A 57,671-nucleotide genomic window follows, 5' to 3' on the forward strand; every position below is an offset into this window, starting at 1 on the left:
GATTCACCACCAAAAAATCATTGCATTTCAGTTGTACTCCTATTATACATAAAAAACAGCGGTAAAAGCGCTTCCAAACTATTTTATCAATAAATTGCAAATATTTAATCTTGAAGTTTCGTATATTTCCTGTATGACAAAAGTATTAAATCGGCTAACCGCAATCGCTTGCAATATTTTAAAAATTGAGAAAAGAAATGTTTTGTACTATAATAATGACAAACATTGTAAAAGGGGGAGCATGCAAATGAAAGTGGAAGCGCTGCCAGCAGTCCAGGGGAATTTCAATCTGGCAAACTATGACGAACTGTACAGTCAATTTGACTGGAAGGAAGCGGAAAAAGAGTTTTCGTGGAGCGAGACCGGGAAAGTCAATATGGCTTATGAAGCCATAGACCGACATGCAGAATCTTTCCGGAAAAACAAAGTGGCATTATATTACCGGGACGGCCAAAGAAAAGAGAAGTATACCTTCAAGGAAATGAAGGATCTTTCCAACAAGGCCGGCAATGTTTTAAAAAATTATGGTGATGTCGAGAAAGGGGATCGCGTCTTTATTTTCATGCCGCGTTCGCCTGAATTGTATTTCTCTGTCCTTGGAGCCATTAAGCTCGGGGCTATTGTAGGGCCTTTATTCGAAGCGTTCATGGAAGGAGCAGTCCGCGACCGCCTTGAAGACTCGGGGGCGAAAGTTCTGGTCACAACGCCAGAGCTGCTTGGCCGGGTGCCGGTGGATGAGCTTCCAGATTTGAAGACTGTATTCCTGGTTGGGGATGGAATAGAAGAAGATGGCCCGTTTATCGACTTTAATAAAAGATTCGCCGAGGCCGGCACAAAGCTGGGGATAGAGTGGGTGGAACGCACAGATGGGCTGATCCTTCATTATACCTCCGGCTCCACAGGGAAGCCAAAAGGAGTCCTGCATGTACATAACGCTATGATCCAGCATTACCAGACAGCCAAATGGGTGCTGGATCTGCAGGAAGAGGATGTCTACTGGTGTACGGCTGATCCTGGATGGGTGACAGGGACTTCCTATGGAATCTTTGCTCCATGGCTTTCTGGTGCGTCGAATGTTATTGTCGGCGGGCGATTCAATCCTGAAACATGGTATAAAATGATCGAGGAATATGGAGTGACGGTCTGGTACAGTGCGCCAACAGCCTTCCGTATGCTGATGGGTGCAGGAGACGAAGTGGTGAAGAACTTCGACCTGGGCAGCCTGCGCCATATTTTAAGTGTCGGGGAGCCTCTGAATCCTGAAGTTGTCAGATGGGGAATGAAGGTCTTCCATCTGAGGATCCATGATACATGGTGGATGACTGAAACCGGTGCACAGCTGATCTGTAATTATCCTTGCATGGAGATCAAGCCGGGATCCATGGGCAAGCCGATACCAGGCGTAGAAGCCGCCATTGTGGATGATCAGGGAAATATCCTTCCGCCTCACAGGATGGGGAATCTGGCCATCAAAAAAGGCTGGCCGTCCATGATGCAGACGATCTGGAATAACGAACCGAAATATCAATCCTATTTCATGCCTGGAGACTGGTATGTTTCCGGTGACTCAGCTTATATGGATGAAGACGGCTATTTCTGGTTCCAGGGTCGAATTGATGATGTCATCATGACCTCCGGAGAGCGGGTAGGGCCATTCGAAGTAGAGAGCAAGCTTGTTGAACACCCGGCTGTCGCTGAAGCTGGGGTCATTGGCAAACCGGACCCTGTCCGCGGGGAAATCATCAAGGCTTTCATTGCACTGAGAGATGGCTATGAAGCGTCTGACGAATTGATTGAAGATATCCGCCAGTTTGTCAAAAAAGGCCTGGCCGCTCATGCAGCGCCGCGCGAAATCGAATTCCGCGACAAGCTTCCAAAAACACGGAGCGGAAAAATCATGCGCCGGGTCCTTAAAGCATGGGAACTGGATCTGCCTACAGGCGATTTATCGACAATGGAAGATTAACACAAAGGGAGAAGCCATATTGGCTTCTCCCTTTGTTATATTATTCACTGCCGCTTTCATCCTGACCTCCATCATCTGGGTTTGGTTCATTTTCAGCAGGCTTTTCTTCATCCGGTTTGTCTTCCGGCTTTTCCTCTGGTTTATTTCCAGGAGGATCGGACGGCTTCGTTTCCTTCGGCTTATCCGTCACCGGCGGAGCGGCCTGGCCGATCTGAATCGTGTTTGATGCACCTGATTCCCTGCCGGCAATATCGACTGCCGTGACATAATAGGAACCATTGCCGCCGCTGAATGAAAGGCCAGAGCCAGCTCTCACGCTGCCGACTTTGGCTCCGCCGCTGTAGACCCTGTAGCCGATCACATCTGATTCAGGATGCTGCCCCCATACAATGGAGCTTCCTGAAGCTTTGATTGATGGAGCGGAAGGTGTTTTGCCGTTATCCTCGATTTTATCCTGGGGAACGAGAACTTTAGACCATCTGTCCTTCTGCGGGATCAGCTGGCCAGGATCCACATTCACGCCAAATAGCTTTTCAATATAATCAGGGTTAAGGATAAGCCCTGATTCAGCAAATTCGGCTGGCGTTGAATCAAGCGCCAGATATTTTCTGTCGCCAATGCGGACGAATTTACCATTCACAAGGCTGTCATCCGTTTTGGTCGGTACATACTTGCTGTTAAACAGGTCTGTCTCCACCAGGCCGGCCTGTGAGCAGGCTTCGGATGGAAGAAGGCCGGATACACCGCAGAAGGATCTTCTGACAATCCCTCCTGGCATCTTGATGCTTTCGCTCGGATCAACGAGATCCGGGGCTACATCGTAGGCTGCATTCATCAGATCTGCCCAAAGATAAATATTCCGCATGCTGTAGCTCATGCCGCCTGTTTTTAATGACTTGGGCGTGTCATATCCTGTCCAGATGCCGAAAGAAACATTCGGGTTTGTCGCTACAAACCATGCATCATGGAACATATTGCCTGTACCGGTTTTCCCGGCCCAGTCAGAACTGAATTTCAGTCTGTTTTTCAAAGAAGTGGCTGTACCGCTGTTAATGACATCCCGCATCATATCATAAGTAAGATATGCCGTCTGCGGGCTGAAGACCTCAACAGGCTCAGGTTTATGCTGGTAAACGATATTCCCGTCTCTGTCAGTGATTTTATCAATTATATAGGCATCAACGAATTTGCCGCTGTTGGCAAAAGTCCCGAATGCATTAGTGTTCTCTTCAACGGTCACACCGTTTTCAAGAGATCCGATAGCAGTGGACAGGTTCGTATAATCCGGTTCAATCAGCGAGGTAAAGCCCATTTTTTTCAGGTATTCTGCCGGCCTTTGGTCGACAATATCCTTGTATAGCTTGACGGCAGGTACGTTATAAGATTTCGCAAGAGCATATCTTGCCGTTACAAGTCCGGTATAGCGCAAATCATAGTTATTTGGCCATGGCCTATTCAAGCCAGGTGCAAGCATCAGCGGCACATCTGGAAGTATGGTGCCCGGAGATGCTTTTCCAAGCTCAAAGGCAGGTGCGTAAACCAGGAGCGGCTTCATGGTAGAGCCGTTCTGCCTGACCGCATGTGTGGCGTGATTCAGCTTTTCTTTCTTATAGTCACGGCCGCCCACAAAGCTGATGATCTTTCCGGTAGAATTCTCGATGAGGACAGCACCGACCTCGACCGGTTCCATGATGCTTACCTCTTCTCCGGTATCTGGATCAGTCATCTTCTGGGCTTTATCAGGACCGTAATGCTGATACTGATTTTTTACCTGCTGCATTCTATCGTAGATTTCCTTATTGATGGTTGAATGGATCTTGTAGCCGTTTTGGCGCAGATTCTTATCAGCCAGAGCGAGGTATCGCTGCTTGGTTTCTTCGTCACTGTTGTACTGCTCCATTGCGCCGTCTTTTTCAGCCAGCACCTTGGACATGACTTCGGCTGCACGCTCCTCAATTTCAAATGTGACCCAAGGATATTTTTCTACCGCACTTGAGCCTGCAGGAACGAAATCTTTGGTAATATCATAAGCAAGAGCTTCCTGATATTCTTTATCGGAAATCTTTCCGTCGTCATACATCCGTTTCAGAACGGTCTTCATTCTTGACAATCCAGGTTCCAGATCCTCTTTGACGGTCCCTTTGTTTGTAAAAGGGGTATATCCGAAAGGGCTCTGCGGAAGACCGGCGATAAAAGCGGACTGGGCAATATTCAGGTCTTTGGCAGGAACCCCGAAGATTCCCTTTGCTGCTGCCTGTACGCCGCCGATATTCCGGCCGGATGAATTGCGCCCGAATGTTGACACATTCAGGTAGGCTTCAAGGATTTCTTTTTTATCAAAGAATTTTTCGAGCCGGAGCGCGAGCAGGATTTCTTTTGCCTTCCTCTCGAATGACACTTCATTTGTCAGAATCTGATTCTTGATCAGCTGCTGTGTCAGGGTGCTTCCGCCGCTTTGTACAGCGCTGTTTGATACTTCCTGGTAGAGTGCGCGCAGAATTGCTTTTGGCACAACACCATCATGCTCATAAAAATATTCATCCTCTGTCGCAATGACTGCGTCCTTCAGATATTCTGATACATCCTCAAGCTTTACTTCCTCCCGCTCAAGGTCTGTGCGGAGCTTTCCGAGGTAGACATTATCGGCAAAATAAAGCTCTGATGTTTCTTCATAATTGTATATATCTTTCTTCATGCTCTCATAGGAACGGATCGGCTCATCCTTCACCAGGGAGGCAAAATACCCGGCACCCACTCCTCCTGCAAAAGCTCCTCCGAGAACAACGAGTATAATGAACAGAAGAGTTAAATTCCACACGACTTGATAGGTAATAGAAGCGCCTTTTACTGTCTTTTTATTTGTAAAAAGGCTTAGCCAGGACCTGAATTTATTGTTCAAATTATGTTTTTCCCCCTTCATTTTATAAACCCCCAAAACCACATACATTATAGCACAAACCCAGGCGCCATTTGACAAGCACTGACATTTTTCTGAAATTTCCTTTTTTATCAGGCGGCAGATTTGTAAGTTTTTTAATATGGAGGAAGGCTGCTTAAAAGGAGGTCGCAAATATATGGGAAATTCGCAAATATATGGTGAGACTCGCAAATATATCAGAAATGTCGCAAATATATTGAAAAACCCGCAAATATAGTTGAAAACTCGCAAATATCTGCAGTTCAGGGTGCCCTGGTTAGGGGGTTAGCCCCTCGAGTCATAAGCCAATCAGGCCAGAAGGTTAAAGAACAACCTTTCGTCCTGATCGTCTTATGCTTGGGGCCCGCAGGAAGCGGGTCATGCAGACGTTGCCACAGGACGTGGCGTTTTTAGTCTGCGTTCCTTAATTGAACAAGGCTTTTCCGCATTTCGATTTGACACACCCCCTTTCTTTATGGTAAAACTTTTGTATTATCTTATGTATTTGAATAGCTGCTTTGATGGGAATGAGTAGTGCTTCTGTCTCTGTTTCAGAAAGCCGGCGGGTGCTGTGAGCCGGTGCATGCAGAAGGATGAATTACCTCCCGGAGCTTCTGTTGTGAATCTGCTTATGCAGTAGTAGCAATGGACGGTTGAACCGTTATCAGGAAAAGAGCGGAGGACAGCTGTGTCCTCAATTTGGGTGGTACCGCGCTGTCAAGCGTCCCTGCATATTTGCAGGGGCGCTTTTTTGTTTTTTTCCGACGGAGGCTGCCGGCGTTTAAAGAAATGAATGGAGGAAGAATGATGAGTTTGCTTGAGGATTTAAAATGGAGAGGCATTGTTTACCAGCAGACAGATGAAGAGGGAACAGAGGAGCTGCTGAAAAAAGAGAAGATTTCGCTATACTGCGGGATTGACCCGACGGCTGACAGCATGCATATCGGCCATCTGCTGCCGTTTTTAACATTGCGCCGTTTTCAGAATGAAGGCCACAGGCCGATTGTGCTTGTCGGCGGTGCCACAGGACTTATCGGAGATCCAAGCGGAAAGAGCGAGGAGCGCAAACTGCAGACGCTGGAAGCCATCCAGCATAATGTCAGCAGCATCCAGCAGCAGCTGAAGAAAATCTTCAGCTTCGAGGGTGAGAACGGTGCCCTTATGGTCAACAACTATGACTGGGCAGGCTCCATGGACATTGTTACATTCCTGAGGGATTATGGAAAGCATGTCGGTGTCAATTATATGCTCGCAAAGGATACTATCGCTTCACGTCTTGATACGGGTATTTCTTTTACGGAGTTTACTTATACCATCCTGCAGGCAATGGATTTCCTTCATCTTTATGAGAAGCATAACTGCAAAATGCAGATCGGCGGAAGTGACCAGTGGGGCAATATCACGACAGGGCTTGAGCTCATCCGCAAGATGATGCCTGAAGGTGCCAAAGGCTATGGTGTTACGATTCCGCTTGTAACAAAGGCAGATGGCACTAAATTCGGCAAAACGGAAAGCGGGGCAATCTGGCTCGATCCTGAAAAGACTTCTCCATATGAGTTCTATCAGTTCTGGATCAATACCGCTGATGCCGATGTCATCAAATACCTGAAGTACTTCACTTTCCTTCCAAAGGAAGAAATAGAGGCGCTTGAGAATTCGCTTGCTGAGGAAGCTCATCTCCGCAAAGCGCAAAAGGCGCTTGCTGAAGAGATGACAAAGCTGATCCATGGTGAAGCAGCGCTTGAACAGGCAATCAAAATCTCTGCCGCACTGTTCAGCGGCGATGTCAAAAACCTTACAGCATCAGAAATCACCCAAGGTTTCAAGGATGTGCCATCCTATGAGCCGACAGGCGAAGAGAATGGCATCGTCGATTTGCTGACGGCTGCCAAGATTTCTCCATCCAAGCGCCAGGCCCGGGAAGATGTATCAAACGGCGCCGTCTATGTAAATGGGGAAAGAATTACAGCAACAGATTATGAACTTACAGAAAAAGACCGCATTGAAGGCCAGTTCACAATCATCCGCCGAGGCAAAAAGAAATATTTCCTTATCAGATATTAAACCGCAGAAAGGTCCGCTTCCAGCAGGAGGCGGACCTTTCTGTTTAGATAGCAAAAAGAAAACACCAGCCAAAAGGTAGGTGCTTTCTTGTGCTTTTCCCGATTAACGAGAGTAGAATTCAACGATAAGAGCTTCGTTGATTTCAGCAGGAAGTTCAGAACGCTCAGGAAGACGAGTGAATGAACCTTCCAGTTTGTCAGCATCGAAAGTCAAGAAGTCAGGAACGAAGTTGTTTACTTCGATTGCTTCTTTAACGATGTCAAGACCGCGTGACTTTTCACGCAATGTGATCGTTTGACCAGGCTGAACGCGGTATGAAGGAATATCAACGCGTCCTCCGTCAACGATGATGTGGCCGTGGTTTACAAGCTGACGAGCTTGACGGCGAGTACGAGCTAAACCTAAACGGTAAACAACGTTGTCAAGACGTGATTCTAGAAGAACCATGAAGTTTTCACCGTGCTTACCAGCCATTTTGCCGGCCTTGTCGAATAGGTTGCGGAATTGACGCTCAGTAACTCCGTACATGTGGCGAAGTTTCTGTTTTTCCTGTAATTGTAAACCGTACTCAGAAATTTTTCTGCGCTGGTTTGGACCATGTTGTCCTGGAGCGTAAGGACGCTTTTCTAATTCTTTACCAGTTCCGCTTAGAGAAATTCCAAGACGGCGGGATAGTTTCCAGCTTGGACCTGTATAACGAGCCATGAATGACTCCTCCTTGTGTTTTTATTTTGTTGTAAAATAAAAACAGATGCGTACGATCATTAAGCTCATTTTGTTTTCATGTACCTTCGCCCTAGCAGCAGCGGGTTACACAGTACCCCTTCGAATAAAAGGCTAAAACGCCATGCTTACCGGCATCTTGGGCTCAAACCCGTGCTTTCCGCCTCAAAAGAGATGGGAAGCGGTGCCTTATTTGAGGAACAAAATGATCACCTAAAGTGTCACATTTGCTGCGATATTTTACACAAAGGATATTATATAATTTTTATAAAGTTTATGTCAAGGCATGTTTTGCTTTTCCTGGAATAAGTGCTCCTGCCTCATCCTTTTTATTATCTCATTATGCAGGCATAGAGGGCAATTTACTGGAAAATATTTTTATCATATCATAACGGGGAGAATTTTCCTGTGGTATAATAGTCTTAATTAATTCTAGTAAAAGTGTTGATGAAATTGAGAGAAACGAAGAAGGAAAAAAACGTCCGCCTTTTTCTGGCTTTGGCATTTGCTGTCGTGGCCCTTGCTGCCATGTACTTCCAGTATTTTAAGCCAGTGAGCGGGACAGGGAGCCCGCTTGCCCTGGTCATAAAGGAGGGCACTGCCGAAGGCGACCCCCTCGTTGTTTTATATGATGAAAAAAAAGAGGACCATGTGCTGGCCCTTTATGAGGTAGAAAAAGACAATGATTTTAAGTTTCGCCTGATCAAATCTGCACCCCTGGAGAATGCCCCTGAGCAATTGGCGGTTGATCGTGACGGTGCCGGGTTCTGGGCTGAGTTGGATGGAGACTGGGTTTATCTGGATCGGGACCTGGAAGTGCAGGACCGTGAACCGGGCCTTCGGGGCACCATCACATCGGATGGCGAGCCTTTTGAAGTAAGGAAGACTTCAAATCATACCGTTCTTGAAACGGAGGGCCAATATGAAGTAGCCTTCAATGAAGCAGGCAGGCCGGAGAGCATCCATGCCCTCACAGCCGATCATTCTTCATGGCTTATCCTGCTTGATGGAGGATTGAGGATTGCCTCCGGCAGGACGCTGTAAAACGGCATTTATATGAGAATGCCTATATGAACTGGGTAAATAGGGTGATGAATATGGAAATGCTCAAAAGCCAGAAAATATTATGCCTGAAAAGCCGCTTTTTTGACCTGATTGATACAGATGACGGATTTATTCAGTCTGATTCTTTAATTGTGCAAATGCTTGAAGCGGTCAAAGAGTCTGCTGAAGCCTCCGAAGCCTGCTATCGGGATCCCGGAGGCACCGTCAGGAGTACAGATTCCTCAGCTGGGAGATATGGGCAGGATGGACATCCGTCAGGGAAAGCGGGCCTCAGGGGTTCCGCGTGCTGCCAGGTTCCGCTTTCTGCCAGGTCAATGGATCTGGGAATCCTTGAGCTGAACGGGCTGCCGGAACCCTTGACTGAAGAAAGCCTTAGGGAGCTCGGCGCTGCCTGTGCCGCCTTCATTATGAAGGCCAGGGAACTCGGGGGGATCTCAGCCAGGGAAAAGCGCTACAAGCAGCTTTTTCGCGTTACAGAGCAGTTTCATTCCTCAATGGATATGGATGCTGTTCTCGGAGAGATCATTAAAACCCTTCAGGAAGTATATCCTGACTTTACCTATTATCTAATGCTGTCCCATGACAATAACAGCCATGGGGATCTCCCTTTAAAAGATCTTAAATATGACAGTCAGAATATTGCGGCCATGCAGGCATATGTCACAGGCGCCATTCAGTTTGAGGATTCGATTTCGGAGAAGAGGTCTGTCCTTTATGCCCCTCTAAAAGGAAAGCAGGGTGTATATGGCGTGCTCCAGGTCATTGCGCCGAATGCACTGGTCTTTCCTGAAAGCGAAGTCGAATTCATTTCCATCCTCGCCAATACGGCAGGCGGTGCACTTGAGAACGCCCAGCTGTATCACCAGTCGAAGAGGCTGATTGCCGACCTCCAGCTAATAAATGAGACTTCGCACCAGCTTAATTCCAATCTTCGGCTGACGGAAACAATGACCTATATGGCTGAACAGATCATCAAGTCATTTGATGCGGAAGAGGCAGGCTTTGTCCTTTTATCTGAAGAATCCGAACAGGTCAGCATTCTAAAAGGAAGCACTTCTTTCTTCCGGACAAGGGAATCCGGCATCTATATAAAATATATTAAAGAAAAGATCAGGCAGGATAAGGATAGCCTGTTCATTGGCGAGCTTGACCTCCAGAACGATGCCCTGGCCGAGCAGTTCAAATCAGTCATGGCGGTCCCGATGTCCCAGTCTGGTGTCTTGAAAGGATTTGCCCTTATCCTGCACCGCGATCCTTATCATTTTTCATTTGAGACATTTAAGCTTCTTCAGTCCCTGATTCACCATTCCACTTTGGCCCTTACAAACTCAATGCTGAGAGAGGAGCTTGAAAAGATGGTCGTCACAGACCACCTGACCAGGCTTTATTCCCGGAATTATCTGGATGAAAGGATACATCAGTCCTTAAGCGAGGATGCTGAGGGTGCTTTTATCCTGGTTGATATAGATAATTTCAAATCTGTCAATGATACATACGGCCATCAGGTCGGTGATGAAGTCATTGTCCAGGTGGCCGGGATTATTGTGAACAGCATCCGCAGCACTGATGTTGCCGCCAGATGGGGGGGGGAAGAGCTTGCCGTTTATCTGCCTTCTATTTCCCTGGAAACGGGCGTTGCAATTGCAGAACGGATTGTCAGGAAGGTCTCTGAGAGTACGAATCCCGTTGTTACCATTTCCTGCGGGGTGTCCCACTGGAATGTGGAAAGGGAGGATTCATATTCGCGCCTGTTCAAGCGGGCTGATAAAGCTTTGTATACAGCAAAAGAATCCGGAAAAAACCAGGTTGTGGTCCAGGGATTCAGCATTCTTTAAAGACAGGCCAGCCAAGCCTGTCTTTTTTCCTTTTCTTTCAGCACTCAAATTGCTTTGCAAAATCTGAAAAATAACATATCCTGTAAATATAGAATATTGTAAACGCTTTCAATCAAGGGGGATACACAATGGAGAAAAAGAATATGCGGTTCGAGACAAAAGTGATTCATGAAGGATATGATGCCCGTGAGTTTAAAGGGAGTCTGGCACCCCCGATTTTTCAAACCTCCACGTTTGTGTTCGATCATGCAGAACAGGGAGAACGGAGGTTTTCTGGAGAGGAAGAAGGATATATCTATTCACGGCTCGGCAATCCGACTGTTTCTGTCCTTGAAGAAAGGATGGCTGCCCTCGAGCAGGCTGAGGCTGCATTGGCCTTCAGTTCGGGGATGGCTGCCGTCTCAGCGGTGCTGGTTGCCCTGACAAAGGCAGGGGATCATATATTATGCTCACAGGGAGTGTATGGGTGTACCTTTGGCCTTCTTCAGCTGATGAAAAAGAAATACAATATCAATCATGATTTTTCTTTGATGGAATCAAAGGAGCAGCTGCTGGGGGCAATCAGGCCGGAGACTGCCTGTCTTTATATTGAAACGCCAATCAATCCGACTATGAAACTCGTTGATCTGGAAATGGCCGTGGAGGCTGCCAGGGAAAAGGGAATCCCGGTTATAGTGGATAATACCTTCTGCTCGCCGTATCTGCAAAATCCGCTGTCATTGGGCTGCGACATTGTTATCCACAGTGCAACTAAATATATATGCGGGCATGGAGATGTGATTGCCGGCATTGCTGCGGGCAGGAAAGAGCTGATGGATGAAATCTCCTTTACAACCCAAAAGGATATCGGTGGTGTTATTTCCCCATTTGATGCCTGGCTTCTTTTGAGGGGGCTGAAGACTTTGCCGGTCAGGATGGATCGCCATACCAGCAACGCGGAAAAGCTGGCCGCATATTTAAAGGGACATCCAAAAGTAACGGACGTTTATTATCCTGGCGATCCGCAGCATAAAGATTATCCTGTCATGCAAAAGCAAATGAGGAGCGGAGGCGGGATCCTTTCTTTTTCAATTACTGGCACGAAGGAGACGGCCCAAAAGTTCATGAACCAGCTTCAATTCATAAAAATTGCTGTAAGCCTGGGAGATGCAGAAACCCTTATCCAGCATCCTGCCACCATGACACACTCGGTGATCCCGCCGAAAACGAGGGAGGAAATGGGGATAACGGACACTATGCTCAGGCTGTCTGCCGGCCTTGAAGCATGGGAAGATATCCGGGATGACTTGGAGCAGGCCTTTTCTTCAATAGAATAAGAATGGAGCTTTACAGAGCAGCGGCAAAAATAATTGAATGCCCCCGACCTTCTGCCGGAAGAATATAAAAAGAAAGATTGTGACCAAAAAGGAGGATATATCATGGATATGACGGTAACATGGACTGGAAACATGGCGTTTGCGGGGGCTGCACCTTCAGGCCATAAAATTGTGATGGATGCATCCGGGGAAGCCGGGGGAGAGAATGCCGGGGCAAGGCCGACAGAGCTGCTGTTGGGCGCGGCGGCAGGCTGCACGGGAATTGATATTGTGTCCATCCTGAAAAAGATGCGGCTTGAGCCAGTTTCCTTCCATATGGACATTAAAGGGATAAGGGCTGAAGAGCATCCGAAAAGGTTCACCGATATCCACATCCACTATGCGTTAGAAGGGGAGCTTCCGGAAGAAAAAGTGGTCAGGGCCATCAAGCTTTCAAAGGATAAATACTGCTCTGTCTCAAAGTCTTTAAATGCAGATATCACGGTAAGCTACTCTATTAACGGATCTGCCGGCGGACAGAAGCTGTAAAAATAGCAGAAAAAAAAGCCTGATTCCAAAAGGAACAGGCTTTTTTGCTGCTGTTTTATAGATGTTTGACAAGTGTATCAACAAAGTCTTCGAGGCCCTGCTGGTCGATTTCGTCAAAGCGGTTCTTTTCAGGAGAATCAATATCAAGGACACCGAATACTTCTCCATCCTTTATGATGGGAACTACAATTTCTGATTGGGATGCTGCATCACAGGCGATATGCCCAGGGAATGCATGGACATCCTCAATGCGCAATGTCTCGCGCTTCTGGGCAGAAGTGCCGCAGACGCCTTTTCCAAGCGGGATCCTTACACAGGCCGGGAGTCCCTGGAAAGGACCGAGTACCAGTTCCCCGCCCTCCATGGTATAGAAGCCGGCCCAGTTAATGCGATCAAGAAATTGGTTCAGAAGTGCTGCTGCATTGCTCAGATTTGCAATGCGGTTTGGTTCGCCCTCCAAAAGAGCATGGAGCTGTTTATTTAATAATGCGTAATTTTTTTTGCGGTCTTCGCTGTATGTTTCGACTTTAAACAACGTGTTTCCCTCCACTATTCCGAGAATTATTATTCATTCTATCAAATCCGGGTGAAAAAGAGGAGACTTTGTCGATATTTTTTAAAAGGACAACCGGAAAATAAAAAGAATGTTTAATTAAGAAAGGCAATTGCACAGATATGCGAGGTTGATCACTTTCTGCTGTCCAGTCCCTGTATATCCATCCATATTGCGTTGTGCCAATGGGAATTTAAGAAGCGAGGTAGGATGATGAAAAAAAATTCGAAAGATGCCATTGTTGCTGCAGCGATTTCCCTTTTTAATACAAACGGATTCACTGGTACATCCATACGTGATATAGCCGCGAAAGCTAAGGTGAATGCCGCCAATATCGCCTATTATTTTCACAATAAACATGGTCTGCTGGAACACTGTTTCACGGAATTCTTTGAGGGATATATTGCCGAAATAGAGAAGGGTTTTTCCTGCTTGCACCTGGGGGCAGCGGCTGCCCTGAAGATCATTTCAGAAAATATCCTGATGTATCATAGCCGGAATATTCATCTGACCAGGTTTATCCTGAGGGAAGTTTCGCTTGATTCCCAGGTGGTGAGGGAAATCATGTCGACATATTTGATGAAGGAAAAATATTATCTGAATAAAGTATTTGAAATCGGGATGAGAGCGAAGGAATTCCGCTCTCAGCACCCCAGTTATTTAATCATCCAGTTTAAAGGGCTGTTGTCGATGCCATTTTTAAATATGCAGTATGTGTCAGAGGTGCTTCACGTTTTTCCAAACGAAAGATATTTCGCAGATAAATACTTAATTGAAATCTATAATTGGATTGACGGAGCCGTCCTGGAACATGCTGCAAGGGAAGTCGTCATGGCCAATTAGCCTTCAAAGGGGAAACTGCTGAAGCCCTGACCCAGTTCTTTCGCCTGGTGTGCATCCGAACCATAGACGAGCTGAATGCCAAGGGACTTGGCCATCGAAGCTGCCCATTCCGGCGGATAAGGCTCCCGGCAGAGCGGTTTTGCGGTGCCGGCCCCATTGCAGTCCAGTGCGTATCCGTGGAGTTTCATCAACTGAAGGATATCTGAAATCTCCTGTTTGTCTTCAAAGCCGGCAGGATATTTTTTTTGGAATTTATGGATCAGTGAAATATGGCCGATCCTCTTTGGCTTATATGGACCCAGGTCAGCTGCTATCGACTTTCTGACCGTTTCGTAATATTTTCTATAAACAGCCTCTGTGGAGCCGTATCGGCTGATCATGGAACAGAAGACGTCCGGGCTGTAATCTGCACAGTCATATTGCCCATCATAATACAAAAAGTGGACCGAAAGAATGCTGTCATCCAGAAGATGCCCGACCTTCGAGAGGAAGCTGCCTGTTTCTTTTTCAAAACCCTCTATAAAATCCACTTCAAGCCCTGCGTTGATCTTGATTTTATTTTTGTAGAGAGCTTTTACACGGCTGATTTCCTCGAAGTAGGCTTCCAGATCATCTGTCTGCATGGCGCTGTCCCGTGCAGGGGCTGTGTCTGTGAACCCATCGGGGAGCGGGGCATGCTCAGTGAAGGTCAGTTCTGCAAAACCGAGCGAAAGGGCCCTGTCGATATACTCTTCAAAAGCATCCTTCGAACCATGGGGGCAAAAAGGTGTATGTATATGTCCATCCCTTAGCATAGGGCATCGCTCCATTCTGTCGAAATTTAAAAATGCGAATTATTTGTAATGCGGCAAAACGTATTGTTCAATTATAGGTGCCGGGCTAAAAGACGTCAGGTTCCAGTTTTCTGGAGGGAAAGCAAGTTCATGCTTCAATTGGGAGCACTGGATCAGTCAATTCTGAATCCCGGGTTTTGCACAAAAACGGCAAGCGGGTTATAATAGCAAGTTTCTCTCAAAAAAAATTAAATTAATAGTCAAAAATTGTCGTTTACATGGTATCATAAAAACATTGAATTGCATATTTCAAGTTTTTTTTACATATATCTATCAGTTATCAGCTCGGCAGCAGAACAGGGGGCTTTCAATGGAATACATAATTGGAGGAATAGTGATCGTGATTGCACTATTTCTGACGGGTTATCTAATGAAAAAGAAATATTATAAAGAAATAGACCGGCTGGAAGGCTGGAAAATGGACATAACGGACAGGCCGGTCCTCGACGAAATGTCCAAAGTGAAGCAGCTGAATATGACTGGCCAGACAGAGGAGCTGTTCGAACGCTGGAGGAATGAGTGGGACGATATCGTTACCGGGCAGCTTCCTGGAGTGGAGGAGCTGCTGTTTGATGCTGAGGAATATATCGACCGCTACCGCTTTAAGAAGGCAAAGGAAGTTCAGCAGGCAATCGAGGAAAGCCTTGCAGGCATAGAGGATAAAATCAAATCCCTTCTTGCTGAAATCAATGAGCTGGTCGGAAGCGAAGAAAAAAACCGCACCGAGATCGACGGACTCAAAGATCTGTACAGGGAATGCAAAAAGGCGCTGCTTGCCCACCGGCATACTTATGGAAAGGCTGAAACCATCCTGGGCATCCAGCTTGATGAAGCTTTTGCGAAGTTCCAGGACTTTGAGGACCGGACAGCAAACGGCGACTATCTTCAGGCCAGGGAAATCGTCCTGACCATCCAGACCCAGCTGGACAGCATCCAAAAGAAAATGGAAGCAATCCCCGATTTGCTGGTGGATGCCGGGTCCAATATCCCATCCCAGCTTCTCGAGGTGAGAGAAGGCTTCCGTGAAATGGAGCAGCAGGGATATATGCTTGAACATGTAGAAGTGGACAAGGAAACTGAGTCATTAGAAAAAGAGGCTGCAGGATATCTCGCCATGATTGAGCGGGGAGAGACCGGTGAAGCGCATGAGGGCCTTGAGGATATCAAGCAGAGAATCGATGCGCTCTATGATCTGCTTGAAAAAGAAGTGTATGCGAGGAAGTTCATCCAATCGCATGATGAAAAGGTCCGTACTGAATTGTACAATGCCAAAGATGCAAACTTTATGCTGAAGAAAGAGCTCGGCATCGTACAGCAAAGCTACCATCTCCAGGAAAAGGACGAGGAAACACACAGCCTGCTGGAAACGAAGCTGACCAAGCTCTTCAAACGCTTCGAAATACTTGAGCATAAAATCAGCAATCAAAGCTCAGCCCATTCGGTACTTGGTGAAGAATTGGAATATATTAAAAATGAACTGGAAGCACTGTCAGAAGAGCAGGTGCATTTTGCCGAAAAACTGCAGGCCTTGAGGAAGGACGAGCTTGCGGCACGGGAGAAGGTAAAGGAAATCAGCAAAAAGCTGTCTGAAACCATCAGGCTCGTATCAAAGAGCAATATACCGGGACTGTCCCAAAACTACCGGTATTTAATGGAAGATACGAAGGAAAGCATTCAAAATGTCATTGAGAAGCTTGATGAGAAGCCCCTTGATATACCTGCTGTCCAGCAGTATCTGGAAATAGCGGTCATGACAGTTGATAAAGCTGCAGACAGCACGGCTGAAATGATTGAAACCGTCCAGCTGGCTGAAAAGGTGATCCAGTATGGAAACAGGTACCGCAGCAAATATCCTTCCATCGCTAAAGCACTGAGGGAAGCGGAGGATTCATTCAGGAACTACAATTATAAAGAGGCATTGGAGCAGGCCGCTTCATCTATTGAAGAGATTGAGCCAGGAGCTTTGAAAAGAATAGAAGATATGATCGGCGAAAAAGAAAATGCATAAAAAACCAGATCTGCTTTGGCAGATCTGGTTTTTTATTTTAGGAAAATAATTGGCCAGGCTATTTTGCTGTCTTTTTGCCCCTTCCGGCAATGAGCAGGCCGAGCAGTCCCCCGGCAACGGCTGGAATGACCCAGCCGAGTCCTTCTGAATAGAGAGGAAGAAATCCCAGCATGTCTGAAAAAATCCGGGTATCTGCCCCCGCTGCCTTTATTGCATCAATGGTACTGATCAGCCCCGCCGGTATCAGGGCTCCTGCATATACAGCTCTGGAGCCTCCAAAGGCATGATGCAGAAAAGAAAGCAATACCAGTACGATTGCGGGCGGATAGATCATCGTGAGCATTGGCAAAGATACAGAAATGAGCTGTGTCAAGCCGATATTGGCGATCATCATGCTGAATAAGGATAAAATTAGCACAAATGACCTGTAAGATATGCTTGGCACAACTTTTGAAAAATATTGCGCACAGGATGAGACGAGTCCAATAGAAGTGGTAAGACAGGCAAAAGTAATGGCCAGCCCAAGGATGACAGCGCCAAAAGATCCGAAAAGACGGGAAGCGGCGGCGGAAAGAAGAGCTCCCCCGTTATCCTGGAATCCAATAGATTCTTCACCGGATGCCCCGATGTAGGCGAGCGAAAGGTAAACGAGCATAAGGGCAGCGGCAGCAATAAGTCCGGAATAGATGCATATTTTTGCAATCTGTTTTGAACTGCTGATCCCTCTTTCTTTTATTGAACCAATCACAACTATGCCAAAAACAAGGGCGGCGATAGCGTCCATGGTCAAATAGCCTTCGATAAATCCTTTAAAGAAAGGGGTCTCGGCATATGCGCCTTTTGGAGCCATTGGCTCACCTAAAGGGGTGATTATACTTTTTACAGCCAGAATGGCCAATATAGCAAGGAGAATCGGAGTAAATAATTTTCCGATCCGGTCTACAAGCTTAGAAGGGTTCATTGAAAGCCAAGCTGTGACGGTAAAAAAGATAATGGTATAAAAAAGCAGCGCCATCCCATATTTAGGAACGGTATCAGGCAAAAACGGAGTGATGCCAATTTCGTAGGCAACGGTTCCGGTCCGCGGAATCCCGAATAGCGGGCCGATGGCCAGATACAAAAGCAATGTAAAGGCAGCCCCGAATAAAGGGTGGACTCTTCCAGCCAGCGTTCGGAGATCACCAGCTTTGGCTATGCTGATGACTCCCAAAAGCGGGAGGCCGACACCGGTTATGAGAAATCCAATGATGGCTTTTCCCATGTTGACACCAGATTCCTGCCCGAGATATGGAGGGAAAATCATATTCCCTGCGCCAAAGAAAAGAGCGAAAAGCATCAGTCCTATTGCGATTATTTCCCTGCTGGATAGGCTCTTATTATTCATACAAACCTCCATGACTGTCTATCGAAATGTTTAGAACATTTAACATACTAACACAGGAAGTGAGAAATTTGTCGAATGGAATTACAGTCAAAACATTCAGATTTTTATTGTTGCCTCTGTTCTGCTTTTGCTTCCAAAAGAAAACTAAAAGATTATGCAGATGAAAACATTGTCCCAGTATGATAAGATTTACTATTGGCTAAACGGTTTTTCAAGGAAGGGGAAGACCCATGATTTACTTTGATAATAGTGCAACCACTAAACCATATAAAGAAGTGCTGGATTCATTTAATAAGGTGGCCTTAGATTACTTTGGCAATCCCTCATCTTTGCATGGAATCGGCGGCAGGGCAGAAAAGCTCCTGTCACAAGCCAGGCTGCAGATTGCCGAGCTCCTGGGAGCCGGCCAGAAGGAAATCTTCTTTACTTCGGGCGGAACCGAAGGCAATAATCTGGCTGTAAAAGGGACTGCAATGATGCATAAAAGCAGGGGGCGCCATCTTATTACGACTGAATCAGAGCATTCGTCAGTGGCAGAAGCCTTTGAACAGCTGAAAGAGCTCGGTTTCCGCGTTACGTATATCCCTGTAGACGAGGATGGGAGAATCAGGCCGGAGGACATAGAGGCTGCCCTATGCCATGATACAATTCTTGTGAGTGTTATCCATGTTAATAATGAGGTTGGCACCATTCAGCCGATTGCTGAAATCGGCAAAATGCTCAAGTCTTATTCGAAAGTGCTTTTCCATGTGGATCATGTACAGGGAATTGCAAAGGTGCCGCTTGATTTTCAAGAAAATGAAATAGACCTTTGCACCATTTCTGCCCATAAATTCCACGGTTTAAAGGGCACGGGTGTCCTTTACATCAGGGAAGGCGTCAAGCTTTCACCGCTGTTTTCAGGCGGAAGCCAGGAATGGAACCAGCGGAGCGGTACAGAGAATGTACCTGGAATTGTCAGTATGGCCAAGGCGCTCAGAATCAGCCTTGAGAGGCACAGGATCGGACTGGAGCAGCTTAATAGGGTTAAATGTTTGCTGAGGGAAGGACTGGAATCCATTGAAGGGATCTCTGTCCATACACCGCTTGAAGGCTCGGCCCCGCACATTCTTAATTTTTCTGCACCAGGCTTGAAGGCAGAAGTATTTGTGCATAGCCTTGAGGAAAAAAATATATATGTCTCCACCACCAGCGCCTGTTCCTCGAAGAAGAAATCAGTCAGCAAGACACTGCTGGCAATGGGCATTCCTGAGGAGGATGCAGCAAGCAGCATCAGGATCAGCCTTTCTTATGATAATACAGCAGAGGAAGCAGAAGCTGTGCTGCAGGCAATTGAAGAAACAGCGAAAAAGTTAAGGAAGGTAATGAAATAAATGAATTATGACCGCATATTAATCCGCTATGGAGAAATTTCAACAAAAGGCCGAAACAGGGGGAAGTTTGTCGAGAAGCTGAAAAAAAGCATTAAAAAAGTTCTGCACAGCTACCCAGCCGTCAGGATCGAAGGCCAGAGGGACAGGATGTTCATCCAGCTTAACGGTGAAAATGGGGACGAGATCATCGAGAAGCTCAAAGGGGTTTTTGGCATCCAATCCTTCAGTCCTGCTGTAAAAACGGAAAAGGATATAGAAAAAATCAAGGAAGCTGCCCTGGCACTTTTAAAACGGGTATACAAGGATGGAGATACCTTCAAGGTATCGGCGCGGAGAGCGGATAAAAGCTTTCACCTTGACACCGGAGAACTGAACCATGCACTTGGCTCACATATCCTGAAGAATATGGAAGGCTTGAAAGTGGATGTGAAACAGCCTGATATCAATCTCCAGGCTGAGATAAGGCCGGAAGCCGCATATCTCTCATGCGAAAATATCCAGGGAGCCGGAGGGATGCCGGCAGGCTCAGGCGGCAAGGCGATGCTCATGCTGTCAGGCGGCATAGACAGCCCCGTCGCAGGCTATTTATCCATGAAGAGAGGGCTTGATGTAGAAGCCGTCCATTTCTACAGCCCTCCTTTCACCAGCGAAAGGTCGAAGCAAAAGGTGATTGACCTGGCAGAAAAGCTGGCGGGATATACAGGGCAGATGGTCCTTCACATTGTTCCTTTTACGGAAATCCAGCAGCTCATCCAAAAGCAGGTGCCTGAAAATTATACGATGACAACCACCAGAAGGCTGATGCTTAAAATTACGGATCTCGTCCGGGAAAAGCATGGCGGGCTCGCAGTCATTACCGGTGAAAGCCTCGGGCAGGTTGCAAGCCAGACACTGGACAGCATGTACGCTATTAATGAAGTGACAAGCACACCGGTACTGCGCCCGCTGATAACAATGGACAAGACCGATATTATTGAGATTGCACAGGAAATTGACACCCATGACATATCCATCCTGCCATATGATGACTGCTGCACCGTATTTGTCCCGGCTTCTCCAAAAACGAAGCCCAAGCTTGATAAAGCAGCATATTATGAAAGTTTTGTTGATTTTGATGCGCTTATTGCAAAAGCTGTGGAGCATATTGAAACTATTCACATCAAGCCGTATGAAGCAGGCAGTGGAAGTGAGGACGATCTTTTCTAGGGAGAATGAAAATTCGAACGGGATGATGAAAACATTACCAATTTAAATTTGTATGAAGCCATGTGATTCTACACATTCTAAACTCACAAGGAGGTGAGATCACATGGCAAGCAGCAACAACTCTAACCAGCTTCTAGTACCTGGCGTACAGCAAGCTCTTGACTCAATGAAATACGAAATCGCTACTGAATTTGGTGTTAACCTTGGCGCTGAAACAACTTCACGTGCTAACGGTTCAGTAGGAGGAGAAATCACTAAGCGTTTAGTTCAAATGGCTGAACAACAGCTTGGAGGTTTCCAACGCTAATCGAAAAATAAATAATATGGCTACAAGGGAGCAGGCTGACAGCCTGCTCCTTTACTTTTTGTTATACATTTTTAAATTTTTAAAAAATTATGTATAATAAACCATAAGGATACAATTTCAGATTAGGAGGACATATAACATGAAGCGTGAAGATCTGCTGGCGCCAGAAAAATATAATCTGGTCTCTGAAATGGAAAAGTTTGCAGAAGCTCCTGAAAGAACTGCCATCCTGTGGGAAAGCGGGGAAGGAGAAAGAAAGGAAATTACATATTCCAGACTCCTGTCCAATGCCAATAAAATTGGAAACGTTTTCTTTGGGAGCGGCCTAAGGCAGGGGGATGTAGTCCTGATCATGGTCCCGCGCCTTATAGAAGCTTACCAGACGTACATAGCGGCACTTAAAATGGGCCTGGTAGTCATTCCCTGTTCAGAGATGCTCCGCTCTAAAGATATCCAATACAGGATCAATCATGGCGATGTGAAAGCCATTGTATGCTTTTCGCCGTTTACAGAGCAATTTGCAGGTGTTACGGAAGCTGCTTCGCTGCCTAAATTTGTGATTGGAGAGCCTGTGCCGGGCTGGATTCCGCTGGATGAAAAGATGGAGGCAGCCTCTGATATCATGGAGACTGCTGGAACAAACAGGGACGACATGGCTTTCCTGTCCTATACTTCCGGTACCACGGGCAATCCTAAGGGAGTTGTACATACACATGGCTGGGCATATGCACATCTCCGTGCCGCCGGGCCCAACTGGCTTTGCATCAAGGAGGGGGATACTGTCTGGGCCACTGCCGGCCCCGGCTGGCAGAAATGGATATGGAGCCCTTTCCTCTCTGTGCTGGGTTCTGGGGGAACAGGACTGGTGTATTCAGGAAAATTCGAGCCGAAAAAATATCTTGCACTCCTTCAGGATTATAAAGTCAATGTTCTTTGCTGCACCCCGACAGAATACAGGCTGATGGCAAAGGTCGACAATCTTGCTGAATACAGCCTCCCGGATCTTCATAGTGCAGTCTCAGCCGGAGAGCCGCTTAACCGCGAAGTGATTGATGCTTTCAAAAAGCATTTTGATATTGAAGTGCGGGACGGATACGGCCAGACGGAAAACACCCTGCTGGTCGGCATAACAAAAGGGATGGAGCTTAGGCCTGGTTCGATGGGAAAGCCGATTCCCGGCAATTCTGTTGAGATCATCAATGAAGATGGAAAGGCATGCGGACCTGGGGAAGTGGGGGATATCGCCGTCCATATTGAAACCCCTGCGTTATTTAAAAATTATTATAAGGATCCTGAACGGACCGCCATGCAATTCAGGGGTGAATATTATGTGACCGGAGACAAAGCGAAAAAGGATGAAGACGGGTATTTCTGGTTTGAAGGCAGGGGAGATGATATTATCATCAGTTCCGGATATACAATCGGGCCGTTTGAGGTGGAGGATGCTCTTGTCAAACATCCGTACGTCAAGGAATGTGCCGTCGTGGCCAGCCCGGACGAAATCCGCGGAGCAGTCGTCAAAGCATTTATCGTCCTGCAGGATGGCATCGCGGAAGATAAGCCGGATCTCATTAATACCTTGCAGGAGCATGTAAAGGAGCTGACTGCCCCTTATAAATATCCCCGCAGGGTTGAGTTTCTTTCAGAGCTTCCAAAAACCACCTCAGGAAAGATCCGCAGGGTAGAGCTGAGGAAAAAAGAAATGGAGGAGGCTGCCCGCAGCTAGTATCCAGCTGGGAGATCCTCTATAAAAAAGATTTCGCTGAGCTTTTTTAAAGCTCAGTTTTTTTGTGTCCCGAAAGAAGATATAATCAGATCAGCAGGCACAGAGGATTTTTATGTGCAGAATTAGGAAGAAAAGGAGCAATAAGAAGATGCGGACACTATGGCATGGAGGACATATATATACCCTTCAGGAAGAAGGGCATAAAGCCGAAGCGGTTATGACGGAGAATGGAAAGATCCTGAGGGCAGGGCCGCTGGAAGACTTGAAAAGAAACTTCTCGGTAAAACCCTCTGAAATGAGGGACCTTGAGGGAAGGCTGATGCTGCCCGGTTTTGTGGACAGCCATATGCATTTGATTGGGCATGGGGAGAGGCTGATAAGGCTTGATCTGTCTGGTTATACCTCAAAATCGCAAGTGCTGGAGGCAGTTAAAGAGTATGCAGGGAAGTTTTCAAAAGGCAGCTGGGTCATTGGCGAGGGCTGGAACGAAAATTTATGGGACATCCCTGCCCCCATTCTGGCAAAGGAGCTTGATGAAGCAGTCCCTGGACATCCAGTCTGCCTGAAAAGGATCTGCCGGCACGCAATTGCAGTCAATTCGAAAGCATTGGAAGCAGGCGGAATTACCCCTGAAACCATTTGCCCTCCAGGGGGAGTCATTGAAAAAGATGAAGAAGGCCTTCCATCAGGCCTGCTGAAGGACCAGGCACAGGAGCTGATCTTCTCTATTCTCCCTGGTGCTTCAAAGGAGTATCTGGAGACGGCAATGCGTGCAGCCATCCAGGATGCCTACGCACTGGGCCTGACAGGGGCACATACTGAGGATCTTAATTATTATGGCGGTTTCCATGGGACCTATAGGACTTTCAAGGAGGTCATCGGTGAAGATAAACTGCCTTTCCGGGCCCACCTGCTCGTCCATCACGAGGTAATCAATGACATGAAGCTTGAGGGCGGAAATTATCTTGGCGGAGATGAGTGGATAGAATTCGGTGCAATGAAGATTTTTTCAGACGGGGCATTGGGAGGCCGGACTGCTTTGCTGAGCCATCCGTATGCGGATGATCCTTCAACCTCAGGAGTGGCTATTTTTACACAGGATCAGCTTGACGGGCTATTGAAAAAAGCCAGGGAGCTGGATATGCCGGTGGCCATACATGCCATCGGTGACAGGGCTTTTGAAATGTCACTGAACAGCATTGAAAAATACCCGCTGAAAGGAAAAGGCAGGGACCGGCTCATTCATGCACAGATACTGCGGAAAGAACTCATTTCAAGGGCAAAAAAGCTTCCTCTTATACTGGATATACAGCCAAGATTCCTGGCTTCTGACTTTCCGTGGGTCATCAGTAGGATCGGTGAAGAGCATATGGATTACTGTTATGCCTGGAAAACATTGCTTGATGAAGGCATCCCATGTGCAGGCGGATCTGATGCGCCAATCGAGCAGGCTGACCCGCTCCTCGGCATCCATTCGGCGGTTACAAGAACCAGCAGCGATGACCCCGGGAGGATTGCCTATATCAAAGAGGAGGCATTATCCATGTACGAAGCTGTTTCCTTATATACAAAAGGCAGCGCATATGCAATCTGCCATGAAGTTGACAGGGGAATGATCAAGGAAGGATATCTTGCTGATTTCACAATCCTTGACCGGAATATATTCGAAGAAGATCCGGAGGCACTCCTCCGTACACGAGTCAATGAGACAGTAATAGGAGGAAAAACCGTTTATAAGCGCGGACAGATTTAAACGAGCGAATCCTGCTAAAACGAATAGGTTGCCAGTTTTTTTCTTTTGGCTTTATAATTATTTCGATATTAGAAAGAATCGAGGCTAACCAACAATGACAGATACTGAAGTAAAACAAGGGGCCCTGTACGCAGGGCTGTCTTATTTGATATGGGGCATCCTGCCGATCTACTGGAAGCTTCTCAATCATGTGAGTGCTGATGAAATCCTGGCCAGCCGGGTTTTCTGGTCCTTCATCTTTATGCTGGCTGTACTTGTCCTGACCAGGAAATGGCCGGATTTTGTCCGGACATTGAGAGGAATACGGAACAACAAGAAGCAAATGCTCGCTCTGACAATTGCTTCCTTGCTCATAAGCTGCAACTGGTTCATATACATTTGGGCAGTCAATTCCGGCCAAATGATTGAAGCAAGCCTTGGCTACTATATCAACCCGCTGGTCAGTGTCCTTCTGGGAATAGTTGTTTTAAAAGAAAAGCTTTCCTCTGTGCAGGCAGTATCTTTCCTGCTGGCTGCAGCGGGTGTGCTTATCATGACCCTCTCTTATGGACGTTTTCCATGGATTGCGGTTGTGCTTGCTTTATCTTTTGGCCTTTACGGTTTGGCAAAGAAACTGATCAAGGTGGAATCTGCCATTGGACTGACGCTCGAAACGATGGTTGTCATGCCATTGGCACTTGGATATCTGATTTATTTATTTGCAGCCGGAAAGCAGTCCTTCCTGGCCATTTCCACAGGAACGGATCTCCTGCTGATCGGTGCAGGGGCAGCCACTGCGATCCCGCTTCTGTATTTTGCCAAAGGGGCACAGAAAATACCGCTTTCCATGCTGGGTTATCTGCAGTATATCGCCCCGACATTGACACTGCTGCTCGGCATTTTCGTATATGGTGAAGAATTCACAAAGACCCATCTGGTTGCATTCTTGTTCATTTGGCTTGCTTTGACCGTCTACTCGCTGTCCAGGACGAAATTATTTGCCAATATGAAATGGAAGCATGGAAAAGGGCTGGGGATGTAAAAAGGAAGAGGCAGCGGCCTCTTCCTTTTTCTAATTTGAACATCCCTCGGCAGGAGCGGCCAAAGAGCCTTTTTGGCTGTGGGACGAACTGTATTTTGATGTTATGGGCTGGAGAAAAAAAGAAAGTCATGTATTCCATCAGGCACCTGGGATACATAAGTGTGAAAAAAAAAGGAAGTCATGTATTCCAACCGGCTCCTGGGATACATGACTTGTTCAGACAATCTTGGCCTTTTTATAGAAAACTCCTCTTTACCTTTTCCCAGAAGGAGTTGTCCTTAAGTTTGACAGTCTTGATTTGTTTGCCGCTCAGTTTGGCTTCAATTTTTTCGACATGCTGGATGCTTAGTGCTTCGTTGTCCATTCCCATTGTCGGATGGTCATTGCCGTCCTGGATGACTTTGAGGGTCAGGCTGCGGCCGCTGCTCAGGATGAATGAAGAACCCAGTGTCCTGTAGCGGTTATTGTTCAGGGATGCCAGTTCGCTGACCTGGAGGCAAGGGAGCATAGGGTCAACGATGGCGCCATTGACCGATTTATTATAGGCTGTACTGCCTGTCGGAGTTGCGACAATCATCCCGTCGCCCCTGAAGGTTTCGAAATGGAGATTATCGATAAATACATCCATAACAAATGTTTTGATGATCGCAGACCGTATGCTGAATTCATTCAGGCAATAGAAGGAGGATTCATCATCCACCTTTATCTCCATCGTCGGGTATCTTCTGACTTCAATCTGCTCATTGGCCATCGCTTCAACCATCTTGGATGTGTCATCAATATGGAAATCGCAGTACATGCTTAATGTGCCGGTCGTAGAGATGCCCGCGTACAGGCAGTCCTCGCGGAAGCCAGTCTTGCGGACCGCCTGAAGAAATGTCCCGTCACCGCCAATGCTCACAATGATATTAGCCTGTTTAAAGTCATTGACTATGGTAAAGCCATATTTTTCGGCAAGCTCATAAAGATGGCCTGCTTTTTCCATCATTTCAGAATCTTTCTTATGGTAAAAATATAAGTTTCGGCGCGTCACTTTCATTCCTCCCATTCAAAATGATAATATTTGCGTATGATTGGTATTTTGCGGCAATAACGTTTATTGTCATCAGTGTACATGTTTTTGAAACATTTTAAAAGTTATTGCGTATTAATACTTGGAAAAGGAAAAAAGGAGGAGAAGATATGAATGGGAAAAGATGGGCGGCTCTTGGAATAGCCGCTGCACTGCTGTTTTTCTCCATTATTACTAGTGTGCTGTCGACTTTCGCATTTAGAAATGCCGAAAGCACATTTGCGGATATGTTTCCAGTTGATGAAGCATTTTCTGAAGAAATCATTGAACCGGGCAGCAGTTCAAAGAAAATTGCCGTCCTAAATGTAGATGGGACCATCCAGGATGCAGGAGATGCCAGCTCACTGTTTGCCAGTCCCGGCTATAACCACAAATCTTTCATGAAAAAGCTGGACCATGTTAAAGAGGATGATAGTGTGAAAGCGGTCATTCTTCGCGTGAATTCCCCGGGTGGCGGTGTAGTGGAAAGCTCTGAGATCCATGATAAGATCGTGGAAATCCAGAAGGAAGCGAAAAAGCCTGTGTACATATCAATGGGGTCCATGGCTGCTTCCGGCGGCTATTATATTTCAGCACCTGCTGAAAAAATCTATGCCAGTCCTGAAACCCTGACAGGCTCCCTGGGTGTCATCATGCAGGGATATAATTATGCAGGGCTTGCCGAAAAGTATGGCGTAGAATTTGTCACGATTAAGAGCGGACCTTACAAAGATATTATGAGCCCTTCAAGGGAGATGACGGAAGAAGAACGGGAGATCCTCCAGTCTATGATCGACAATTCTTATGAAGGCTTTGTTAAAGTCATTTCAGAAGGAAGGGGCATCCCGGCAGATCAGGTGAGGAAAATCGCCGACGGACGGATCTATGACGGCCGCCAGGCAAAAGAGCTCAATCTGATTGATGGTTTCGGCTTCTTTGAAGATGTTGTAGATGAACTGGAGAAAGACCATAAGCTTAAGGGTGCACAGGTAGTCAGCTATTCGGAAAATATGGGCTTTGGCTCCTTGTTCAGCATGGGTGCGCGGAAAGTGATGGGCGATGATATTGAAATGGCCGGCATGATGAAGCTGTTGTCACAGCCGAATGCCCCGCGGCTGATGTACATGTATTCAGAATGAGGAGGGATGGCAAATGACCACATTAGACAGCCATTTGGAAAAGGATTTGCCTGCTGACAATCATTCACCAGCCAGCCCGTCATATGAAGATCATGCGGCATCAGTCCGTTTTGCCGGTTTCTGGATGAGGTTCTGGGCGTATCTGGCCGATCTCATTGTCATAGGCAGCATTAACCGCATTATCGTGCATCCGATTTTTCGGGCGGCGGATCTTCCCCTTGCCGATTCCGGCATTTTCACTCCCGCAAATATCGTCACAAGCATCATTTTTTATGCCTATTTTGTCCTGATGACAAAGTATTTCAGGCAGACGCTCGGGAAAATGATATTTGGGCTGAAAGTAGTCAGTCTTAAAGATGAAGAAATGTCCTGGAGCACCATATTGTTCAGGGAGTGGATCGGTCGTTTCATTTCAGCCACTATTTATATTGGCTATGTCATTGTCGCTTTTCTGCCGAAAAAACAGGGGCTTCATGACCTGTTTGCCGATACAAGCGTCATTCACGAAAGAAAATAAGGAATAATTGAAAGAATCGCCTGCCGGCCTGCTGCCGGCAGGTTTATTTTTTTTCCCAAAAGGAAAGCCTAGATTTAGCGTCTGGATATCTTTAGCAGGAGACTAATGCGAAAAAATACACCAGCCTGTTAATAGGGGGTGATCGGATGTGGTGGCTGATCCTTGGAGCAGCAGCGGCAGTCATTCTGCTTTTGCTCATTATTCTTCTTTTCTCAAAGCTAACAGTTTACTTTAACTTTTATCATGGCCAGGACAATGACCATATATCAATAAAGTTCCGGGCCTGGTTGGGCCTTATCCGCTATAACATACAGGTTCCGCTGATAAAAATCGATGATGACTCCCCTTCCATTGTGGTTGAAGAGAAAGTGGAAGCCGGCCGGGAGGAGGAGAAGAAGCAGGAAGACCGGAAAAAATTCACGCCGGAGGACTTCCTGAACAGTATCAAGGATGCCGAGGAGCTGATACGCCATGTATTTGGCCTCCACACGATTATCCGGCGATTTCTGAAAAAGGTGGCAATCAGGGATATCGAATGGCATACATTGGCCGGAATCGGTGATGCGGCGCACACTGCTGTCCTTGCAGGGATAATCTGGTCTGCAAAAGGAAGCCTGGTCGGCATTCTCAGCCACTATATGAGGATGAGGGACATGCCCGTTTTGTCGGTGACCCCCCATTTTCAGGCTGCAGTTTCCCAAACCCGTTTTTCATGTATGTTTCAATTCCGCATCGGGCAAGCTATGTTGGCAGGAATTAAACTGATTAAATATTGGAAAGGCGGAATGCCGGACTTTAGGACAAAGCCGTTATCCGTGCTATCTGATAATAAAACAAAATCCGTTTAGATGAGGAGGAAGTTTATTATGTCTGATCATCCGATACAAGGCTTGATGACGACCGCAATGGAAAATTTGAAAGAAATGATTGATGTGAATACAATCATCGGGGACCCGGTTGAAACTCCTGATGGAAGTGTGATCCTTACCGTATCAAAGGTCGGTTTCGGCTTTGCAGCAGGCGGCAGTGAGTTCATGCTTGAAGGTTCAGGCCGCGAGGGAGAAGGCAAACCGAAGCATCCGTTTGGCGGAGGAAGCGGCGGCGGAGTTTCCATAACGCCGATTGCTTTTTTAATCGTAAGTTCCCACGGAGTTAAAATGGTCCATCTGGACGAGAGCACACATCTATATGAAAAAATCCTTGATTTGGCCCCTCAGGCTGTTGATAAGATCCAGCAGATGATGTCAAAAAATAACGGATCAGGGAACAGCAGCCAGGATGGAAAGAGCGAAGGCCAAAGCAGCCAGAACCGTTCGAACGAATACAATGGGCCAAAGCATGACCTGGACTTCTAAAATGGATGTTTGAAAAGGCTGGTCTTCTTCCCCGGAGACAGCCTTTTCTATTGCAGGAATAAATGGCTTTTCATTGCAAAATGATTTTCCAGGAAGTATGATTGCACTGTACATATATGAAAAATAAGGAGGAAGAAACCAATGGCATCAATTACTTTTAAAGGAAATCCGGTTACTTTGCTGGGGAATGAAGTGAAAGCAGGAGACCAGGCTCCGGAATTCAAAGTGCTTGCCAATGACTTATCTGAGGTAACGCTTGCGGATTCCAAGGGCCAGGTAAGACTGATTAGTGTTGTTCCCTCTATTGATACAGGCGTTTGCGACGCTCAGACGCGCCGATTCAATGAAGAAGCATCAAAGCTTGATAATGTAAAAGTTCTTACAGTCAGCGTAGATCTTCCTTTCGCACAGAAGCGCTGGTGCGCAGCTGCCGGCATTGAAAATGTGCAGACAGTTTCAGACCACCGCGACCTTTCTTTCGGTGAAGCTTACGGAGTAGCAATAAAGGAGCTCCGCCTTCTTGCACGGGCAGTATTTGTTGTTGATTCCAATGACAAAGTGGTTTATGCCCAATATGTGAGCGAAGCAACTGACCATCCTGACTACGAAGCTGCAGTGGAAGCTGCAAGGCAAGCTGAATAAACTTCGAAGAACCCCGGGCAATCGGGGTTTTTGTATGCCTTAAGAATGCCCAGGCTGTATTCCTTAATCTCCTGAATGGCAGGCGGCGGGCTTGTGATCCTGCCGGAACCCCGTTACAATAAGACAATAATATTTTAGCAGGAGGAATGAATTAGTGAGTATCACTCCCGTAGAAGAACTGTTCTCAGTCTTTAATGAAACAGCTATGATCTTGCAGGAAGAGCTGCAATGTACATATTTAGAGGCGCTTGCAGAAACAGGCGATAATATTTTTCAAGAGTCCATTCTCCAGGACGGACTCAGTGAGCTTAATGTAAAAAGGCTGAAAAAAAGCTATGAGTCGCTGAATCTTGACCTATATACAAGCGAGAATATCAGAAAGTCGTTTCAGCTGGCCATTTTAAAGGGCATGAAGGAAAATGTGCAGCCAAACCACCAGATGACACCGGATGCTGTCGGAATGCTGACAGGTTATCTGGTGAATAAATTTGTCGGGGCGAAATCTTTCCGCCTTCTGGACCCAGCGGTCGGGACAGGCAATCTCCTTACGACTGTCATCAATCAGCAGGAAGGAAAAAGCATTGAAGCAGTCGGGTCAGATGTGGACGACCTCCTCATTAAGCTTGCCTACATCAATGCCAACCTTCAGAAGCACCCCATCCAATTCTATAACCAGGACAGCCTTGAGCCGCTGTTCATTGAAAGTGTGGATGCAGTCATCAGCGACCTTCCGGTGGGGTATTATCCAAACGACATAAGGGCGCAGGACTATGAGCTGAAGGCAGACGAGGGCCATTCTTATGCCCATCACCTTTTCCTGGAACAGAGCATGCGCCATGTTAAGGAAGGCGGCTATCTGTTCCTGATTGTGCCAAATGGCCTGTTTGAAAGCGAACAGGCGGACAAGCTGAAGGCGTATATAAGCAAGACAAGCATCATCCAGGGCCTGCTCCAGCTCCCGGAAACATTGTTTAAAAATAAAAATGCCGCAAAAAGCGTCTTTATCCTCCAGAAAAAGGGTGAAGGGGTCACAGCTCCAAAGCAAGCCCTGCTTGTAAACATGCCGAGCCTTTCAAAAACGGAACAGGTCGAGAGAATCCTTAAGCAGGTGGATGCCTGGTTCAGGGAAAATAAGATATAGAGTGCAAAAAGCATGGTCCCAAACTGGATCATGCTTTTTCTATTTGAATGAGAAGAAAATATTAATGGAGCTGTCCAGACTCAAAACCTGCTGGCATAAGTCTTCCGGAGAGTGTTAAGAGGATGCTGCCGCATTTTAGTCTGCAGTCTTTAATTGGAAGTTCTGTTTTAGCTGAAGAGCCGCAGGGGTAATGGAAAATAAGAAACGGAAATCACCGAAATGTCGGAATACATTTAATTTTAACTGTAAACGATACCAATTTTGAATGTTCCTTGAAATCATGCAAGCACAGTGATTAAATGGGGAATTGAGAGATAAAATGATGCCAGTTGCACACAATAAATGTGTACCACATCAGGCATTAGATTAGCATCGGTGTTATATAAAGGCTGGCATCCTGGAGGGAAAAGAGATACATATTTCCCCATGGTCCCCATTGCACTGGTTAAACATACAGGACGTATGCGAGTCCGCATTTAAAAGGAGCGACATATCGTGGCGAAAATTATTGCAATTAATGCTGGAAGTTCTTCATTGAAATTTCAATTATTTGAAATGCCAAGCGAAGAAGTAATCACAAAAGGTCTTATTGAACGAATCGGTCTAAACGATGCAGTTTTCAGTATTTCTGTTAACGGCGAGAAGCAGACGGAAGTAACGGAAATCCCTGACCATGAGGTTGCAGTCAAGCTTCTGCTCAATAAGCTGACTGATCTGAAGATCATCGAATCACTGGATGAAATTGAAGGAATCGGCCACCGTGTAGTACACGGTGGAGAAGAGTTTGCAGATTCTGCGGTTATCACGGAAGAGGTACTGAGCAAAATCGATGCACTTTCCGAGCTGGCACCTCTTCACAACCCTGCAAATATTACAGGAATCAAGGCATTCCAGCAGGTGCTTCCAAATGTACCGGCAGTAGCTGTCTTTGATACTGCGTTCCATCAGACTATGCCTGAAAGCTCATTCCTGTACAGCCTTCCTTATGAGTATTATGAGAAGTTCGGCATCCGTAAATACGGCTTCCACGGAACTTCACATAAATATGTATCAGAGCGTGCAGCAGAGCTTCTTGGCCGTCCGCTTGAGCAGCTTCGCCTGCTTTCCTGCCACCTGGGGAACGGTGCAAGCATCGCGGCCATTGAAGGCGGAAAATCAATTGATACATCCATGGGCTTTACACCGCTTGCCGGTGTGACAATGGGTACCCGTTCAGGGAATATTGACCCTGCTTTGATTCCATTCATCATGGAGAAAACAGGCAAGTCAGCTGACGAAGTGCTTAATGTACTGAATAAAGAGAGCGGAATGCTTGGAGTTTCTGGCTTCTCAAGCGACCTTCGCGACATCGAGGTACAAGCGTCTGAAGGAAACGAAAGAGCAGAGCTTGCTCTCGAAGTGTTTGCAAACCGGATCCACAAATATATCGGCTCTTATGCTTCACGCATGTACGGAGTTGATGCCATTATCTTTACAGCAGGCATCGGCGAAAACAGTGCTGAAATCCGCGAGCGTGTCCTTCAGGGACTGGAATTCATGGGCGTATATTGGGACCCTGCATTGAACAAGGTCCGCGGTGAGGAAACGTTTGTCAACTATCCTCACTCACCGGTCAAGGTTATCATTATTCCGACAAATGAAGAAGTTATGATTGCCAGGGATGTTGTAAGGCTTGCGAAATAATATTTGAATGATTGAAAGGACAAAGAAGCCAAGGCTTTTTTGTCCTTTTGTTTTTCTGCCTTCTCCATCCAATGAAACAGGATTTGCCTGAATCAATATGCTATACTGAACAAAAACACCGGCAAGGAGGATGAAGATATGGCACTAAACGGACGGGAAGAACAGGCTTTATCTGAGATCGCACAATGGGAAGACAAGCTGGCACAGTATGAATCCAATGATTTGGAGCTGACCTATGACAAATATTTAGAAAAGGCGTTCCTGCTGCTTCCTGAGAAAACTCAGCAGCAATTTTTTGCTTCCCTGGATAACTGGCTGTTCCATCTCCATGCCTTGATCCAAAGCTCACAGCTCCAGCTGGATGCAAAGGAACGAATCCTATCTGCAGGCCGCATCTTTGATGCCGGCATTGAAACAGTGGAAGATCTGGCTTCATTGGACATCAATCAGCTGCAATACATAGCCAATCAGCAGATTGCCCGCCACCGCCTTTACTCATTTGCACAGGGAGGGGTATCGGGGACCGGCGGTGTGCTGCTGCTTGGATCCGATCTTCCTGCGATGGCTGTCATCAATTTGCGTGCAGTCCAGCTCATCGCGATGACATATGGGATTGAAGTGAACACACCTTATGAGATGATGGCTTCTTTAAAGGTGTTTTGCGCATCAATCCTGCCGCCGCGGCTTCAGGGACAGGCCTGGGACCAGCTTCTGGCCGAACTGGAGAATGCGGAAGAAGCTTATTTTTATGAGGGGCAGGAGGAACTGACGGACATCGCCTGGATGGGCCAGCCGATCAAACAGCTTTTCAAAGGCCTGGCTATAGCAGCTTTCAAAAGGAAATCCATCCAGGGCATCCCGCTTGTCAGCATGGCCATAGGAGCAGGTGCAAACTATCAGTTTACAAGGAAGGTCACTGATTTTGCCCATAAATATTATCAGTACAGGTATCTGCTGAAGAAACAGGGGGAAGTTTGATGAGCAGCGAGGAACACAAAAAAGAAGCCCCCAAAACAGTCAGATGCAAAATCATTACCATCAGTGATACAAGAAATTCGGAGACCGATAAAAGCGGAAGGCTGATGAAGGAGCTTCTTGAAGCAGAGGGCCACAGGGTAAGTTCCTACCAGATTGTCGCCGATGAAAAAGAAAAGATCCGTCAGGCGGTCCTGGAGGGATGTTCAGATCCGGATATCGATGCAGTCCTTACCAATGGCGGGACAGGAATCGCTTTAAGGGATGTAACCATTGAAACGGTGAGTGCACTTTATCAAAAGGAAATTAGCGGCTTCGGGGAATTATTCCGTATGCTGAGCTACCAGGAGGACATCGGCTCTGCTGCAATTCTCTCCCGCGCTTCTGCGGGCATCATCGAGAATACAGCTGTCTTTTCCACACCGGGATCTTCAGGTGCAGTAAGGCTGGCCATGAATAAATTGATCATCCCGGAGCTGGGGCATGTTATAAGGGAAGTAAAGAAAGATCTTGTATAAAAAGGGGGCGGGGCGCCATCATGGCGCCCCGCCTTTTTGCTTTGCAGAATAATATTCTCTACAGAGCTTAAATCAGCGATGCAGCTTTCCCCCGATTTCCTGATTGGCCCTGTACCACAGCCAAAGATCGTTGATGATGGAAGCAAGATCCGCGATCTCACTGTTCAATTTGCATGAAAGCTCAAAATTCTCTTCATCTGCGAGCTGGTCCTGTCTGCGGTTTATCTGCGTCTCAAGCTCTGATATCCTGTCCGGGATCCCCCCGCGTATCTTCTCCCATGTAAACAGAATTTCCTGGCGCTCTTCCTGCGGGTACTCTTCCCACTCGCCATCCAGCACAGGAACAGCAATCCCCAGGCGCTTATCCAAAATGAAAACATCCTCCATCTCATCCGTCCCCCAAAAATAGGCTGCTTTTATTGTACATGGTGACAGGCACCTATACCAGTCGGCCGGACTGGTACAGGTGCCTGTCACCATAAAATTTTATACATTTTAACGAATAACTATTGAATTAATCCTGGAATATTGTTAGAGTATTAACTAGTTAATTGTATAAAAACATAATTTAAATGAATATTTATTCGTTCATCTATAGAGGAGGAAATTTTCATGTCAAATCAAAAAGTTGTTTTAGCATACTCAGGCGGACTGGATACTTCTGTGGCGATCAAATGGCTTGGCGACCAGGGATACTCAGTGGTTGCGTGCTGCCTTGACGTTGGGGAAGGCAAGGATTTGAAGTTCATCCAGGAAAAGGCGCTTAAAGTGGGAGCAGTCCAGTCATATGTACTGGATGTGAAAGAAGAGTTTGCGAATGAATATGCACTTGCTGCCCTTCAGGCGCATGCTCTTTATGAAGGCAAATACCCGCTTGTTTCTGCTCTTTCCAGGCCTCTTATTGCTAAAAAGCTTGTTGAAGTGGCTGAAAAGGAAGGCGCCGCTGCGGTTGCGCATGGCTGTACAGGAAAAGGAAATGACCAGGTAAGATTCGAGGTATCGATCCAGGCACTTAATCCAGACCTCAAGGTGCTCGCGCCTGTAAGGGAATGGAAATGGTCCAGAGAAGAAGAAATCCAATATGCAAAGGATAATAATATCCCGATTCCGATCAATCTGGATTCTCCGTTCTCAATAGACCAGAACCTTTGGGGCCGCAGCAATGAGTGCGGGATTCTGGAAGATCCGTGGGCGGCTCCGCCTGAAGAGGCCTACGACCTGACAACAAGCCTTGAGTTTACGCCTGACACACCTGATATCGTAGAAATCGAATTCAGCAAAGGGGTGCCGGTAAGCCTGAACGGCAAAGCTTATCCGTTATCCGAGTTGATTCTGGAGCTGAATCTGATGGCAGGCAAGCATGGAGTCGGGCGCATTGACCATGTTGAGAACAGACTTGTCGGCATTAAATCAAGGGAAGTCTATGAGTGTCCGGGAGCCATGACGCTGATCAAAGCGCATAAAGAGCTTGAAGACCTCACACTTGTTAAAGAGCTTGCCCATTTCAAGCCTGTCATTGAGAAAAAACTGACTGAGCTTATCTATGAAGGGCTTTGGTTCTCGCCATTGAAAAAGGCTTTAACGGCTTTCCTTGAGGAAACGCAAAAGCATGTGACAGGAACTGTAAGGGTGAAATTGTTCAAGGGGCACAGCATCGTCGAAGGCAGAAAATCTCCTTTTTCTCTTTATGATGAAAAATTGGCCACATATACATCTGAAGATGAATTCGACCATAATGCCGCGGTTGGTTTTATCCAGTTATGGGGCCTGCCGACAAAGGTTCAAAGCATTGTCCAGAATAAGAAGGTGACAGTGTGAAAAAGCTTTGGGGAGGAAGATTCACGAAATCGGCAGAAGAATGGGTCGATGAATTCGGAGCCTCCATCTCCTTTGACCAGGAGCTTGTTGAGGAAGATATAGAGGGAAGCCTTGCACACGTGGAAATGCTGTCCCGCTGCGGGATTATTGAACAGGAGGAAGCAGCTCAGATCCAGAAGGGACTCAAGCTGTTAAAGGAAAAGTCCCAGGAGGAAGGGCTTCCTTTCTCTGTAAAGCTGGAGGATATACATCTGAACCTGGAAAGCCTGCTTACGGACGAAATCGGGCCTGTCGGCGGCAAGCTTCATACAGGCAGAAGCAGGAATGATCAGGTAGCAACAGATATGCACTTGTATTTAAAGAAACAGGCAGCACATGTTATCAAGCTGATTGAAGAGCTCCAGGCAGCCCTGCTTTCCCAGGCAGAGGAGAATGTGGAAACCCTCATGCCGGGCTATACTCATCTTCAGAGAGCACAGCCCATTTCATTTGCGCATCACTTGATGGCTTATTTCTGGATGCTGGAAAGGGATAAGGAGAGATACAGCGAGAATCTGAAAAGGATCAATGTTTCTCCTCTTGGTGCAGGCGCCCTTGCCGGTACAACCTTTCCAATCGACCGCGAGCTGACAGCCAGTCTGCTCGGGTTTGATGACATCTATGAAAACAGCATGGATGCTGTAAGCGACAGGGACTTTATCCTTGAATTCCTTTCAGCAAGCAGCATTCTGATGATGCATCTGTCCCGTTTCAGCGAGGAAATCATTCTCTGGTCGAGCCAGGAATTCCGGTTCATTGAGCTCGATGACAGTTTTGCTACAGGAAGCAGCATTATGCCGCAAAAGAAAAACCCAGACATGGCAGAACTGATACGCGGAAAAACCGGCCGCGTCTACGGCAACCTTGTCGGCCTGCTCACAGTGCTGAAGGGGCTGCCTCTTGCTTATAACAAAGATATGCAGGAAGATAAAGAGGGAATGTTTGATACAGTTAAAACGGTTATTGGCTCACTTAAAATTTTTTCCGGCATGGTTGGGTCCATGACGGTTAACAGTGAAGTAATGGAAAAGGCCACGAAAAGCGATTTTTCCAATGCGACAGAACTGGCTGACTATCTTTCCGGTAAAGGCTTGCCATTCAGGGAAGCCCACGAAATTGTCGGGAAGCTTGTCCTTGATTGTGTGAACAGAGGCTGCTTCCTTTCCGGCCTGCCGATGGAAGTGTATAAGGAGGCAAGCACCCTTTTTGAGGAGGATATTTACGAGGTCCTTGACCCGCGGGCGGCTGTTGCAAGAAGGAACAGCCAGGGCGGAACAGGGTTTGCCCAAATAAAGAAGGCGCTGGAAAAAGCAAAAGGGCGCCTGAAGGACAAAGCCTACTCATAACAATAAAGGCCGCTGCAGGGAAGCAGCGGCCTTTTAACTATTATTCCGGGTCCTTTTCGGTCCTGACCACAAGCACATCACATGGGGCATAGCGGGTGATATGTTCGGAAACGCTGCCGATCAGGAAGCGTTCAACTGCATTCAAACCAGTTGCCCCGCAGACAATCAGATCTGCATGCTGGACCTTGGCAATTTCCTTGGGTATCTTTACTTTCGGAGAACCATAATCTGTCACATATTCCACATTTTCTACTCCAGCCTCCACTGCTTCCTGCTGATATTTTTTAAGCAGCTCGGCTGCAAACATGTCAGCCCTTTCAGCAATCGTCCTGTCATAGGCTTCGACAGTTGCGAAGGTGCGTGTATCGATAATGTGGGCAAGGGTCAGCCTGGCTTTGTTCCTGACTGCGATCCCGACCGCCTTCTTGAAGGCCCATTCCGCTTCCTTGGAACCGTCTACTGCTACTAAAATGTTTTTGTACGTGAGCGTCATTTGCATCTCCTCCTTTACCTTTATTATACATTACCCCAAAATGCATAACTGTTACAGAAATTCGAAAGATAGTATAGATGAAAAAAATTGATAAGGGGGAAATGAAGATGCCAAAAGAGCCGAAAGGGCAGTCTCATTATATCTATGACGACCAGGGACACAGCCAGGTAAGTGCACAAATCATGGATTCGTACAACAGCGGTGTCATCGATCAGGAAAATGGAAGAGCCGACACTTACAGCAGCGAAGAGGAAACAAAATAAAACATTGAAAAAAAGTGCAGGGCGCTGTCCTGCACTTTCTCGTTATTGCCTTCCTTTTCGCAGCTGAAGACAAATGTAAAGGGAAGCGGTGGCTATAAATGAAACAAAACCTGGAGAAGCATTTTCAGGCAGGAGGCTGTAAGAGATGATCCCGAAAGCCATGCTGATGATTGCCTGCTTATTGACAAAACCAGGCTCCCGCAGGACCAGCAGATCTGCCTCAGTCAGCTTCCGCCTTTTTATGAAAAGAAAATCTGCTGCAATAACCGCAGAAATGGGAATGACAAAGGTGCCGAGCAGAGAGATGTATTTCTGCGCTGATTCAACGATATCAGGAAAGCAGCTCAGAATGACTGCAGCGAGCCCGAACAGGCATGCACTCTTTATCCTGCCGAGCCCCTGGAATGTATTCAGCAGACTGAATCCGCCTGTATAGGCGTTGTTCAGGTTGATGGAAATCATCGACATCATGGCACAGGCGAAAATCAGCACCAGTACGGAAACAGAAGATGTGAGGGTGCTTGCCGACACAAATGGATTCAGCTCTCCCAGGAGGCTTGCAGACAATGCCCCTAAAACGGCTGTGATGGCAAAGCCGGCTGTGTTCCCGGAAAAAAGCCCCCAGAAAGCGCCGCGTTCAGACTTCGCGTACCTTGCCATATCAGAAGAAGCACTTAATCCTGAAACGTATTGGACAAAAGCCAGGCTTGAATAGAACAGGAATGAAGAAAACTCCCAGCTGCCATGGGTTAAGATTGTGCTGTGATCAGTCTGGCCCGCTTTTTGGATCAGCAGGACAAACAGTGCAGCCTGGCCGATCAGCAGAAATGGCATAAAATAGCGGGTTGCTTTTTTCACCGCATCAAAGCCGACAAGCGCTAATATGGCCATGATCAGGGCCAGGCAGACCGACACTGCCAGAAAAGGCAGCCTGACAGAAAAAAGCCTGCTGCCCAGCTCGGTCAGTACAGCAGTTCCGCCGATCGTCTGGACAGCAAACCAGTATAATGAGGTCAAAGTACGGATCGGAGACGAAATATATCTTGCCGCCCCTGTGCCAAGCATGCTTCTGATCGCATATTGGGCAGGCAGCCCGTAGCGGGATCCGGGCAGCGTCAAGAAGGACACAAACAGAAAGGCGAAAGCCGCCCCGATCATGGTGGATGCTGCGGCAGCATAAAAAGAAAGGCCCCCTGAAATCACGGCAAGTGCAGGGACAAGGAAATTCCCCGAATTTACCGAAAAGGCCATCTGCAGAATCATGAAATCATACCAGGGTGTCTGTTTAAGATGGGAGGGAACGGCCTCCAGCCCAAGCTGCTCAATTTTACCCCGGCTGTCTTTTTGTATGTTGGCAGTTGACGCCATACTTGCATCAGCTCTCTTTCTAAATACATTTTACAATAATCGGTGGAACTGAAGGATATTTTTTTGGTCCCGGGCATGGAAAGGAGTCATCTTAACCGAATAACTCAGCATTTTTAACAAGAGCGTATCATCACGGCAATGTAAGGGTTTGCAGGCGATAAAAAAATTTTACTTTCTTCTTTTCCTATAAAGGTGTTATAGTAGTATCGGTTCTATCCTATTTACTATATTTTGCAGGAGGTATGCAGCATGCGTATCGGAATACCCAGAGAGATAAAAAACAATGAAAATCGTGTCGCAATGACACCGGCTGGCGTTGTCAATTTGCTGAACTTTGGTCATGAAGTATTTATTGAAACCCAGGCTGGCATGGGATCCGGTTTCACTGATGAAGATTATACAGCTGCTGGCGCGAAAATTGTAAACAGTGCAGAGGAAGCATGGTCCATGGAAATGGTCATGAAGGTAAAAGAGCCCCTGCCTAGTGAATATGCTTATTTCCGTGAAGGCCTGATTTTATTTACATACTTGCATTTAGCTCCAGAGCCGGAGCTGACGAAGGCTCTGATTGATCATAAAGTGGTTGGGATCGCTTATGAAACGGTCCAGCTTGCCAATCATGCATTGCCTCTCTTGACCCCAATGAGCGAGGTTGCCGGAAGGATGGCTTCCCAGATCGGGGCGCAGTTCCTGGAGAAGGTCCATGGCGGCAAAGGGATCCTGTTATCCGGTGTGCCTGGCGTGCAGCGCGGAAAAGTAACAATCATCGGCGGCGGTGTAGCCGGTACGAATGCAGCTAAAATGGCAGTAGGACTTGGTGCAAAGGTGACAATCATCGACCTGAGCCCGGAACGCCTGCGCCAGCTTGATGATATCTTCGGCAATGATGTGACAACATTGATGTCCAATCCTTATAATATTGCAGAAGCGGTCAAAGATTCTGATCTAGTGATCGGTGCCGTTCTCATTCCGGGAGCAAAAGCGCCAAAGCTTGTGACAGAAGAAATGATCATGAGCATGAACCCAGGCTCTGTCGTGGTTGATATTGCGATTGACCAGGGAGGGATTTTTGAGACAACTGACAGAATCACTACCCATGACAACCCGACTTACGAAAAACACGGTGTAGTCCATTACGCGGTTGCCAATATGCCTGGCGCCGTGCCGCGCACTTCAACGATTGCCCTGACGAACGTGACTGTGCCGTATGCAGTCCAGATCGCCAATAAAGGGTATAAGCAGGCATGCGCAGATAATGAAGCTCTGCTGAAGGGAATCAATACTCTTAACGGCTATGTTACGTATAAAGCTGTAGCCGAGGCACATGGCCTTGACTATTCTGATACAGCGACGCTGCTTGAGCAGCAGTAAATAGAAAAGATCCGGAGCCGCTGCTCCGGATCTTTTTGCTTCAATCAGACAAATTGAAGTTCCTTCGGGAATTTCGTTAAAATCTCAACACCGTTTTCTGTTACGGCCAGATCATCCTCTATCCGGACGCCTGCCACACCAGGAACATAAATGCCAGGCTCAATGGTAAATACCATGCCTTTCTCAAGCTGAAGGGAGTTGGCTGAAGTCAACGAAGGATACTCATGTACACTTACTCCGAGACCATGGCCGAGGCGGTGAGGGAAGTATTCCCCGTAGCCGGCCTCTGCAATGATATTTCTTGCCGTCATATCTATTTCAGAGCAGGCAGCTCCCGGCTTTGATGCGTCCACGGCGGCCAGCTGCGCTTTAAGGACTGTTTCATATATTTCTCTCTGCTTCTCGCTGATCTCACCGTATGCGACAGTGCGGGTGATGTCTGAGCAGTAGCCGTCGACTACGACACCTAAATCAAAAAGGACAAGATCGCCTTTCTTGATTTTGGTCATTCCCGGTGTCCCGTGGGGGGAAGCGCCGTTTGCGCCGGTCAGGACCATCGTGGAGAAGGACATTTCATTGATGCCCTTTTTCTTCAAGGCATACTCGACCGCAGCGAGGACATCCATCTCGGTCTTTCCTTCCTTAATTTCTTCACAGCCTGTCTGGATGGCAAAGTCGGCCAGGGCGCATGCTTCACGGATGATTTTCAGCTCCTTGTCATCCTTCACCATCCTGAGCTTTCTCAGCTTTTCTTCTGCAGGAACGAATGCCGCGCTGGAGAATAAAGCAGAAATTGCTTCATAACGCTCTACATTCATATGTTCTTTTTCAACTGCAGCCCTGCTGACTTTTTGATTTCTTTTCTGGATGGCCGAAGAGATGAATTCCCATGGATTATCCGTATCGCTGTAGCCGATGATTTCATAATTCCATCCGGCATTCTTAGCATCATTTTTTTCCATCCCGGGGCAGACAAGGAAAGGCTCTTCATCCTGGAAAACGCCAAGGCCAAGGAGGCGTTCATGCGGATCGCTTAGGAACCCGCTTAAGTAAAAGACATTATCGGGAGAAGTGATAAAGCTGAAGTCAATATCCTCTTCCTTCATCCATTGTGATAACTTGCTGATTCTGCTGTCCATGCAAAAACCTCCTAAATCGTATGTAAGTGCAGTTTGCTTCATGTTAATTGTAAACTTTTAATTGTGAATTAGAAAGGGTATAGGACTATATCAGGGAGGAAATCCTGTATTTTTGTTGAACATTGAATTACATAAGAGTTTGAAGGGAGAAGATAGCGATGAAGGTTTCATACCATGGGCATGCTGTCGTAAAAATTGAAACAAAAGGCAAAGTAATTTTATTCGATCCATTCATCACAGGGAATGAACTGACAGACCTGAAGGCAGAGGACGTCAAACCGGATGTCATCATCCTGACACACGGCCACAGCGACCATCTTGGGGATACAGTGGAATTGGCAAGGAAGAATGATTCTCTTGTTATTGCAAATGCCGAGCTTGCTGCTTATCTTGGCTGGCAGGGCATCAGGACGCATGCGATGAGCATCGGAGGAGCTTATGAGTTCGACTTTGGAAAGGTAAAGCTCACACCTGCCATTCATGGCACCGGGCTGATGACAGAGAATAAAGAGATTATCTATCTTGGCATGCCGGCCGGCGTCCTTTTCACGTCTGAGGGAAAAACGGTTTATCATGCAGGAGATACTGCATTATTTTCAGATATGAAGCTGATCGGCGAGCGCCATCCGATTGATGTTGCATTCCTGCCGATTGGCGATAACTTCACAATGGGGCCTGAAGATGCCGCATATGCAGCTGAGCTGCTGAAGGCAGGGGTGACAGTACCGATCCATTTTAATACTTTCCCCCCGATCAAACAGGATCCGCAGAAATTTATTGAAATGCTTCCTTCAGGCAAAGGCAAGGTGCTTGAAGCAGGGGAGTCCATCGAACTATAAGTGCAGCTGCGGCTGCACTTCTTTTTTTCTTCAGCCGCCCCCTCCTTATCTAAAGGTCTTTTTCAGGCATGTCCGCATAGATATAAAATAGAAAAAGGAGGAGTTGCAATGAAAAACAATCGGTATTTACTGTGTATCCTGCTGTGCGGGATGATGCTGTACTATGCGGTCCCCAAGCTGTCGATTGAAAGCGCGGGGGCGGAAGGCATCTTTGCCGGGGCCTGGCTGCTGCTGGCCCTGTTTGTGGTGGCCGGCAATCTATCCGGCCTGCTGTTTTCGCAGGCCAAAGCGAAGGCAAGGCTTTCTGCGGGAGCAGCAGCCAGAAGGAAAAAGAGGCCGGCCAGGAGCTTCAGCAAATAACCTGAGGGCTCCTGTCCTGCGGATATGTGTTATAACATCAATCGTAAATTGAATCGGCCGGGAATTCACCTTATAATAAAATAAGAAAAATTTACAAGACGAACAGCAATTTTAAATAAAGGGTGAAGGTTTTGGCTACTAAGCATGAACAAATTCTGCAATATATAGATGAGCTTCCGATCGGCGAGAAAATATCTGTCAGGCAGATAGCAAAGGCCTTGTCGGTCAGTGAGGGAACGGCTTACCGTGCAATCAAGGATGCTGAAAATAAAGGATATGTTAGCACGATTGAAAGAGTCGGCACCATCAGGATCGAAAGGAAGAAAAAAGAGAATATTGAAAAGCTGACATTCGCTGAAGTGGTCAACATTGTAGACGGGACTGTCCTTGGAGGGCGCGACGGCCTCCATAAAACCCTTAATAAATTCGTGATCGGCGCCATGAAGCTGGAAGCCATGATGCGCTATACAGGCGCCGGGAACCTGCTGATCATAGGAAACAGGACACGCGCCCATGAGCTGGCACTTAAAGCAGAGGCGGCGGTCCTGATTACAGGCGGATTCGATACGGATGATGAGGTCAAAAAGCTGGCAGATGACCTTCAGCTGCCGATCATCTCTACTAGCTATGATACGTTTACTGTTGCCACGATGATCAACAGGGCCATCTATGATCAGCTGATCAAAAAAGAGATTGTCATGGTAGAGGATATTTTGACCCCATTGCAGGAAACGGTGTTCCTTTATTCCTCTGAAACTGTTTCAGAATGGCATGGCCGCAACAGGGAAACCCTTCACAGCCGCTTCCCTGTCGTGGATCAGAATATGAAAATACAGGGCATGATCACTTCAAAGGATATAATGGGACATGCTCCGGAATCAGCTATCGAAAAGCTGATGACCAAAAGCCCGATGACTGTAAACGGGAAGACAAGTGTAGCATCAGCCGCCCATATGATGGTCTGGGAAGGCATCGAGGTTCTTCCAGTTGCCGATGAAGCCAATCGGCTCCAGGGGATCATCAGCAGGCAGGATGTACTCAAGGCGCTGCAGATGATCCAGAGGCAGCCGCAGGTGGGAGAGACAATTGATGATACTGTAACAAGCCAGCTGGTCCTGTCGCGCGGAAAGGCGAGGGGAGAAGATGTATACCGCTGCGAGGTCAGCCCCCAGATGACCAATCCGCTCGGCACAATCTCTTACGGCGTGTTCACAACCATTGTCACCGAAGCAGCCAACAGAGTCCTGAGAAGCTATAAAAAAGGGGATCTTGTTGTTGAGAATATGACTATCTACTTCCTGAAGCCTGTCCAGATCGACAGCGTACTCGAAATCGTTCCAAAAATACTTGAAGCCGGTCGCAAATTCGGCAAAGTAGACGTCGAAGTCTTCAGTGAAGGCATTCTCGTAGGAAAAGCCATGATGATGTGCCAGCTCATTGACCGGCATTAAGAAATGCAGAAAAGCTGTGCTATATTAAAGAACGCAGGCTAAGAACGCCACGTCCTGTGGCAACGCCTGCATGACCCACATCCTGTGGGCCCAGCATAAGACAAGAAGGGTGGAAGGTTGTTCTTTAACCTTCTGGCCTGATCAGCTTATGACTCGAGGGGCTAGCGCCCGGAACTGGACTGTTTTCGAAGACCGAAGAGGAATAACTATAAATGATAAAAGCGGAGGCGGCTTGCCCATTAGGCAGCTTCCGCATCTTGAACCAAGCCATAAATAAAAGCCGCTTCCATAAGGAACGGCTTTTTGAAAAAGGCTTTAATTTTGCTGTTTGCGGAGATCTTCTGCTTCCTTAGCGGCATAAGGAAGATAATGCTGGTAGGCTTTAAAACCTGCCCAGACATTGATTCCGCCGAGAATAATAAAGACGGCAGCGACAATATAGGTGACAGTTGTGCTGTAAAGGAAAAGCTGGTTGATGCCGAATAAGGCGACAAACAGTCCCAGCGCGATGCTTGACTTGGCAGACAGCCACTTTTTTTCCGCAGGCCTCCGGCTTCTCACAGTCTTTATTTTATAGAATACATAGAATGCAATGGAAATAACAATCAGTATGACTAAAACAGGCATTTGAATTCCTCCGGGCATCATTCTCTTGGGATTAATATAAGTGTCAGCCTGATTATGAGCCGGCACCTATATTATTTTAACGATAATCAGGAGGAAAAGCCATAAAAAGAGCAGGCCGTTTCTTTTTCTTTTGATTCTTTTATGCTAATAATTAGATATTCTTTCTAAAAGGAGACCACAATGAAATCAAAAATTCTTGATGAAATAAAAAAATATGATACCATCATCATCCACCGCCATGTAAGGCCTGATCCTGATGCATACGGCTCCCAGGGCGGGCTGGCGGAAATCATTAAAACATCTTTCCCGGAAAAAACGGTATATACGGTCGGGAAGGAGGAAGAGTCGCTGAACTTTATGAGGCGGCTTGACAGCATCCCGGATGAAGCCTATAAAGGGGCTTTGGTCATTGTGTGCGACACAGCCAATCAGGAGCGGGTCTGTGACCAGCGATATACGATGGGCGATAAGCTCATTAAAATCGACCATCACCCGAACGAAGATCCTTATGGCGACATTATGTGGGTTGAAACCGATGCCAGCTCTGTCAGTGAAATGATCTATGAGTTCTACCTGGAGGGGAAGGATGCAGGATTAAAGATGTCTGATGAGGCAGCCAGGCTGATATACGGGGGAATTGTCGGGGATACGGGACGATTCCTGTTTCCGAGCACAACGGAAAAAACCTTTGAAATTGCTGGTGAATTGATCCGCTATAATTTTTCACGGACAGATCTTTACGACAAAATGTATGAGCTGAAGCCGAATGTCGTCAAACTGAACGGATATGTTCTGCAGAATTTCGAGGTTCTTGCCAACGGCGCAGCATCTGTGACAATCAGCAGGGAGCTTCAGGAGCAATATGGACTTAAGGCTTCAGATGCATCCCTTCTTGTAGGGGTACTTGGCAATGTCCAGGGAATCAAAGCATGGGTATTCTTTATCGAGGAAGAAGATCAGATCAGGGTCCGCCTCCGTTCAAAGGGGCCGGTCATCAATGGCCTGGCCAAGAAGTATAAAGGCGGGGGACATCCCCTGGCAGCAGGAGCTTCCATCCATTCATGGGAAGAAAAGAAGGATGTTATCAAAGATTTGGAGGAAATCTGCCTGTAACAGGCTGAAAGGGCGCCGGTATAATGGGCGCCCTTTCCTTAGTCTTCAAAAGATATCTTCAAGGAAATCGTCAATGTTGTAAAAATGACCATTTCACTTACTTCCAGGCGGTATCTTTTATCATTGATGCGGAATGTCCGGTTTTCAATGACCTTCCTGATCAGTCCTGTGCTTTTCGATACGCTTTCCATATCCTTTGCCACCAGAATTCTTATATCCTCCTTGACGCTGTCCTCGACCTGAAGCACACTCAATGTATCAAGCTTATATTTATCGGCGTTGGTTATTTTTACTTTTATGTCCTGTACAGTCATCTGTTTAAGGCTTTTCTTATTCTGTTCCTTGAAGCTCTCCTGCCAGAGCTTGATATCATTTCTTAGCCCTGCAATTGTTTCTTCCTGTTTTTCTATCTTAAAACTGTAGTCCTCCTGCCATACGCCAAAAATGAACAAAAAGATGAACCAGCTGACGGCGCCGCCAATGGCCATGCCGGCAAACAGCTGCTGCCATGCCGGCTTCCTGTAATAAGGAGGGATCCTCATGATATATGCTCCTGTGTGAGCCAGCTGATGATCAGTGCCCCCGTTTGTGCTCCGCCCAGCGCGGAAAGAATGAGCATGAACTGTTTGAAAATATCTTTTGTCTCTCCCTGGAACAGCCCTCTTTCAAAGCTGTATACAGCATCGAAAGTGCCCCCGATCGCGGCGACGATCGCCCAGATCCTGATCATATTGGAGAGGCGGAACACCTCAGTCAGAGGCGGCTTGCCGGTCAGGAAAGCTGCAAGCCCCCCGATAATCGATCCGCCAATCAAAACACCCAGTGCAATAAAATAGCTTTCCATCATTGAAGCAAAAAATGGCTGGTGTTTCATAGTGTAATCCTTCCTTATCGAGATAGTCGCTCGTTTAAAAGATTCATAAATTTCCCCTATTCCATCTTATGGACAAACTTCAGCTATTATGTTCAGGATCAGGAAAGTTTGGAGGGATTTTTAAGGCAGATGAGCAAGGCTTTTCCGCATTTCGTATTGTCCAGCTCCAGCGGCTAGAGACTCGAGTCATAAGCCAATCAGGCCAGAAGGTTAAAGAACAACCTTCCGTCCTGCTCGTCTTATGCTTGTCGTCTCTGGGCAAGCCGCTTCCGCATTTCTTATTTTCTTTTTGGAAACGGACGTTCTATAATTGATATTATAAAAGTTTCTTTCTAGTGCGGGGCCGGCGGGAGAGGTTGAAGACCCCTGCCAGGCTTTGTGCCCGGAACGACGGATTAAGGGTGTGAGTTAATGTCATTTATTCACCTTCATGTATATAGTGCATACAGCCTGCTGACAAGTACGGTTTCGGTTGAACAGCTTGTTGCGCGGGCAAAGCAGAAAGGCTTCAGCGCCATTGCCTTGACAGACCGGAATGTAATGTATGGTACGGTTCAGTTTTACAAGGAATGTCTCAAGCATTCTATTAAACCGATCATCGGCCTTTGTGCAGATATTGAATCCGCGGGAGGGGAAAAGGGGCCGAGCCCTTTAGTGCTCCTGGCCCAAAACCAGGACGGCTTCCAGAACCTCCTGAAAATATCGAGCACTCTTCAAACGAAAGCGGACGGGGGGATCCCGGTAAAATGGCTGAAGCATTATTCCTCAGGGCTTATTGCCCTTACACCGGGCCTGGAAGGAGAAATCGAACAGTATATTGCCGGCGGTGAAGAAGAGAAGGCGCTTGAAGCCATTCGCCTCTATACAGAGATTTTCGGAAAAGACCGGTTTTATCTGGCCTATCAGGATCATGGCCTTCCGGAAGAAAAGAAGATAAACAGAAAGCTGAAGGAATTGTCTGTAAACCATGGCTTTCAGACCGCTGCGGCAAACCAGGTGTTTTATGCCGAAAAAGAAGATGCTTTTGCCCAGGAATGCCTTCTGGCCATTAAAAATGGCGATAAACTCCAGGACGAAAACCGCTTCCGTCTTCAAAGCGATGAATATTATCTTAAGACAGCAGAAGAAATGTCAGAGGTTTTTACAGAAAGCACTGAAGCACTGGAGAACACCATTAAAATTATGGAGCAGTGCAATGTCATGCTGGAGCTTGATAAGAAGCATCTGCCAAAATACCCTGTCCCGGAGGGGGATGCGGATACACTGCTGGAAGAGCTGTGCTGGAAGGGATTTGCGGAGCGCTATCCCGAGGCTTCGGAAGTCCATCGCCAACGCCTTCTATATGAGTTAGGCATCATTAAAAAAATGAAGTTCAGCGATTATTTTCTGATTGTCTGGGATTTCATCAAATTCTCCAGAGAAAACGGCATCCTAACTGGCCCTGGCCGGGGATCTGCGGCCGGATCCATGGTGTCTTACGTCCTTTATATAACCGATGCTGACCCAATTGAGCATGAGCTCCTGTTTGAGCGCTTTCTTAATCCGGAGCGGATATCCATGCCAGATATTGATATAGACTTTCCGGACCATAGAAGGGATGAGGTCATCAGATACGTCGCAAAAAAATACGGAGAGCTCCATGTGGCCCAGATTATCACTTTCGGCACGCTGGCAGCCAAAGCGGCAATGCGGGATACCGGAAGGGTGTTCGGCCTGAATGCAAAAGAGCTTGAGCAGGTTTCTCGCCTGATCCCGTCCCGACCAGGCACAAACCTGAAAACAGCCTACAAAGAATCAGAACAGCTGCGGGCGTTTACGGCTGAATCCAGCCTGAATAAGAGGTTATTTGAAACAGCGCTGAAAATCGAAGGGCTTCCAAGGCATACATCCACACACGCTGCAGGTGTGGTTATCAGCGAATTTCCCCTTGTTAATGTGGTTCCAATCCAGCAGGGCCATGAAGGAGTCTATTTGACGCAATACTCAATGGAGCATCTGGAGGCTGCCGGCCTTTTAAAAATGGACTTCCTGGGGCTGCGCAATCTTTCCCTTATTGAAACGATTTTATCCTCCATTCAGCGGAAAACAGGAAAGAAACCTGATATAAAAAAGATCCCCCTGGATGATGAAAAGACATACCGGCTTCTTAGCTCCGGGGAGACGACAGGTGTCTTCCAGCTTGAATCTGATGGGATGCGGAATGTACTCAAGAAGCTGAAGCCGACCCGCTTTGAAGATATTGTGGCGGTCAATGCATTATACAGGCCGGGACCGATGGAGAATATCCCATCCTTCATTAACAGGAAGCATGGGAAAGAGCCGATTTCTTACCCGCATCCGGATTTGAAGCCGTATTTAGAAAAAACTTACGGAGTCATTGTCTACCAGGAGCAAATCATGCAGATTGCTTCCAAGATGGCCGGCTTCTCTTTGGGAGAAGCAGATTTGCTGAGAAGGGCTGTGAGTAAAAAGCAGAAGGATGTGCTGGACCGGGAGAGGGCCCATTTTGCATCAGGTGCTGTGAGCAGCGGCTATGACGAGAAAACAGCTCAGGAAGTTTACGACCTGATTGTGCGATTTGCAAATTACGGCTTTAACAGAAGCCACGCTGTCGCCTACAGCTTTATCGCTTACCAGCTTGCCTATTTGAAAGCTAATTATCCTTCGAACTTTATGGCTGCACTCCTTTCACAGGCTTCAGGCAATGAAGATAAGCTTGCCCAGTATATCCGTGAGCTGAAGCATCTGGGGCTCACGCTTCTTCCGCCATCAATCAATTCGAGCGGCTATTCCTTCCAGGCAGAAAGCGGTGGCATCCGCTACAGCCTTGCAGCAGTGAAAGGGATAGGCGCCTCTGTCCTGAAGGATGTCTTTCACGCCCGAAGGCAGAAGCGTTTTGAGGATTTGTTTGATTTTTGCATCAGGGTACCTGCAAAATCAGCCACACGAAAAATTCTGGAGGCATTTGTGCATTCCGGCAGCTTCGACGAATTCGGGGAGGACCGCGCTGTTTTGCTTGCCACTCTGGATATAGCGATTGAGCATGCAGAACTGGTTAAGCCGGATGAGTCCGGCCAGGAGGATTTCTTCTCTGAAGATGAATTTTCCATCAAGCCGAAGTACGCGGAAAATGACCCCATCCGCATTGAAGATAAGCTTCAGTATGAAAAAGAGTATCTCGGACTTTATCTGTCAGACCATCCTGTTTCCGTTTATGCTGCCAGTTTTGCCTCCCTCGGTGTCACACAGCTGGCAGATATGGAACCTGGCAGCCGGAATATAAGAACTGCCGCTTATCTTTCAGAAGTAAAAAAAATCAGGACGAAGAAGGGAGAGGCCATGGCTTTCCTGTCCCTGAATGACCAGAGCGGAGAAATGGAGGCAGTTGTATTCCCTGCGGTATATAAAAGGGATTCTGCACTTCTGAAGCAGGGAGCTATCCTTCTCTTGGAAGGCAAAGCCGAGGAGCGGGATGGAAAGAGGCAGTTTATTGTGAACCGTGCCGCAGATATGGGACAGGCAGCAGCAGAAGCAGGCAAGCATGAGAGGACCTTATATTTGAAGGTCCCTGAAGGTATAGAAACACCTGAAGGCCTGAAAGAGCTCAAAGCTATCCTGGGGAGGAATCCTGGATCAGTTCCGGTCGTCCTTCATTATGCAGGATCTCAAAAGACGATCCGCCTGGCAGAAGGAAACGGAGCAGATGCCACAGAAAAGCTGCTCAAAGATCTGGGCAGCGTGCTCGGCACTGAAAATGTAATTATAAAATAGTGGGATTCTTGCCTGTTTCAGGCAGGAATTTTGCTTCTTCCGGCAGAAAGGTTACAGCAGCAAGTCGTCCTGAAATTAGGCAGAAACGGACGAAAATACGTCATTTGGACCGGTTGTTTTGTCTTTACATCAAATCAGGATATGTTATATTGGTAAATAGATTGACTGGTCTGACCACTAAAATAAGTCATTTAATAATATAGCAAATGAAACCTTTCTGCATAAACGAAGGAGTGAGCCGTTTTGACACTAAGAGAAGAAGCTTTGCATATGCACCGCGAAAACCAGGGAAAGCTGGAGTCGAAATCCAAGGTCCAGGTACGTAATGCCAAGGATCTGAGCCTTGCTTATTCGCCGGGAGTGGCTGAGCCGTGCAAGGCGATATATGATAAACCGGAAACAGTATACGAGTATACAATGAAGGGCAATATGGTTGCTGTAGTATCAGACGGTACAGCCGTGCTTGGACTCGGCAACATCGGCCCGGAGGCTGCGCTTCCTGTAATGGAAGGGAAAGCGGTCCTTTTTAAAAGCTTTGCAGGCGTTGATGCTTTTCCCATCTGCCTGAATACAACCGATATTGATAAAATCGTTGAAACTGTCAAGCTTCTTGAGCCAACCTTCGGGGGCGTCAATTTGGAGGATATTGCGGCTCCTAATTGCTTCGTGATTGAAGAAAGGCTGAAAAAAGAAACCAATATACCAATCTTCCACGATGATCAGCATGGCACAGCTATTGTGACAGTTGCAGGGATGGTCAATGCCCTTAAGCTTGCAGGTAAGAAGATGAATGAGGTCAAAGTTGTAGCTAATGGTGCAGGCGCTGCCGGAATTGCCATCATTAAGCTGCTGTACAGCTATGGCGTCAGGGACATTATCATGTGCGATACAAAAGGCGCCATTTTTGAAGGCCGTCCGCAGGGCATGAATGATATTAAAAATGAAGTGGCGAAATATACGAACCGCGACAATAAGCAAGGAAGCCTGGCAGATGTCATTGTCGATGCAGACGTATTTATTGGAGTTTCTGCAGAAGGAGCTCTGACAGCAGACATGGTCAGGTCGATGAAGCAGGATCCTATTATTTTTGCGATGGCCAATCCTAATCCGGAGATCATGCCTGAAGAAGCAAAAGAGGCAGGCGCAATGGTTGTGGGCACCGGAAGGTCGGATTTCCCTAACCAGGTGAATAATGTCCTTGCTTTTCCCGGAATCTTCCGCGGAGCCCTGGATGTGAGGGCAACACATATAAATGAGAAAATGAAAGTGGCTGCGGTCGAAGCAATTGCAAGCCTGGTCAGCACAGAAGAGCTGACTGCAGACTACGTCATTCCGGGACCGTTTGATCCGAGGGTTGCGCCGGCGGTGGCTGCAGCGGTAGCGAGGGCAGCCATGGAGACGGGCGTAGCCAGGATCAAAGTGGATCCTGAAGAAGTAAAGGCAAAAACAAGCAGACTTGCAGTCATTGGAAAAAGTGAGTGATCAGAGAGCGTGAATTTGTCGGAAGGCTCCAAAGTATATGTTGAAATCGTGAAAGAATTAAGATCGATGATCCAGGAGGATGGCTTGAAGCCTGGGGACAAATTGCCTTCTGAACGGGAACTGACAGAGCGCCTGAATGTCGGGCGCTCTTCCGTTCGGGAAGCGCTGCGGGCGCTTGAACTGCTTGGCCTTATTGAGACAAGGCGCGGGGAAGGGACATTCATCCGTGACTTCAGGGGGCACCAGCTTGTACAATTATTGAGTACATTCATCCTGCAGGATGAAAGATCAAAGCATGATGTCAGGGAAACCAAGTACCTGATTGAGATGGACTGCCTGTGGCTGGTCATGCGCAAGGCAGAAGATGCCCAGCTTCTGGAGCTGCGGAAGTGGGTGGATTCATCTGCTTTTGCAGATGATGATTTTTTTTACAAAATTGTCAGCCTGGCGGATAACCATCTGTTCATCAGAATGTGGCTGATCCTGAAGGATTATTACAATTCACTGCATCTGCAAGGAGCCGATGCCACACTCGAAGAGTATACAAATCTTATCGACGCTCTTTCAACCCGGAAAGAATCAGAAGTCAGAAGAGTGTACCGGGATTTGAGGAAATTGTCGATTCAGCGATGACAGTTTTTTGCAGATTCTGCAAAGCGATTGTTCTATATTGATAGGGACAAACATACGAAGCGCCTGAAAAGGCTTCGTTTTTTAGATCGGTGGTCTGACCACTGGATCTTAAGCAGTATTTAAGTATATTGGGGCTGATAGTTCCTGAGGCATTTGCCTGATATTAATTGCTTATGTAACGAATGGGGGAGGTTCACCTTGCTTAAAGATATATTCAGTAAACCAAAAAAGAAGAAATATGCAACCATACCTTCGGAAACCGCAAAGCATGATGTTCCAGAGGGAATTATGACGAAATGTCCTAATTGCAAAAAGATCATGTATACGAAAGAGCTGTCCAAAAATTTAAAAGTGTGCTTCCATTGCCAGCACCATCATTCCATGAATTCCCGTGAGCGGCTTAACAGCTTCCTCGATCCGCATACTTTTGAAGAGCTTAATGCTAATATGATTTCTGAAAATCCGCTTGGCTTTCCGGATTATGTAGAGAAGCTGGAGAAAGACCGCAAAAAGACAGGCATCAATGAGGCTGTCGTAACGGGGACTGGTGAAGTAGAAGGCATGAAAGTTTCTGTGGCTGTAATGGATTCGACTTTCCGGATGGGAAGCATGGGATCTGTAGTCGGGGAGAAGATCACCCGGGCAATTGAAAAAGCGGATGAGCTGGCTGTTCCGTTCATCATTTTCACTGCTTCCGGCGGGGCAAGGATGCAGGAAGGGGTACTCAGCCTTATGCAGATGGCCAAGACCAGCGTTGCGCTGAAACGCTTCAGCGATAATGGCGGCCTGATTATCTCGATCATGACCCATCCTACTACAGGAGGCGTTTCAGCAAGCTTTGCCTCACTGGGGGATTACAATTTGGCAGAGCCTGGAGCACTGATCGGCTTTGCGGGCAGGAGGATCATTGAACAGACGATAAGGGAAGAACTGCCTGAAGATTTTCAGACGTCTGAATTCCTGCTTAAGCATGGCCAGCTTGATGCAGTGGTTTCAAGGACGGAGCTGAAGGAGAAAGTAGCCAACATACTCAGCATTCATCAAGGAGGTGACTTCGAATGGTAGGAGAACTTGAATTTGAAAAGCCGGTCGTCGAACTGAAAAAGAAAATTGCCGAGCTGAAGGATTTTACAAAAGATGCAGAAGTCGACCTTTCTGCCGAAATAACCAAGCTTGAGAACCGCCTTGAGAAGCTGGAGAAGGATATTTATGAGAATCTGAAGCCTTGGGACAGGGTGCAGATTGCACGCCATCCTTCCCGGCCAACGACGCTTGATTATATATCCCACATCTTTACTGACTTTTTTGAGTGCCATGGAGACAGGGCCTTTGGGGATGATGAAGCCATTGTTGGAGGTATTGCAAAGTTCAGGGGACTTCCTGTCACGGTAATCGGCCAGCAGCGCGGCAAGGATACCAAGGAAAATATACGCAGGAATTTCGGGATGCCTCATCCTGAAGGATACCGCAAGGCACTCCGTTTGATGAAGCAGGCGGAGAAGTTTGGCCGTCCTGTCATTTGCTTCATTGACACGAAAGGCGCTTATCCCGGGAAGGCAGCAGAAGAGCGGGGACAGAGCGAAGCCATTGCCCGAAATCTATTTGAAATGGCTGGCCTCACGGTGCCCGTCCTTTGTGTCGTCATCGGTGAAGGCGGCAGCGGAGGCGCCCTGGCATTGGGAGTCGGGGACCGCATTATGATGCTTGAAAACTCCACCTACTCCGTCATCTCACCAGAAGGGGCAGCAGCAATTCTCTGGAAAGATGCAGCCCAGGCGAAAAGGGCGGCAGAGTCAATGAAGATCACCGCTCCGGATCTGAAAGAGCTTGGAGTTGTAGACGAAGTGATCCCGGAAATCAAAGGGGGAGCTCATAAAGATGCGAGAGGACAGGCCTTCGAAATCGAAAGCATCTTGTACTCGGCACTGAAGGAGTTGAAAGGCTTGCCGGTGGAGCAGCTTGTCAGCCAAAGATATGAAAAATATAAGTCGATCGGTGAATACTCGTTTTTGAATGACTATATTGGGGTAAATTAAAAAACGTGCTTCCAGCACGTTTTTCTTTTACTCCAAATGGGAAAAGTCGTCAGGCTAAAGGTTAAACGCTTTCATTTTAGCGATAATTCCGTCTTTTGCTGTTTCGTGCAGGATTAAGTTGAGATAGACCATTCTTCATGGTATTTTAGAAATATTCCCTGCTATTATGTTTATAATAAGAGGGTATGAACTATCCTCTCAAATATAGATCTTTCCTATTTTATCCATTTACATAGTTTATTGCTATTGACAATTAATGAGGTGATTATGTTGAAACGAATTGGCGTATTAACAAGCGGAGGGGACGCTCCCGGAATGAATGCAGCTGTGCGTGCCGTAGTCCGAAAGGCGATCTTCCATGAAATTGAAGTATATGGCGTTTTCGGCGGATATGCAGGCTTGATCAGCGGAAATATCAAGAAACTGGAGCTTGGTTCAGTCGGCGATATTATTCACCGCGGCGGCACAATGCTTTATTCAGCAAGATGCGAAGAGTTCAAGACAAAAGAAGGACAGCAAAAGGGGATCGATCAGCTCAAAAAGCATGGCATTGACGGCCTTGTCGTAATCGGCGGGGATGGCTCCTACATGGGCGCCAAAGCCCTGACTGAGCAAGGATATCCTTGTGTAGGGGTGCCGGGCACAATCGACAATGATATCCCTGGTACAGAATATACAATCGGCTTTGACACGGCTTTGAATACAGTTATTGATGCGATCGACAAAATCCGCGATACAGCTACATCTCATGAAAGAACCTTCATCATTGAGGTTATGGGCCGGAATGCAGGAGATATCGCCCTTTGGGCTGGCCTTGCAGGCGGAGCAGAAACCATTCTGATCCCAGAAGAAAATTACGATATGAATGATATTGCAGATCGTCTGCAAAAAGGGAATGAACGCGGCAAGAAGCACAGTATCATCGTGGTTGCTGAAGGTGTATGCAGCGGCCATGAGTTCGGAAAGCAGCTGAAAGAAGCCACCGGCACTGATAACCGGATTTCAACACTGGGCCATATCCAGCGCGGCGGATCTCCGACTGCTTTTGACCGTGTGCTGGCAAGCAGGCTCGGCGCCCGTGCTGTGGAATTGCTGCTGGATGGCAAAGGCGGCCGTGCAGTAGGCATGGAGCAGAATAAATTGGTTGATTATGATATTATTGAAGCATTGGGCAGAAAGCACACTGTTGACCTTGACTTGTACAAACTGTCACAGGAGCTTTCCATTTAAAGAAAATGGCGGAGGCTTGCGAGGAAGCCTCCCCGCCTTTTCATCAGGGCCGGCTCATGATCGGATTAAGGAGCCGGAACGCCCTGGATTTTGAACGCAATGGCTTGCAGAAGCAAGCACAGGTACAGTAGGAGGAATCTGACTGTGCAAATATATCAGGAGGTTTGTGAAATATGCGCAAAACGAAAATCGTTTGTACGATTGGCCCTGCCAGTGAAAGTATTGAGAAATTGACACAGCTGATTGAAGCTGGAATGAACGTTTCCCGTCTGAATTTTTCCCACGGAGATTTTGAAGAACATGGAGCAAGGATCAAAAACATCCGCGAGGCTTCTAAAAGCACTGGCAAGACGGTCGCAATCCTGCTTGATACAAAAGGACCTGAAATCCGTACAAACAATATGGAAAACGGGGCAGTCGAGCTGGAAGCCGGAAACAATATCATTGTTTCAATGAATGAAGTTCTGGGGAATGCCGATAAATTTTCAGTTACATACGCTGGACTGATTGACGATGTCCATACTGGTTCAAAAATCCTGCTGGATGACGGCCTGATCGGATTAGAAGTAACAAAGATTGATAAGGCCAACAGTGAAATCCATACAAAGATCCTCAACAGCGGAACTTTGAAAAATAAAAAAGGCGTTAACGTTCCAGGCGTTTCTGTAAAACTTCCAGGAATTACAGAGAAGGATGCGAATGATATCCTTTTTGGAATTGAGCAGGGAGTAGACTTCATTGCTGCATCATTCGTGCGCCGTGCTTCGGATGTTCTTGAAATCAGGCAGCTGCTTGAAGATAATAATGCTTCACATATCCAAATCATACCTAAGATCGAAAACCAGGAAGGCGTCGACAACATCGATGAAATCCTTGAAGTATCTGACGGTCTGATGGTAGCCCGCGGCGACCTTGGTGTTGAAATCCCTGCAGAAGAGGTTCCTCTTGTGCAAAAAAGCCTGATCAAAAAGTGCAA

51 protein-coding genes and 1 other annotated feature (1 of these 52 running past the window's edge) are annotated in these 57,671 nt (G+C 47.0%); of the genes, 38 read left to right on the forward strand and 13 right to left on the reverse strand.

The window, feature by feature from the left end:
* Window positions 1-247: 247 nt before the first annotated feature.
* Window positions 248-1,966 carry an acetate--CoA ligase gene (gene acsA / locus ABU165_RS00620; protein ID WP_009795357.1) on the forward strand — a complete coding sequence of 573 codons (1,719 nt, stop codon included), beginning with the start codon at window positions 248-250 and terminating at the stop codon, window positions 1,964-1,966.
* Between the two features lie 40 nt (window positions 1,967-2,006).
* On the opposite strand, the gene ABU165_RS00625 is transcribed toward acsA, so the two are convergent.
* Entirely contained in the window at window positions 2,007-4,886 is a 2,880-nt protein-coding gene (locus ABU165_RS00625; protein ID WP_318059608.1) for a transglycosylase domain-containing protein, read from the reverse strand.
* Between the two features lie 506 nt (window positions 4,887-5,392).
* Window positions 5,393-5,615: a binding site (T-box leader), on the forward strand.
* Window positions 5,616-5,690: 75 nt separating this feature from the next.
* Here ABU165_RS00625 and tyrS point away from each other — a divergent pair.
* Window positions 5,691-6,947 (forward strand): tyrosine--tRNA ligase, encoded by a 1,257-nt coding sequence (tyrS, locus tag ABU165_RS00630; protein WP_101550537.1) that lies wholly within the window; start codon window positions 5,691-5,693, stop codon window positions 6,945-6,947.
* A gap of 102 nt (window positions 6,948-7,049) precedes the next feature.
* Here tyrS and rpsD read toward each other — a convergent pair whose 3' ends face one another.
* Window positions 7,050-7,652: a 30S ribosomal protein S4 gene (rpsD, locus tag ABU165_RS00635; RefSeq protein ID WP_009795353.1), complete on the reverse strand. Its 603-nt coding sequence runs from the start codon at window positions 7,650-7,652 to the stop codon at window positions 7,050-7,052.
* 471 nt (window positions 7,653-8,123) lie between these two features.
* On the opposite strand from rpsD, the gene ABU165_RS00640 reads away from it, so the two are divergent.
* The 4 genes from ABU165_RS00640 (at window position 8,124) to ABU165_RS00655 (ending at window position 12,414) form a co-directional block, all read left to right on the forward strand.
* Window positions 8,124-8,714 (forward strand): hypothetical protein, encoded by a 591-nt coding sequence (locus tag ABU165_RS00640; protein ID WP_101550535.1) that lies wholly within the window; start codon window positions 8,124-8,126, stop codon window positions 8,712-8,714.
* A gap of 53 nt (window positions 8,715-8,767) precedes the next feature.
* Entirely contained in the window at window positions 8,768-10,570 is a 1,803-nt protein-coding gene (locus tag ABU165_RS00645) for a sensor domain-containing diguanylate cyclase (RefSeq protein ID WP_318059607.1), read from the forward strand.
* A gap of 128 nt (window positions 10,571-10,698) precedes the next feature.
* Complete coding sequence (gene megL, locus ABU165_RS00650) at window positions 10,699-11,886, forward strand: methionine gamma-lyase (RefSeq protein ID WP_009795350.1); 1,188 nt, start codon at window positions 10,699-10,701, stop codon at window positions 11,884-11,886.
* A gap of 102 nt (window positions 11,887-11,988) precedes the next feature.
* Complete coding sequence (locus tag ABU165_RS00655; protein ID WP_022544280.1) at window positions 11,989-12,414, forward strand: OsmC family protein; 426 nt, start codon at window positions 11,989-11,991, stop codon at window positions 12,412-12,414.
* A 55-nt stretch (window positions 12,415-12,469) separates the two neighbouring features.
* Here the strand turns inward: ABU165_RS00655 and ABU165_RS00660 are convergent, their stop codons facing one another.
* On the reverse strand, window positions 12,470-12,949 hold the full coding sequence (locus ABU165_RS00660; RefSeq protein ID WP_009795348.1) for a GAF domain-containing protein: 480 nt from the start codon (window positions 12,947-12,949) through the stop codon (window positions 12,470-12,472).
* A gap of 231 nt (window positions 12,950-13,180) precedes the next feature.
* Here ABU165_RS00660 and refZ point away from each other — a divergent pair, with 231 nt between their 5' ends.
* On the forward strand, window positions 13,181-13,810 hold the full coding sequence (gene refZ, locus ABU165_RS00665) for a forespore capture DNA-binding protein RefZ (protein ID WP_035403253.1): 630 nt from the start codon (window positions 13,181-13,183) through the stop codon (window positions 13,808-13,810).
* On the opposite strand, the gene hisJ is transcribed toward refZ, so the two are convergent.
* Window positions 13,807-14,604 (reverse strand): histidinol-phosphatase HisJ, encoded by a 798-nt coding sequence (gene hisJ, locus ABU165_RS00670; protein ID WP_318059606.1) that lies wholly within the window; start codon window positions 14,602-14,604, stop codon window positions 13,807-13,809. The two genes, refZ and hisJ, sit on opposite strands and share 4 nt — an antisense overlap.
* Window positions 14,605-14,953: 349 nt before the next feature.
* Between hisJ and ezrA the strand changes: the two genes are divergently transcribed.
* The gene (ezrA, locus tag ABU165_RS00675; RefSeq protein ID WP_009795345.1) at window positions 14,954-16,651 is read left to right on the forward strand and encodes a septation ring formation regulator EzrA; all 1,698 of its coding nucleotides are present in this window, start codon (window positions 14,954-14,956) and stop codon (window positions 16,649-16,651) included.
* A 58-nt stretch (window positions 16,652-16,709) separates the two neighbouring features.
* Here ezrA and brnQ read toward each other — a convergent pair whose 3' ends face one another.
* Window positions 16,710-18,035, reverse strand: coding sequence for a branched-chain amino acid transport system II carrier protein (gene brnQ, locus ABU165_RS00680; RefSeq protein WP_009795344.1), 1,326 nt, complete (start codon window positions 18,033-18,035; stop codon window positions 16,710-16,712).
* 230 nt (window positions 18,036-18,265) lie between these two features.
* Between brnQ and ABU165_RS00685 the strand changes: the two genes are divergently transcribed.
* The 6 genes from ABU165_RS00685 (at window position 18,266) to rarD (ending at window position 25,421) form a co-directional block, all read left to right on the forward strand.
* Entirely contained in the window at window positions 18,266-19,408 is a 1,143-nt protein-coding gene (locus ABU165_RS00685) for a cysteine desulfurase family protein (protein ID WP_009795343.1), read from the forward strand.
* On the forward strand, window positions 19,409-20,614 hold the full coding sequence (gene thiI / locus ABU165_RS00690) for a tRNA uracil 4-sulfurtransferase ThiI (RefSeq protein ID WP_009795342.1): 1,206 nt from the start codon (window positions 19,409-19,411) through the stop codon (window positions 20,612-20,614). It abuts the gene before it with no gap.
* 103 nt (window positions 20,615-20,717) lie between these two features.
* Window positions 20,718-20,921 carry an alpha/beta-type small acid-soluble spore protein gene (locus ABU165_RS00695; protein WP_009795341.1) on the forward strand — a complete coding sequence of 68 codons (204 nt, stop codon included), beginning with the start codon at window positions 20,718-20,720 and terminating at the stop codon, window positions 20,919-20,921.
* Window positions 20,922-21,060: 139 nt separating this feature from the next.
* Window positions 21,061-22,647 (forward strand): acyl-CoA synthetase MbcS, encoded by a 1,587-nt coding sequence (gene mbcS, locus ABU165_RS00700; RefSeq protein ID WP_009795340.1) that lies wholly within the window; start codon window positions 21,061-21,063, stop codon window positions 22,645-22,647.
* Between the two features lie 148 nt (window positions 22,648-22,795).
* Complete coding sequence (locus ABU165_RS00705; RefSeq protein ID WP_306010328.1) at window positions 22,796-24,400, forward strand: amidohydrolase; 1,605 nt, start codon at window positions 22,796-22,798, stop codon at window positions 24,398-24,400.
* Between the two features lie 94 nt (window positions 24,401-24,494).
* Complete coding sequence (rarD, locus tag ABU165_RS00710; RefSeq protein ID WP_009795338.1) at window positions 24,495-25,421, forward strand: EamA family transporter RarD; 927 nt, start codon at window positions 24,495-24,497, stop codon at window positions 25,419-25,421.
* Between the two features lie 235 nt (window positions 25,422-25,656).
* Here the strand turns inward: rarD and ABU165_RS00715 are convergent, their stop codons facing one another.
* On the reverse strand, window positions 25,657-26,460 hold the full coding sequence (locus tag ABU165_RS00715; protein WP_318059605.1) for an NAD kinase: 804 nt from the start codon (window positions 26,458-26,460) through the stop codon (window positions 25,657-25,659).
* 143 nt (window positions 26,461-26,603) lie between these two features.
* On the opposite strand from ABU165_RS00715, the gene sppA reads away from it, so the two are divergent.
* The 9 genes from sppA (at window position 26,604) to ABU165_RS00760 (ending at window position 34,442) form a co-directional block, all read left to right on the forward strand.
* Window positions 26,604-27,611 carry a signal peptide peptidase SppA gene (sppA, locus tag ABU165_RS00720; protein WP_022544277.1) on the forward strand — a complete coding sequence of 336 codons (1,008 nt, stop codon included), beginning with the start codon at window positions 26,604-26,606 and terminating at the stop codon, window positions 27,609-27,611.
* 13 nt (window positions 27,612-27,624) lie between these two features.
* Window positions 27,625-28,128 (forward strand): RDD family protein, encoded by a 504-nt coding sequence (locus ABU165_RS00725; protein ID WP_129613919.1) that lies wholly within the window; start codon window positions 27,625-27,627, stop codon window positions 28,126-28,128.
* 146 nt (window positions 28,129-28,274) lie between these two features.
* Complete coding sequence (locus ABU165_RS00730) at window positions 28,275-28,976, forward strand: DUF2953 domain-containing protein (protein WP_009795334.1); 702 nt, start codon at window positions 28,275-28,277, stop codon at window positions 28,974-28,976.
* An 18-nt stretch (window positions 28,977-28,994) separates the two neighbouring features.
* Window positions 28,995-29,483: a GerW family sporulation protein gene (gene ytfJ / locus ABU165_RS00735; RefSeq protein ID WP_022544276.1), complete on the forward strand. Its 489-nt coding sequence runs from the start codon at window positions 28,995-28,997 to the stop codon at window positions 29,481-29,483.
* Window positions 29,484-29,624: 141 nt separating this feature from the next.
* The gene (gene tpx, locus ABU165_RS00740; RefSeq protein ID WP_009795332.1) at window positions 29,625-30,125 is read left to right on the forward strand and encodes a thiol peroxidase; all 501 of its coding nucleotides are present in this window, start codon (window positions 29,625-29,627) and stop codon (window positions 30,123-30,125) included.
* 154 nt (window positions 30,126-30,279) lie between these two features.
* On the forward strand, window positions 30,280-31,266 hold the full coding sequence (locus ABU165_RS00745; protein ID WP_022544275.1) for a class I SAM-dependent methyltransferase: 987 nt from the start codon (window positions 30,280-30,282) through the stop codon (window positions 31,264-31,266).
* Window positions 31,267-31,761: 495 nt separating this feature from the next.
* On the forward strand, window positions 31,762-32,949 hold the full coding sequence (locus tag ABU165_RS00750) for an acetate kinase (RefSeq protein WP_009795330.1): 1,188 nt from the start codon (window positions 31,762-31,764) through the stop codon (window positions 32,947-32,949).
* 138 nt (window positions 32,950-33,087) lie between these two features.
* Complete coding sequence (locus tag ABU165_RS00755; protein WP_318059604.1) at window positions 33,088-33,927, forward strand: EcsC family protein; 840 nt, start codon at window positions 33,088-33,090, stop codon at window positions 33,925-33,927.
* Window positions 33,927-34,442, forward strand: coding sequence for a MogA/MoaB family molybdenum cofactor biosynthesis protein (locus ABU165_RS00760; RefSeq protein WP_094766898.1), 516 nt, complete (start codon window positions 33,927-33,929; stop codon window positions 34,440-34,442). Before ABU165_RS00755 ends, ABU165_RS00760 begins: the two co-directional genes overlap by 1 nt.
* 72 nt (window positions 34,443-34,514) lie before the next feature.
* Here the strand turns inward: ABU165_RS00760 and ABU165_RS00765 are convergent, their stop codons facing one another.
* Complete coding sequence (locus ABU165_RS00765) at window positions 34,515-34,829, reverse strand: hypothetical protein (RefSeq protein ID WP_022544274.1); 315 nt, start codon at window positions 34,827-34,829, stop codon at window positions 34,515-34,517.
* Window positions 34,830-35,054: 225 nt separating this feature from the next.
* Here ABU165_RS00765 and ABU165_RS00770 point away from each other — a divergent pair, with 225 nt between their 5' ends.
* Window positions 35,055-36,260, forward strand: coding sequence for an argininosuccinate synthase (locus ABU165_RS00770; RefSeq protein WP_129613947.1), 1,206 nt, complete (start codon window positions 35,055-35,057; stop codon window positions 36,258-36,260).
* Window positions 36,257-37,645 carry an argininosuccinate lyase gene (argH, locus tag ABU165_RS00775; RefSeq protein ID WP_009791718.1) on the forward strand — a complete coding sequence of 463 codons (1,389 nt, stop codon included), beginning with the start codon at window positions 36,257-36,259 and terminating at the stop codon, window positions 37,643-37,645. The genes ABU165_RS00770 and argH overlap by 4 nt, the downstream gene beginning before the upstream one ends.
* A 40-nt stretch (window positions 37,646-37,685) precedes the next feature.
* Here the strand turns inward: argH and ABU165_RS00780 are convergent, their stop codons facing one another.
* A complete protein-coding gene (locus tag ABU165_RS00780) occupies window positions 37,686-38,138 on the reverse strand; it encodes a universal stress protein (RefSeq protein ID WP_009791719.1) in 453 nt (150 codons plus the stop codon).
* A gap of 107 nt (window positions 38,139-38,245) precedes the next feature.
* On the opposite strand from ABU165_RS00780, the gene ABU165_RS00785 reads away from it, so the two are divergent.
* Window positions 38,246-38,401, forward strand: coding sequence for a hypothetical protein (locus ABU165_RS00785; protein ID WP_318059603.1), 156 nt, complete (start codon window positions 38,246-38,248; stop codon window positions 38,399-38,401).
* Window positions 38,402-38,443: 42 nt separating this feature from the next.
* Here the strand turns inward: ABU165_RS00785 and ABU165_RS00790 are convergent, their stop codons facing one another.
* Complete coding sequence (locus ABU165_RS00790; RefSeq protein WP_248137465.1) at window positions 38,444-39,769, reverse strand: purine-cytosine permease family protein; 1,326 nt, start codon at window positions 39,767-39,769, stop codon at window positions 38,444-38,446.
* A 249-nt stretch (window positions 39,770-40,018) separates the two neighbouring features.
* Between ABU165_RS00790 and ald the strand changes: the two genes are divergently transcribed.
* Window positions 40,019-41,140 carry an alanine dehydrogenase gene (ald, locus tag ABU165_RS00795; RefSeq protein ID WP_094766904.1) on the forward strand — a complete coding sequence of 374 codons (1,122 nt, stop codon included), beginning with the start codon at window positions 40,019-40,021 and terminating at the stop codon, window positions 41,138-41,140.
* Between the two features lie 44 nt (window positions 41,141-41,184).
* Here the strand turns inward: ald and ABU165_RS00800 are convergent, their stop codons facing one another.
* Entirely contained in the window at window positions 41,185-42,279 is a 1,095-nt protein-coding gene (locus tag ABU165_RS00800; RefSeq protein WP_094766905.1) for a M24 family metallopeptidase, read from the reverse strand.
* A 158-nt stretch (window positions 42,280-42,437) separates the two neighbouring features.
* Between ABU165_RS00800 and ABU165_RS00805 the strand changes: the two genes are divergently transcribed.
* From ABU165_RS00805 to ABU165_RS00815, 3 genes are all read left to right on the forward strand, one after another.
* The gene (locus ABU165_RS00805; protein ID WP_094766906.1) at window positions 42,438-43,118 is read left to right on the forward strand and encodes a metal-dependent hydrolase; all 681 of its coding nucleotides are present in this window, start codon (window positions 42,438-42,440) and stop codon (window positions 43,116-43,118) included.
* 108 nt (window positions 43,119-43,226) lie between these two features.
* Entirely contained in the window at window positions 43,227-43,478 is a 252-nt protein-coding gene (locus ABU165_RS00810; RefSeq protein ID WP_094766907.1) for a hypothetical protein, read from the forward strand.
* Between the two features lie 131 nt (window positions 43,479-43,609).
* Window positions 43,610-44,929, forward strand: a complete 1,320-nt coding sequence (locus tag ABU165_RS00815; protein WP_094766908.1) for a CBS domain-containing protein — start codon at window positions 43,610-43,612, stop codon at window positions 44,927-44,929.
* Between the two features lie 315 nt (window positions 44,930-45,244).
* Here ABU165_RS00815 and ABU165_RS00820 read toward each other — a convergent pair whose 3' ends face one another.
* A complete protein-coding gene (locus ABU165_RS00820; protein WP_022544270.1) occupies window positions 45,245-45,556 on the reverse strand; it encodes a YtpI family protein in 312 nt (103 codons plus the stop codon).
* A 180-nt stretch (window positions 45,557-45,736) separates the two neighbouring features.
* Between ABU165_RS00820 and ABU165_RS00825 the strand changes: the two genes are divergently transcribed.
* Window positions 45,737-46,669 carry a DHH family phosphoesterase gene (locus ABU165_RS00825; protein ID WP_094766909.1) on the forward strand — a complete coding sequence of 311 codons (933 nt, stop codon included), beginning with the start codon at window positions 45,737-45,739 and terminating at the stop codon, window positions 46,667-46,669.
* 38 nt (window positions 46,670-46,707) lie between these two features.
* Here ABU165_RS00825 and ytrI read toward each other — a convergent pair whose 3' ends face one another.
* Together ytrI and ytrH are read right to left on the reverse strand one after the other, a co-directional pair.
* Window positions 46,708-47,211 carry a sporulation membrane protein YtrI gene (gene ytrI, locus ABU165_RS00830; RefSeq protein ID WP_009791342.1) on the reverse strand — a complete coding sequence of 168 codons (504 nt, stop codon included), beginning with the start codon at window positions 47,209-47,211 and terminating at the stop codon, window positions 46,708-46,710.
* On the reverse strand, window positions 47,208-47,543 hold the full coding sequence (gene ytrH, locus ABU165_RS00835; protein ID WP_009791343.1) for a sporulation membrane protein YtrH: 336 nt from the start codon (window positions 47,541-47,543) through the stop codon (window positions 47,208-47,210). Before ytrH ends, ytrI begins: the two co-directional genes overlap by 4 nt.
* Window positions 47,544-47,954: 411 nt before the next feature.
* Here ytrH and dnaE point away from each other — a divergent pair, with 411 nt between their 5' ends.
* The 7 genes from dnaE to pyk all read left to right on the forward strand — a co-directional run.
* On the forward strand, window positions 47,955-51,314 hold the full coding sequence (gene dnaE, locus ABU165_RS00840; RefSeq protein WP_318059602.1) for a DNA polymerase III subunit alpha: 3,360 nt from the start codon (window positions 47,955-47,957) through the stop codon (window positions 51,312-51,314).
* A gap of 243 nt (window positions 51,315-51,557) precedes the next feature.
* The gene (ystJ, locus tag ABU165_RS00845) at window positions 51,558-52,796 is read left to right on the forward strand and encodes an NADP-dependent malic enzyme (RefSeq protein WP_022544269.1); all 1,239 of its coding nucleotides are present in this window, start codon (window positions 51,558-51,560) and stop codon (window positions 52,794-52,796) included.
* A 66-nt stretch (window positions 52,797-52,862) separates the two neighbouring features.
* Complete coding sequence (locus ABU165_RS00850) at window positions 52,863-53,429, forward strand: FadR/GntR family transcriptional regulator (protein ID WP_050767249.1); 567 nt, start codon at window positions 52,863-52,865, stop codon at window positions 53,427-53,429.
* Between the two features lie 198 nt (window positions 53,430-53,627).
* A complete protein-coding gene (gene accD / locus ABU165_RS00855; protein WP_009791348.1) occupies window positions 53,628-54,494 on the forward strand; it encodes an acetyl-CoA carboxylase, carboxyltransferase subunit beta in 867 nt (288 codons plus the stop codon).
* The gene (gene accA / locus ABU165_RS00860; protein ID WP_094766911.1) at window positions 54,488-55,465 is read left to right on the forward strand and encodes an acetyl-CoA carboxylase carboxyl transferase subunit alpha; all 978 of its coding nucleotides are present in this window, start codon (window positions 54,488-54,490) and stop codon (window positions 55,463-55,465) included. Before accD ends, accA begins: the two co-directional genes overlap by 7 nt.
* A 270-nt stretch (window positions 55,466-55,735) precedes the next feature.
* Window positions 55,736-56,695, forward strand: coding sequence for a 6-phosphofructokinase (pfkA, locus tag ABU165_RS00865; RefSeq protein ID WP_318059636.1), 960 nt, complete (start codon window positions 55,736-55,738; stop codon window positions 56,693-56,695).
* A 173-nt stretch (window positions 56,696-56,868) separates the two neighbouring features.
* Window positions 56,869-57,671 carry the beginning of a pyruvate kinase gene (pyk, locus tag ABU165_RS00870; RefSeq protein WP_009791352.1) on the forward strand. The gene runs 958 nt beyond the window's last position, so the window shows 803 of its 1,761 coding nt (coding positions 1-803); it begins with the start codon at window positions 56,869-56,871; its stop codon lies off the right edge, out of view.

Source organism: Cytobacillus sp. T106, assembly GCF_040492155.1.
Classification (GTDB): Bacteria; Bacillota; Bacilli; order Bacillales; family Cytobacillaceae; genus Bacillus_AB; species Bacillus_AB infantis.

Coding starts and splice junctions, on each gene's coding strand:
- acsA (WP_009795357.1), top strand. CDS start 248: ATGAAAGTGGAAGCGCTGCCAGCAGTCCAGGGGAATTTCAATCTGGCA.
- ABU165_RS00625 (WP_318059608.1), bottom strand. CDS start 4,886: ATGAAGGGGGAAAAACATAATTTGAACAATAAATTCAGGTCCTGGCTA.
- tyrS (WP_101550537.1), top strand. CDS start 5,691: ATGAGTTTGCTTGAGGATTTAAAATGGAGAGGCATTGTTTACCAGCAG.
- rpsD (WP_009795353.1), bottom strand. CDS start 7,652: ATGGCTCGTTATACAGGTCCAAGCTGGAAACTATCCCGCCGTCTTGGA.
- ABU165_RS00645 (WP_318059607.1), top strand. CDS start 8,768: ATGGAAATGCTCAAAAGCCAGAAAATATTATGCCTGAAAAGCCGCTTT.
- megL (WP_009795350.1), top strand. CDS start 10,699: ATGGAGAAAAAGAATATGCGGTTCGAGACAAAAGTGATTCATGAAGGA.
- ABU165_RS00655 (WP_022544280.1), top strand. CDS start 11,989: ATGGATATGACGGTAACATGGACTGGAAACATGGCGTTTGCGGGGGCT.
- refZ (WP_035403253.1), top strand. CDS start 13,181: ATGAAAAAAAATTCGAAAGATGCCATTGTTGCTGCAGCGATTTCCCTT.
- hisJ (WP_318059606.1), bottom strand. CDS start 14,604: ATGCTAAGGGATGGACATATACATACACCTTTTTGCCCCCATGGTTCG.
- ezrA (WP_009795345.1), top strand. CDS start 14,954: ATGGAATACATAATTGGAGGAATAGTGATCGTGATTGCACTATTTCTG.
- brnQ (WP_009795344.1), bottom strand. CDS start 18,035: ATGAATAATAAGAGCCTATCCAGCAGGGAAATAATCGCAATAGGACTG.
- ABU165_RS00685 (WP_009795343.1), top strand. CDS start 18,266: ATGATTTACTTTGATAATAGTGCAACCACTAAACCATATAAAGAAGTG.
- thiI (WP_009795342.1), top strand. CDS start 19,409: ATGAATTATGACCGCATATTAATCCGCTATGGAGAAATTTCAACAAAA.
- ABU165_RS00695 (WP_009795341.1), top strand. CDS start 20,718: ATGGCAAGCAGCAACAACTCTAACCAGCTTCTAGTACCTGGCGTACAG.
- mbcS (WP_009795340.1), top strand. CDS start 21,061: ATGAAGCGTGAAGATCTGCTGGCGCCAGAAAAATATAATCTGGTCTCT.
- ABU165_RS00705 (WP_306010328.1), top strand. CDS start 22,796: ATGCGGACACTATGGCATGGAGGACATATATATACCCTTCAGGAAGAA.
- rarD (WP_009795338.1), top strand. CDS start 24,495: ATGACAGATACTGAAGTAAAACAAGGGGCCCTGTACGCAGGGCTGTCT.
- ABU165_RS00715 (WP_318059605.1), bottom strand. CDS start 26,460: ATGAAAGTGACGCGCCGAAACTTATATTTTTACCATAAGAAAGATTCT.
- sppA (WP_022544277.1), top strand. CDS start 26,604: ATGAATGGGAAAAGATGGGCGGCTCTTGGAATAGCCGCTGCACTGCTG.
- ABU165_RS00725 (WP_129613919.1), top strand. CDS start 27,625: ATGACCACATTAGACAGCCATTTGGAAAAGGATTTGCCTGCTGACAAT.
- ABU165_RS00730 (WP_009795334.1), top strand. CDS start 28,275: ATGTGGTGGCTGATCCTTGGAGCAGCAGCGGCAGTCATTCTGCTTTTG.
- ytfJ (WP_022544276.1), top strand. CDS start 28,995: ATGTCTGATCATCCGATACAAGGCTTGATGACGACCGCAATGGAAAAT.
- tpx (WP_009795332.1), top strand. CDS start 29,625: ATGGCATCAATTACTTTTAAAGGAAATCCGGTTACTTTGCTGGGGAAT.
- ABU165_RS00755 (WP_318059604.1), top strand. CDS start 33,088: ATGGCACTAAACGGACGGGAAGAACAGGCTTTATCTGAGATCGCACAA.
- ABU165_RS00760 (WP_094766898.1), top strand. CDS start 33,927: ATGAGCAGCGAGGAACACAAAAAAGAAGCCCCCAAAACAGTCAGATGC.
- ABU165_RS00765 (WP_022544274.1), bottom strand. CDS start 34,829: ATGGAGGATGTTTTCATTTTGGATAAGCGCCTGGGGATTGCTGTTCCT.
- ABU165_RS00770 (WP_129613947.1), top strand. CDS start 35,055: ATGTCAAATCAAAAAGTTGTTTTAGCATACTCAGGCGGACTGGATACT.
- ABU165_RS00780 (WP_009791719.1), bottom strand. CDS start 38,138: ATGACGCTCACGTACAAAAACATTTTAGTAGCAGTAGACGGTTCCAAG.
- ABU165_RS00785 (WP_318059603.1), top strand. CDS start 38,246: ATGCCAAAAGAGCCGAAAGGGCAGTCTCATTATATCTATGACGACCAG.
- ABU165_RS00790 (WP_248137465.1), bottom strand. CDS start 39,769: ATGGCGTCAACTGCCAACATACAAAAAGACAGCCGGGGTAAAATTGAG.
- ald (WP_094766904.1), top strand. CDS start 40,019: ATGCGTATCGGAATACCCAGAGAGATAAAAAACAATGAAAATCGTGTC.
- ABU165_RS00800 (WP_094766905.1), bottom strand. CDS start 42,279: ATGGACAGCAGAATCAGCAAGTTATCACAATGGATGAAGGAAGAGGAT.
- ABU165_RS00805 (WP_094766906.1), top strand. CDS start 42,438: ATGAAGGTTTCATACCATGGGCATGCTGTCGTAAAAATTGAAACAAAA.
- ABU165_RS00810 (WP_094766907.1), top strand. CDS start 43,227: ATGAAAAACAATCGGTATTTACTGTGTATCCTGCTGTGCGGGATGATG.
- ABU165_RS00820 (WP_022544270.1), bottom strand. CDS start 45,556: ATGCCTGTTTTAGTCATACTGATTGTTATTTCCATTGCATTCTATGTA.
- ABU165_RS00825 (WP_094766909.1), top strand. CDS start 45,737: ATGAAATCAAAAATTCTTGATGAAATAAAAAAATATGATACCATCATC.
- ytrI (WP_009791342.1), bottom strand. CDS start 47,211: ATGAGGATCCCTCCTTATTACAGGAAGCCGGCATGGCAGCAGCTGTTT.
- ytrH (WP_009791343.1), bottom strand. CDS start 47,543: ATGAAACACCAGCCATTTTTTGCTTCAATGATGGAAAGCTATTTTATT.
- dnaE (WP_318059602.1), top strand. CDS start 47,955: ATGTCATTTATTCACCTTCATGTATATAGTGCATACAGCCTGCTGACA.
- ABU165_RS00850 (WP_050767249.1), top strand. CDS start 52,863: ATGATCCAGGAGGATGGCTTGAAGCCTGGGGACAAATTGCCTTCTGAA.
- accA (WP_094766911.1), top strand. CDS start 54,488: ATGGTAGGAGAACTTGAATTTGAAAAGCCGGTCGTCGAACTGAAAAAG.